Here is a 49209-nt window from a genome sequence, read left to right as displayed (position 1 = left end):
GGGGGGGGGGGGGGGGGGGGGGGGGGGGGGGGGGGGGGGGGGTGGGGGGGGGGGGCGGGGGGGGGGGGGGGGGGGTCTCCCCCCCCTCCCCCCCCCCCCACACCCCCCTCCCTATCCGCATGCGGGTGATTGCGCCCTTGGCGCGTGGGGTGAGGTGAGCGCCGCCGCGCCTGCGGGACGGTCAGCGCAGAGGCGCCGCTTTCCATCGCGCGGCGCGGCCGGGCGGCGCGGGGCCCTTGAGGCCCGGACGCCCCCGCCCCTACCGCTTCGGCGCCAGCAGCGGGCGCGCGGCGCCGCGCTTCAGGCCCAGCTGCCGCTCGCGCCGGATCACCGCGATCCCCGCGGCGACGGTGACGGCGGAGCCCGCCGCCGTGGTCCAGGCCGGCACGTCGCTGAACACCACGTAGCCGATCGCCGCCGCGAAGATCAGCGAAGCGTAGTCGAAGGGCGCGATCAGGCTCGCCTCGGCGCTGCGATACGCCTCGGTCAGACCGGCCTGCGCGACGCCCCCCAGCACCCCCGCCATCAGCAGCAGCCCCCATTCCTTCGCGCTCGGCATCGCCCAGAGCGGCGCGCTGAGCGCCGCGTAGCCGCAGCAGGAGATGGTGAACCACAGCACGATCGCCGAGGAGGTCTCGGTCTTGGTCATCCCGCGCACCGTCAGCTGCGCCAGCGCCATGAACAGCGCCGCCCCCAGCGCCGCGGCCACGCCCCAGAGATGCTCGGACGATCCCGCGGCCCCGAGGCTGAGCTGCGGGCCGGTGACGATCGCCACCCCGACCAGCCCCGCCAGCACCGCGGCGAGGCGATAGAGCCGCAGCCGCTCGCCCAGCAGCGGCGCCGCCAGCAGCGTGGTGAACAGGGGGGCGGCGAAGGTGATCGCCGTCGCCTCGGGCAAGGGCAGCAGGATCACCGAGGTGAAGGTCAGCCCCATCGCCGTCACCCCCACCGCCCCGCGCAGCAGGTGCGCGCGCCAGGAATGCACCCTGAAGCCCCGCCGCAGCTCGCCCCGCCAGGCATAGAACAGCAGCAGCGGCGGCAGCGCGAAGAGCGAGCGGAAGAACACCGCCTCGGGCGCCGGCACCCCCTCGGACGCCGCCTTGATGCAGGCGGCCATCGAGGCCGCGGCGCTGACCGAGACCAGCTTGAACAGGATGCCGCGCAGCGGAGTGGACATGCGAAGGGACGCTTTCGGGCAGGCGCGCCGGGCGCCGCGCGGCGCCCGGGACGGGACGGAAGGGGCGCCCGCGGCCGGGCCGCCGCCGCGCCCGTCCCGCCCGCTCGGGTCGGGGCGGATCGGCGCGGGCGGAACGGAGGGACGGGCCAGGGGCGGGACGCGACGACGGGCGCATTTGCACCGCGGCGCCGGATGGGGCTATTATCCTTCGCAAGTTAATGATCAAGCCGGGCGGCGGCAAGCGCGCGCCCGATGCGGCGCCGGGACGCGGGATGGGCGGCCCGGCGCGCGGATCGCCGGAGGGGGGAGAGCCGGATGCAGAAGCCGAACAGGGCCGCGGCCGCGATGCGCCGGGACGGGATCCAAGACGCGCCCGAAATCGAAGACGCGCCCGAAACGCCGCCCGCCGCCGCGGCCGCCCCGCAGCAGGCGACGCCGTCGGCCCCGCAGCAGGCGGCCCCGTCCGCGACGCCCTCCGCCCCGCCGCCCGCCCCGCCCCCTGCCCCGCCCCGGGCGGCGGACGGCCCCGGCGCGACGCAGACCCACGCGGCCGGGCGCGCGCCCGCCGCCGACCCCGCCCCGGCCCCGGCCCCGGCCCCGGCCGCAGGCGAGCCCGGCCACGCTCCGGCGCCCGCTCTGCCCCCCGAGCTTCCCCCCGAGCTTCCCTATGACAGCTCGATCCCCGTCCTGCTGCTGCGCGCGCGCGAGGCGATGATGCGCAATTTCCGCCCCGTCCTCGCGGCCGAGGGCTTCACAGAGCAGCAATGGCGCGTGTTGCGCACCCTCGCCGCCGACGGGCCGATGGACGCCGCCGCCCTCTCGGAGCGCAGCGTGATCCTGCCGCCGAGCCTCACGCGCATCCTCCACGCGCTCGAGGAACGCGGCTTCCTCGAACGCCGCCGGGACGAGGCCGACCGCCGCCGCACCCTGTGCCTGCTGACCGAGACCGGCCGCGCCCGGGTCGCGGAGCTCGCCCCGCGCACCGCCGATGTCCACGCCCGGATCGAGGCGCGCTTCGGCCCCGAGCGCAGCGCCGAGCTGCAGAAGCTGCTGCGCGAGATCGCGGGCCTCGACTGACGCCGCCCGCCCTGCCCCCTCTTGACCGGCCCCCGCCCCCCCTGACCGGCCCCCGCCCCTTGACCGCCCCCCGCCCCTTGACCGCCCCCCGCCAAGCGGCGATCACCGGGCCATGACGATCCTGGTCTCCGGCCCCACCGCCTCGGGCAAATCCGCCCTCGCCCTCGCGCTCGCCCAGCGGCGCGCGGCGCGCGGCGGCGCGCTGATCATCAATGCCGACGCGCTGCAGGTGTTCGGCGGCTGGCGCGTGCTCACCGCCCGCCCCCCGGCCGAGGACGAGGCGGCGGCGCCCCATGCCCTCTACGGCCATGTCCCGGCGCATGAGCGGTATTCCACCGGCCGCTGGCTGCGCGAGGTCGCGCCGCTGCTGGACGCCTGCCGCGCGGACGGGCGCACCCCGATCCTGGTCGGCGGCACCGGCCTTTACTTCAAGGCGCTGACCGAGGGGCTGGCCGAGATCCCCGAACCCAGCCCCGCGCTGCGCGCGGCGATGGAGGCGCGGCTGGCGGCGGAGGGCCTGCCCGCCTTCGCCGACGCCCTGCGCGCGGCGGACCCCGAGACGGCGGCGCGGATCGACCTGCGCAACCCGCGCCGGGTGCTGCGGGCCTGGGAGGTGCTGGAGGGCGAGGGCCGCGGCCTCGCCGCCTTCCACGACGCCACGCCGCCGCCGCTGGTCCCGCTGGCGCAGGCCTTGCCGATCCGCCTGACGCCCGACCGCGAGCGCCTTTACGCCGCCTGCGATGCGCGGTTCGATGCGATGCTGGAGAGCGGCGCGCTGGAGGAAGCCGCCGAGATGGCCCGCCGCGACCCGCCGCCCTCGGCCCAGGCCATGCAGGCCCTCGGCGCGCGCGAGCTGGTGGCCCATGCGCGCGGGGAGTTGACGCTGGACGAGGCGAGGGCGCAGGCGACCATGGTCACCCGCAACTACGCCAAGCGGCAGCTGACCTGGACCCGCAACCAGATGACCGGCTGGCGCAGCTTCGAGAACGGCGCCGAGGCGCTGGCGGCGCTGACCGCCGAGGGGCTGGCGTAACCCGCCCTCAGCCCCCGAGCCATCAGCCCCCGAGCGCCTGCACCCGGGCGCGCAGCCAGTCCGAGCGGTCGCCAAGCTCGAACGCCCGCCGGTAGGCGCGGGCGGCGCCGGGGGCGTCCCCCTGCTCTTCCAGCGCGCGGCCCAGCGCCACCTGCGGCGCGGGCCATTCGGGGCGCAGCTCGGCCGCCTTGCGGTAGTCGCGCAGCGCCATCACCCGGTTGCCCTGCGCCGCCAGCGCCTTGCCGCGTTCGAGCCGCGCCCCGGCATCGGACGGATCGCCCGCGATCACCGCGCCGAAGGCCTGCGCCGCCTCGCCATGCCGCCCCAGCGCCGCGAGCGCCAGCCCGCGATTGTAGCGCAGGTCGAGATCGTCGGGCGCGCGGCCCAGCCCGGCCTCGAAATCCTCCAGCGCCTCCAGCGCCATGCCCCGGCGCAGGTAGAACGCGCCGCGGCCCAGCAGCGGGGCGGCGTCGCGCGGGCTGCGCTTGATCGCCTCGGCGTAATCCGAGAGGGCGCCGCGCACCATCCCCCGCTCGGCCCGCGCGCGGGCGCGGTTGAGGTAGAGCGGCGCGAAGCCCGGGTCGCTCTGCGCCGCCGCGTCATAGGCGGCCAGCGCGTCGCCATGGCGCCCCATCCCCGCCAGCGCCCAGCCCAGGTTGGTCTGCGCCGCCGCCCGCTCGCGCGCGCTCAGGTCCGGCAGGGCGGCGGCGGCGCGGCAGTATTCGGCCAGCCGCGCGCCCGAGGCCCGCGGATCCATGCAATCGGCCAGGGCGCCGGCATGGGCGGGCGCAGCGAGGGCGGCGAGGATCGGCAGGGCGGCGAGGGCGGCGCGCATGAAGGCGTCTCCGGGATGGTTGGCGTCGGCGCGCGCCGCTGCGGGCGCGCGCCTTACATGTCGGCCCGCTTCGGCCCGAGGTCAACGCCCGCGCGCCCCTGCGCCCCCCGGCCCGCCCCCCCGCGCGCGGGCGCCCCGCCGCCCGCCCGCGCCCCGGCCCGGCGCGCGCGGGGCGCGGCCGAGCGGGAGGGCCCGTCCCTCCCCGAGGCCGCGCCTTCCCGGGCGGGACGGCCGCCGCCCGGGCGGCGACGCCCCGGGGCCGCCCCCCCGGACTGGCGCCCGGCCCGCCCTGCTTCCCCCCGCCGCCCTGCCGCCCTGCCCCGGCGGCGCCCTGCCCCGGCGGCGCCCTTGACCGCCGCCTTATAAGTCGCCCTTATCATCAGGCAGCAAAAAGGAGCCCCCATGCCCGTCACCGACGCGCCCCCGTCCAGCGGCGCCGCCGAGGCCCCCGGAATCGCAGGTCCGCACGACAATGTCGCCGCGGGCCTCTGGGCGCTGGTCTCGGTCGCCGGCGCCAGCGCGATGACGCTGGCGGTGCGCGAGGCGTCGGCCGGCATGGACACGCGGATGATCGTGCTGGTGCGCAGCCTGATGATCCTCGGGGTCGCGCTCGCCGCGCTCCCGTTCCTCGGGGGGCGGGGGCGGCTGCGCTTCTCGCGCCCCTGGCTGCACCTGTTGCGCGGGATCCTGCTGGGCGGGTCGATCCAGCTCGGCTTCCACACCATCGCCCATGTGCCGCTGGCCACCGCTACGGCGCTGTTCTTCACCGCGCCGATCTTCGCCACGCTCCTGTCGGCGCCGATCAACGGAGAGCGGCTCGGGCCGCGCCGCCTCGGCGCCGCGGCGGCGGGCTTCGTCGGCGCGCTGGTGATCCTGCGCCCGTTCGACGCCGCGCCGGACCCCGCGATGCTGGCCGCGCTCGGCTCCTCGCTCCTCTTCGCCCTCGCGCTGGCGCTCTCGAAGGGGGTCGCGCAGGCGGACGGGGCGGTGTCGGCCTTCCTCTCCTCGGTCGCGATCACGGCGCTGATCTCGGTCCCGCTCGCGCTGCCGGTCTGGGCGGCGCCCGGCTCCTCCTGGATCTGGGCCGCGGCGGGGGCGGTGGCGGTGATGGGCGCGGTGCGCGGCCTCGCGGATCTCGAGGCGTACCGGCTCGGCGAGGCGGGGGTCGTGGGGGTGGTGTTCTACCTGCGGCTTCCGGCGCTCGGCGCGCTCGGCTGGCTGGTCTGGGACGAGTCGCCCGACGCGGCGACCTTCGTGGGCGCGGCGGTGATCGTGGCCTCGACCCTCTACATTGCGCACCGCGAAAGGGCGGCCCGCAGGGCGGTCTGAAACCGCCCCCTTTCCCCGGCGGCAGGCGGCTGGAAAGCCACGCCGGGGCGGGCGTCCCGGAATTTCCGGCATCGGGCGAATTCTATCCTTGATCGCCCCCCCCGGAATCGCTATCTGCGCCGCCACAGGGTCACCGATCCCAACCTCGGATCACCGCCGGTCACGCCGCTGAAAAGCGGACGCACGGCTCAAGGGGGGGCGCTAAGGGACCGCTGGGAATCATCTGCTGGTAGGAGAGGAACGCCCATAAGGACGGAACCTCTTCCGACTGGGGATGGACCTGGAAGCCAGGCGCCACCCATGAGGAAGCCGTGATGGGAAAACCGAGAGGTCTCCCGTTCCGACATCTTCGCCAGGATCTTTGAGGACACGCGCGGGCAAGCCCCCCGCGCACACACGACGTATCGGAGCCGACCCATGTTCGACCGCGACATCTTCGACGAGTCCCGCGACGACCACTTCATCCGCCGCGACGGCAAGGTCTTCGCCGGCACCCACCTGATCATCGAGGTGATCAAGGGCACGGGTCTCGACGACGAAGCCCGCATCCAGAAGGCTTTCCGCGACTGCGTGGAGCTCTGCGGCGCCACCCTGCTGCACATCCACACCCACAAGTTCTCGCCCCAGGGCGTGTCGGGCGTGGCGGTGCTGGCGGAGTCGCACATCTCGGTCCACACCTGGCCCGAGATCGGCTACGGCGCGTTCGACGTCTTCATGTGCGGCGACAGCCAGCCCTGGAAGGCGGTCGAGGTGCTGCGCCGCGCGTTCGACGCCGGCGAAGTGCGGGTGAAAGAGCACCTGCGCGGCGAGGGCCTCGCCCACTGATCCCTGCCCCCGGGCGCAGCGGACCCGACGCGGGCCGCAAGAACCATGGGCCGAAAGAACACGGGCCGTCGCGCGATGCATCGCGCGGCGGCCCGTTTCGATTCAGGGGGGGGAGGCGCGCGCCGTCCCGCGCTCCATTGCGAGTCACATGGCCGTCACGGCGGCTGCGCTCTCCTGCCTTCGCCGGGGGGATGATTCGCTTCCCGGCCCCCCCGTTGCGGGGGGCCTTCGATTGGACGGAAAGGAAATAGACCGATGACCGCTTTCGATCCCGCCATGGACGTCGTCATGCCGCCGAAACCCTCGGCGCCGCCGACGCAAACGGGCGCTTCCGGCCGCGGCCGCTGAGCGTTCGGGCGGGGCTGCATTCGACGCAGACCTGCATTGCAAGCAAGGGGCGGGCGACCCGGCCGTGGGATGCCGGGCCGCCCGTTCCGACCCCGCCGCCGGCACGCGGGCGCGCCCCCGGGGCGCGGCGGACGATCACGCGCCCTTCACTTTGTTTTTATTCAGCTATTCGCAATCGTCCGACGGCGCATTCGCCGCAGGGGGCGCCTCAGCGCGCCGCATGGGAAGACATTCAGAAAACGATACATGTCGCGCTCCAGTTTTCGTTCCAGGAGTCTTCGAATGTCTGACGATACGCCCAAGACCAACTGGCCGATCATCGGCCTGCTCGCCGCCGCCCTCTCGGACCGCGAGGCCGCGCCGCTGGCCGTGCTCGCCCTCGTCGCCGTCATCGGCATCGCGCTCGTCGCCCTGTTCGGCTACCCGGCGCTGATCCTGCTCGTGCTCGCGGCCACCTTCGGCTCGCTCGGCATGCTGATCGTGCTGACCCGCGCCAGCTGACGCGCCCCAAGCCGTCCACCGCCGTCCACCGCCGCCGCCGCCGCGCGCCCCTCCCCGGCGCGCGGCGGCCGGCGGGATGGCGCGCGCCCCGCGCGGCGCCTGCCTTCGGCGCGCCGCCAGGCCCGCCCGGCGCGGCCCCCCGCGCCCTTGCCCGAATCCGCGCCCGCGGCTATCCCTCGCGCTTCCCGAAGCGCCCCCCGCGCCGACCCGTCCGCACTTGCCCGAGGAGGTCCCGCGATGACCGAACCCCGCTCCATGCCCGGCTGGTCCGTCGAGACCCTCCACGAAGACCACGCGCAGGCCCTGCGCGAGGCCACGCTGCTCTATGATTCCGAGACCGACATCCAGCGCCTGCGGGTGTTCCGCAACCCGACCTTCGGCCGGATCCTGACCCTCGACGGCGTGGTGCAGGTGACCGAGGCGGACGAGTTCATCTATCACGAGATGCTGACCCACACGCCGATCATCGCCCATGGCGCGGCCAAGCGGGTCCTCATCATCGGCGGCGGCGACGGCGGCATGGCGCGCGAGGCGCTCAAGCACCGGTCGGTCGAGCACGTGACCATGGTCGAGATCGACGCGGGCGTGGTCGAGTTCTCCAAGACCTACCTGCCCGGCATCTCGAACGGCGCCTTCGACGACCCGCGCCTGAACCTCGTGATCGATGACGGGGCGGAGTTCGTGAAGACCTGCACGGACAGCTTCGACGTGATCATCGTCGATTCCACCGATCCCATCGGCCCGGGCGAGGTGCTGTTCACCGACACCTTCTACGGCCGGGCGAAAAACCTGCTGACCGGGAACGGGATCCTGGTGACCCAGAACGGCGTCCCGTTCATGCAGGGGCAGGAGCTGACGAACACCATGCGCGCCTTCAAGGCGCTGTTCGCCGACTGGACCTGCTATCTCGCCACCATCCCCACCTATGCGGGCGGGCCGATGGCCTTCGGCTACGGCGCCCTGTCGGACGCGCCCCGCGCGACGCCGCTGGCGGAGCTTGAGGCGCGCTGGGCGAAAGCCGGGATCGAGACCCGCTACTACACCCCCGCCGTCGGCCAGGCCGCCTTCGCCCTGCCGGGCTATGTCTCGGCGCTGATGCCCTGAGCCGCGGCCCCGCGCGACGCAGTTGAAACCCCCGCCGGACCCCCGGCGGGGGTTTTGCGTCTCAGCCCCCTGCGACACATTCGAAAAAGTGAATTTTTAACATTCGCCCGCCTGCGCCGCGCCTGCTAGGCTGCGCCGCAAGAGCCGCATGAGGGAGGAAATGCGCCATGAAACCTGTTCTGACCGCCGCCGCCGCGCTGCTGGCCGCCGCGTCCCCCGCCCTCGCGCAGGAGATGCAGACCTCCGAGCACCTGAAGACCTGGGTGCTGGAAGACGCCGCCTTCGACGACGTGGCCTTCGATCTGAAGCTCGCCGTCGAGGGGCGCGGGCTGGTGGTGGACCACATCAGCCACGTGGGCGAGATGCTCAACCGCACCGCCGCCGACGTGGGCGCCACGATGCAGGTTTACGACCATGCGCAGGTGATCCAGTTCTGCTCGGCCACCGTGTCGCGCGGGGTGATGGAGGCGGACCCGCTGAACATCGCCTGGTGCCCCTATGGCATCTTCCTGTTCCAGGAAACGGGGGCGGAGGGCGTCACCGTCGGCTTCCGCCGGATGCCCGCGGGGCTGGAGAGCGTCGAGGCGCTGCTGACCGGGATCATCGAGGAGGCGACGGGCTTCTGAGCGCGTCCCCGCGCCGGGGCGGCCCGCCCGTCCCGGCCCGACCCGGGGCCCGCGCCCCCCCGAAAACGCGCCGCGCCCGCCGAGGGGGGCGGGCGCGGTGACGTGCGGCGCATGTCGCGAGGGGCGGGGAAGGGCCCGGCGCGGCCGGCCGCACGGCTTGGGTCAGCCGAACGACAGCTCGGTCGCGCTGACGCGGCCGTCACGCCCGGGGGCGAGTTCGAACGACACCGCCTGGCCTTCCTCGAGCGTCTGGCGCCCGGCGGCCTGCACGGCGGTGATGTGGACGAACACGTCCTTGCCGCCGTCGCTGGGTTCGATGAACCCGAAGCCTTTCGTTGCGTTGAACCATTTGACGACGCCTTGAGCCATCGTCCCATCCTTCTCTTCTCTCTCGCCGACATGCGGGGATCGCAGCGGCCACTTCTCGCAGCCCGCCCCGGCCCTGTCTCGAAACGGCCTGCGGAGGGGACCCCGCAGGGGCATGCACGACGTCGGCCAGACCATGTCTGCGCCTTCGAGCGTGCCCGATCGGGCCGGACCGTCAAAGGATTTTCCAGAAACGCGCCCGGTTTCCGCGGCCCCGGTCGCGTTTTTGTTGACCCTCGGGGTCCGGTTTCAACGGCGCCGCAGCATCGCCCCGGGGGACCGGCGGCGGCGGCGGGATGCGCGGCTTGCGGCGCGATTCGCCCCCCGCGACGGCGCGCGCCTTGCCCCGCCGCGCCCGCTCGGGGCAATGTCGCCCGGAACACGCTGCATTCCGCCGCCCGGGCGCCTTGTCCGGGACCCGAGCACAAGACGCGAGGCGCCCCATGGCCGACCTTTTCACCATCGAATCCATCGGCAACCTGGTTGTCCTGATCTTCCTGCAGGCGGTGCTCGGCTTCGACAACCTGCTCTACATCTCGATCGAGAGCGCGCGCGCGCCGCTCGATCAGCAGCGCGCCGTGCGCCGCTGGGGCATCGTCATCGCTGTCACGCTGCGGATCGTGCTGCTGTTCGCCATGCTGCACCTGCTGGAAGCGCTGGCCGAGCCGTGGTTCCACTTCGACTGGACCGGGGTGATCGAGGGCGCCTTCACCTTCTCGACCCTCGTGTTCCTCGCGGGCGGCGCCTTCATCATGTACACCGCGGTGAAGGAGATCACGCACATGCTCTCCATGGATCACCTGCACGAGGCGCCGGACGTGGAGAAGACGCGCACCACGGCGGGCGCGGTGATCGCGATGATCGTGCTGATGAACCTGGTGTTCTCCTTCGACTCGATCCTGACCGCCATCGCCATCACCGACGTGTTCCCGGTGCTCGCCATCTCGATCCTGGCCTCGGGCGCGGGGATGCTGCTGCTGGCCGACAGCGTGTCGGAATTCCTGCGCAAGAACCGCAAATACGAGGTGCTGGGCCTGTTCATCCTGCTGATCGTCGGCGTGGCGCTGCTGGGCGAAGGCGGGCACGAGGCGCATCTGAAGCTGTTCGGCTACGCGGTCGAGCCGCTGTCGAAGACGACCTTCTACTTCTCCATCGCCGTGCTGGTGGCGGTGGACCTGGTGCAGTCGGGCTACCAGAAGCGCCTCGACGCCGAGCGCGCGCGCGAACAGGCCCGCCGCGACTGATCCCCGGCCCCTTGCCGGAGCCTTGCGCGGGCGCGCCCCTCCCCCGGGGCGCGCCCGTTTTCCCTTCCGTTCCCGGAGCCCCGCCCATGTACATCCCCGACGCCTTCGAGATGCCGGCCGAGGACGCCGCCGCGATGCTCGCCGCCGGCCCCCTCGCCACGCTGGTGACCGCCGGGCCGGAGGGGCCCGAGGCGACGCCGCTGCCCCTCCTGTTCGATCCCACGGACGGGCCGAAAGGCGCGCTGCTGGGCCATTTCGCCCGCGCCAACCCGCACTGGAAGACCGCCGCCGGGCCGAACGGGCTGGCGCTGATCCACGGGGCGGAGACCTACGTGACCCCCTCCTGGTACGCGGCGAAGGCCGAGCACGGAAAGGTGGTGCCGACCTGGAATTACGAGCTGGTGCAGGTGCGCGGGGGCGTCGAGACCTTCGACGACCCGGAGCGGCTGCTGGCGCTGGTGACCCGCCTGACGGAGCTGCACGAGGGGCCGCGCGACGCCCCCTGGGCGGTGTCGGACGCGCCCGCGCGGTTCATCGCGGCGCAGCTGCGCGGCATCGTCGGGATGCGGCTCGGGATCGAGAGCATCCGCGCCAAGCGCAAGATGTCCCAGAACAAGCCGGCGGCGGACCTGGAGGGCGTGCGCGCGGGCCTCGCGGCCGAGGGCAAGGGCTGGATGCCGGTCTGAGGGCCGGGGGGGCGGCGCGGCCTCAGTCGAAATCCCGCGGCTGGGCATAGGCGACGAGGCGCCCTGCCCCCGCGGTCACCTCGGCCCAGCGCTCGACCTCGAATTCCAGCGCCGCGACGGCGCCGGTCGGGTACTTGCCGAAGGCCCGCGCGCCGCCCTCCACCACCTCGGGGCCGCAGAGCGCACGCAAGAGGCCCGGCACGCCTGGCTCATGCCCCAGCACCAACAGCGCGCCGATATCGTCCGGCTGCTCCTGCACCAGGCGCAGCAGCGTCTCGGGCGCGGCGTTGTAGATCGAGGGCTCAGAGGCATGGTTGGGCGGCAGCCCCGTCGGCCCCGCCATCCGCGGCGCCGCCAGCTCCCACGTCTCCAGCGTCCGGCGCGCGGTCGAGACCAGCGCGAAATCGGGGACCAGCCCCTGCTTCGCGATCCAGTCGCCCATCACCGGGGCCGCGCGGCGTCCGCGCTCGTTCAGGGGGCGGGCGGCGTCGTGCTGGTTCACGTCGGCCCAGCTCGATTTCGCATGCCGCATCAGGATCAGGCGTCGCATCTCCACTCCCCGTCACGTTCGGGCGCGTGGATGGAAAATAGGGCGCCGACGCGCCCCCGGTCGACCGCTGATTTCGCGACCCGCGGGCGCAGGGCCGGCGTCCTGCGCTCCGCCGCGGGCGCAGGCGCCCCTCGCCTCAGGCCCGCCCGCGGAACGGCAGCGCCAGCGTCCACCACAGCCGCCCCGGCCGCGCGTCCTGGTGCTCGGACAGACCGATCACCATCCCCTCCTGCCCGCAAGCGGGGGTCTCGGTGAAGGTGCCGAAGGCCCGGTCCCAGACCGACAGGTTGAAGCCGTAATTGCTGTCATGCTCGGCCCGGATCACCGAGTGGTGGATGCGGTGCACATCCGGCGTCACGATCACCTTGCGCAAGGCCCGCTCCACGCCCTCCGGCAGGCGGATGTTGGAATGGTTGAACATCGCGCAGGCGTTGAGCAGCACCTCGAACGCCACCACCGCCGCGGCGGGCGCGCCCAGCGCGTAGACCAGCCCGATCTTCAGGAGCATCGACAGCGCGATCTCCACCGGGTGGAAGCGGATCGCCGTGCTCACGTCCACGTCGCGGTCGGCATGGTGCACCTTGTGCAGCCGCCACAGGACCGGGACCTTGTGGAACACGAGGTGCTGGAACCAGATCGCGAAATCCATCGCGAGGATGGTCAGCAGGACCGCGAGCCAGAACGGCGCGTCCAGCAGGTGGAACAGCCCCCAGCCCTGCGCCGCGGCGTCCAGCGCCGCGCCGACCGCCGCGGCGGGGAACAACAGGCGCACCACCAGCGAATCGAGGATCGCGACGGCCCAGTTGGTGCTCCAGCGCCGGGCGCGGCCCAGCGCCTGCGCCCGGGCCGGGCGGCGCCATTCCCAGGCCGCCATCACCGCGAAGACCGAGAGGAAGACGCCGAGGCGGATGAAAGGTTCGTATTCCATGGCGCGCATATTTGGGCGTCGCCCCGCCCGCCGTCAACGCGAAGCCGCGCTTGTGGCGCAAAGGTGAGCGGGGCGCGACCCGCGCCGGCCCCGCGCCGGCCCCGCCCCGTCCGCGCCCCGCCCGGCGCCCCCGCGGCGCCTGCCGCGCGGCCGGGCGAACGGGGGGCTCGCCCGGCCGCGCGGCCGCCCCGCCCCCGGCCCGTGAAAAACGCCGCGCCCCCGAAGGAGCGCGGCGCCGTCATCTTCCGGAGACAGGCCCGCAGGCCCGCCCGGTCAGCCCTGGGTGGCGGGGGTGATCAGGATCTCCACCCGGCGGTTCGCCGCCTGCCCCTCGCGCGTCGCGTTGGAGGCGATCGGCTGGCTCTCGCCCCGGCCATAGGCCACGATCCGCTCCACCGCCACCGAGCGCTGCACCAGCGCGCGGCGGACCGCCGAGGCGCGGGCCTCGGAGAGCTGCTGGTTGAACTCCTCCGCGCCGCGGCTGTCGGTGTGGCCGATCACGTCGATATAGGTCGACGGGTAGGCGTTCAGCGTCTGCGCGACCTGGGTCAGCGGGCGCGAGAACTGCGGCTTGATCTCGGCCGAGCCGGTGTCGAAGGTGATGCCCTCGGGCAGCGTCACCAGAAGCGCGTCGCCGACCCGCTGCACGTCCGCGCCGGTATCGGCCAGGTCCTGGTTCAGGCGGCGCTCCTGCTCGTCGAGATAGGTGCCCGCGGCGGCGCCGGCGATCAGCCCCACGCCCGCGCCCACCAGCGCGTTGCGCCGGTCGTTGCCGCCGACCAGCGTGCCCGCCGCGGCGCCGATGGCCGCGCCGATCAGCGCGCCGCCGACCTGGCGGTTCGAGGGCCCGTCATTGTTCGCGCAGCCGGCCAGCAGCATGGCCGCCGCGGTGACGGAGATCACGCCGGCACGGGGCGCGATGGCGGGAATCCTGGAGAGCGTCTTCATGATGTCGTCTCTTTCAATCCTGTCGGTCTCGTCCTGCGCGCCGCCCGGCGGGCGGGCGCCTCCGCGCCATGCGGAGCGGGTTCGGGCCATCGCCCGTCGCCCCCGCAGAACCGGCGCAGGTTAACCGCTCATATGGGCCGGATCGGGGCGATCTCCAGCGGCGCCCCGAAATGGTCACGAGTCTACCGTTTCTATTGCGGACACAATCAATGGAAACGCGGCGCACTAATAACCGCGCTTCGCAGGCGCATATCATGCCCATGACAGGGCGCGCCGCGGCGGGAACCATCCCCTCCCCCCCCCGCCGACGCCGCCCGCATGGACCAGGAGATTGAAGATGACCGTTCAGACCACCGAGAACCTGCTGCTCGTCACCGGCTCGATCCGCGGCGAAGACAGCGCCTCGACCCGCCTCGCCACCCGCCTGGCCGAGCGCCTCGCCCCCGGCGGCTACGCCCACCGCGACGCGGCCTCGGGCCTCGAGATGGTGGACGGCGAATGGCTGGGCGCGATGGCGACCGCCCCCGAGGCGCGCGACGCCCGCCAGGCCGCCCGCGCGGAGCTGGCCGAGACCCTGATGGACGAGGTGAAGGCCGCCGACACGCTGGTGATCGCGGTCCCGATCTACAACTTCTCGCCCGCCGCGCAGATCAAGACCTGGTTCGACCAGCTGGCCCGCGCCGGCGTCGCCTTCAAGTATTCCGAGGCCGGCCCCGAGGGCCTGCTGACCGGCCGCAAGGCCTGGATCGTGATGACCTCGAACGGCACCGAGGAAGGCTCGGCCATCGATTTCGCGACGCCCTGGGTCAAGCACATGCTGGGCTTCTTCGGGATCGAGGTCGCGGGCGTGATCGCCGCCGACCGCCAGGCCTTCGACGAGAGCAGCGTGGACAAGGCGCTGGAGCAGGTCGAGGCGCTGCCGCTGGCGGCCTGATCCGCCGCGGGTCGCCGCCGCCCGTGCGGCTCGGCCCGGAAGGCGATGCGCGCGCAGGGCGCAGGCGGGAAGAGCGGCCCGCCCGCGCCCGGGGGCGGACCGGGGCGACTGTCCCTCGCCGCCCGGTCCGCCCCTCGGCGCGCGCCGCGCCGTCCCGGCCCGGCCCTGCGCCCCGCAACCGCGCTCCGAACCGGGGCCGCGGCCTTGACAGCCCGCCCCCTCGCCCGCATCTGGCGAAGGGAGACGGCCCCGCGGCGCAGGTCGCGGGGCCGTTTCGCTTCGGCCCGCCCGCCCCGTCGCCCGGGGCGCCGCCGCGGCTTTGCTTTGATCCGGCGCCCCGCGCGCCCTAAGACGTCTCTTCGCGGCCCCCGCGCCGCACCGTTTCCCCGGCGCCCCCGTGCGCCGCCCGATTTTCACGTGCGCCCTGCCCCGGCGCCCCCCTCGGCGCAGCTCCGCGCCGTCGCGCCCCCCATTCCCGGGCGCCAGCCGGTCCGTCCCCCGGACCCTGCCAGCCGCCCCGACACGCCGCCCGGACGCCCCTCCGGCCCCGGGCCCAGGATGACGGAGACTTCCATGCCCGCACCGAACCCGGCCGCGCTCGACTTCATGCTCGCCCGCCGCTCCCGCCCCGCGAAGACGCTCTCCGGCCCCGGGCCGGACCGCGCGACGCTGGAGACGATCCTGACCGCCGCCGCCCGCACCCCGGACCATGGCAAGCTGGAACCCTGGCGCTTCGTGGTCATCGGCCCCGAGGCGGGCGCGCGCCTCGCCAGGCTGACCGAGACGCGCGGCGCCGCCAAGGGGCTCGACCCCGAGAAGATCGCCAAGGACGCCTCGGCCTTCACCCGCGCGCCGGTCTGCATCGCGGTGCTCGCCTCGCCCGTCGCCTCGCCCAAGATCCCGGAGCTGGAGCAGACCCTCTCGGCCGGGGCGGTGTGCCTTGCGGCCGTCAACGCCGCCCTCGCCTCGGGCTGGGGGGCGAACTGGCTGACCTCCTGGATGGCCTTCGACCGCGAATGGCTGTCCGAGGGCCTGGAAGCGGCCGAGCACGAGTGGTGCGCGGGCTTCATCCATGTCGGCACGGAAACCGTCGCCCCGCCGGAGCGCCCGCGCCCGGACCTCGCGGCCAAGACGACCTGGTGGGCGTAAGGCGATGATCGGCGATTTCTTCAAGGCGGTCGGACAGCTCGGGGATCCGCGCTTCCGCAAGGTGTTCGGGATCTCCATCGCGCTGACGCTGCTGCTGCTGGCCGGGCTCTACGCCGCCTGGTGGTGGCTGTCGGGCGGCATCGACGCGGCCGAGGGAACCACGCTGCTGGGCTTCCAGCTCGGGTTCCTCGACACGGTGCTGGAGGTGCTGGCCCGCATCGGCGGCGTGATCGTGCTGTTCTTCCTGATGATGCCGGTCGCGTCGCTGTTCATCGGCCTGTTCCTGGAAGAGATCGCCGACGCCGTCGAGGCGCGCCACTACCCGGACGCGCGCGGAACCCGCAAGATCGGCTGGGCCGAGATGGCCTGGGACGGGGTGCTGTTCACGCTGACGCTGATCGGCGTGAACCTGTTGGCGCTGATCCTCTACGTCATCTTCCTGCCCGCGGGGCCGTTCATCTTTCTCGCCGTCAACGGCTGGCTGCTGGGGCGGCAGTATTTCGAGTTGGTCGCCGCCCGCCATGTCGGCTTCAAGGAGGCGCGGGTGCTGCGCAAGCGGTTCCAGGCGCCGGTCTTCATCGCGGGCGTGCTGATGGCCGCGCCGCTGTCGATCCCGATCGTCGGCCTCGTGGTCCCGGTGCTGGGGGTGGCGACCTTCACCCACATGCACCAGCGGCTGACCCATGGCCGCCGGGCCGCCGCGGCCTGAGCCGCGACGCAGGCGCAACGCAAAGGGCCGCGCGGGGGATCCCCCGCGCGGCCCTTTTTTCGTCTCCGGTCGGCGCGTCCCGGGCTCTCGCCCCCCGCGCGCCCGGCCCCCGATCAGGAGCCGACGGTGGGCGGAAGCTCGGCCTTCTTGTCCGAGCAGCCGGCGGCCGCGGCCGGGCCCGCCGCGAAGGCGAGCATCCCGAGAACGGCGAGGATGGCGGTCATGGCTTTCATCAAGTCGTCCTTTCGGCAGGTTTCGTTATCCGAAATCATGCCTGAGCCCCGCCCCCGGTCAAGCGCGCCGGCGATGCGCCCCCCGCCCTTCCCGTGGGGCGGAAGGGTGCGCCGCGCCCCGGGGGAAACCGTGAACGGCGGCGAAACCCGGGCGCGGGACGCCGCGGAGGGGACCCGGAACGCAAGCCGCCCCGCGCCTTGGGGGGCGCGGGGCGGCGGGATCGGTCGGCGGCGAGGCCCGGGCGCAGGCGGCCTGCGCCCCGGCTCGCTGCCCCGGCTCACTGCGCGGGATCATTTCCCCGGCTCACTGCGCGGGCGCGTTGCGGTTCGGCAGCTGCCAGAGCGGCCAGTCGTCGAGGCTCACCGCGCCCGACAGGATGATCGCCATGATCGCCACCCACAGCACGGTGGTGATGATCGTGGTGATGATGAACCGCTTCTTCAGCGCGGGCGCCTCGGGCGCCGAGGCGGGGGTGCCGGGCACCACCTCGCCGACATCCGCCTGGCTCTTCATCCGGATCGGCAGGATGATGAACAGGGTCATGAACCACACGACCGCGTAGACGACGATGGCGCCGGTGATGCTGATCATCAGACCTGCTCCAGCTCCACCAGCGCGCCGTTGAAGTCCTTCGGGTGCAGGAACAGCACCGGCTTGCCATGGGCGCCGATCTTCGGCTCGCCGGTCCCCAGCACGCGCGCGCCGTTCTCTTTGAGCTTGTCGCGGGCGGCGAGGATGTCGTCGACCTCGTAGCAGATGTGGTGGATGCCGCCGGCGGGGTTCTTGTCGAGGAAGCCCTGGATCGGCGAGTTCTCGCCCAGCGGGTACAGGAGCTCGATCTTGGTGTTCGGCAGCTCGATGAACACCACGGTCACGCCGTGATCGGGCTCGTCCTGCGGCGGGTTCACCTTGGCGCCGAGGGTGTCGCGGTACTGCGCGCTCGCGGCCTCGAGGTCGGGGACGGCGATGGCGACGTGGTTGAGGCGTCCGATCATGGGTCTGCTCCTGGGCCTGGGGCTGGGTGTCTTTGCAGGCGGAGCTAGCGGCGCGCAGGCCCCGTGGCAAGGGGCGCCGTGGTCGCGCGCAGGGCGGCGCGGGCGGAGGGCGCGGGCGGAGGGCGCGGGCGGAGGGCGCGGGCGGAGGGCGCGCCCCCGCCCGCGCGCCGCGCCTCAGCCGATCGCCGCGGCGACCGAGGCGGAAAGCGGCGTGGTCGGCCGCCCGATCAGGGCCGAGAGCGCGCCCCCGTCATCGAACAGCGCCCCCTGCGCCGCCGCCGCGTCCGCCCCGGCGATGAACGCCGCAAGGCCCGCGGGCAGGCCCGCGCCTTCCAGCGCCTTGGCGTACTCGGCCTCGGGCATGTCGACATACGGGATCTCCTTGCCCGACTGGGCCGACAGCTCGGCGGCGAGATCGGCGAGGGTCCAGGCCACGTCCCCGGCGAGCTCATGCACCTTGCCCTGCTGCGCGGGGTCGAGGAGGACCGCCACGGCGGCGGCGGCGTAATCGGCGCGGGCGGCGGCGGCGATGCGCCCATGCCCCGCGGCCCCGATCAGCGCGCCATGCTCCAGCGCCGCGGGCAGCCCGGCGGTGTAATTCTCGGCGTACCAGCCGTTGCGCAGGATGGTGTGCGGCAGGCCCGAGGCGGCGAGGTCGGCCTCCGTCTCCCGGTGCTCGGGCGCCAGCGAGATCACGCTCTCATCCGCGTGCAGCAGGCTGGTATAGACCACGTGGCCGACGCCCGCCGCCTTCGCCGCCTCGATCACCGCGCGGTGCTGCGGCCCGCGCTTGCCGATCTCGGAGCCGGAGATCAGCAGCAGCACGTCCACCCCCTCCAGCGCCGGGGCGAGGCCCGCGGGCGCGTCATAATCGAAGGGCCGCGCCTCGATGCCGAGATCGGCGGCCTTCTCGGGGCTGCGGGCGAGGGCGACGAGGGAGGCGGCGTAGGTGCGCGCCTTCAGCCCGTCGATGACGAGGCGGCCGAGCTGGCCGGCGGCGCCGGTGATCGCGATGCGCATGGGGGGTCTCCTTGGGTCTGCATGCCTTGGCGGCGTGTCGATGACCTCCACTTGGGCCGGACGCTTGCAAAAGGTAAGTACATACACAAATGTAAGTGTGAGATTTTTCCAAGGGAGGCCCCATGACCCCGCTCAGCGATGCGATTCACCAGGGACGGCTCGAGGGCGACCTGCTCAACCCCAACTGCCCGTCGCGCGAGATCATGAAGCACGTCACCAGCCGCTGGGGCGTGCTGGCGCTGATCGCCCTGCAAGGGGGGACGCTGCGCTTCTCGGCGCTGCGGCGGCGGATCGGGGGGGTGTCGGACCGGATGCTGACCCAGACCCTGCAAACCCTTGAACAGGACGGGTTCGTGCGCCGCACGGCCTATCCCGTGGTGCCGCCGCACGTGGAATACAGCCTGACGGAGGAGGGGGCGGAGGCGGCCGAGCTGGTGCGCGCGCTGGCCGACTGGATCGAGGCGCGGACCCCCGCGATCCTCGCGCGCAGGGCCCGGGCGGCGGAAGACGCCTGATCCGCGCGCGCCCTGCGCGCTGGACATCGGCTCCGCCCTCCTGTACCGCAAGCCCGGAAAAATCTTGCCGGGCCCCCGCCCGGCGCGCAGGAAACGAACCGAAAACGAGGGCCTGACATGCGCGTCTACTACGATCGCGATTGCGACACGAACCTGATCAAAGACCTGAACGTGGCCGTCGTGGGCTACGGCTCGCAGGGTCACGCGCACATCCTGAACCTGAAGGATTCGGGCGCCAAGAACCTGGCCGTCGCGCTGCGCCCCGGCTCCCCCTCCGCCGCCAAGGCCGAGGCCGCCGGCCTGAACGTGATGTCGATCGCCGAGGCCGCCGCCTGGGCCGACGTCATCATGATGGCCATGCCCGACGAGCTGCAGGCCGACACCTACTACGCGCATATCCATGACAACCTGAAGGACGGCGCCGCCATCGCCTTCGCGCATGGCCTGAACGTGCATTTCGGCCTGATCGAGCCGAAGCCGGGCGTCGACGTGATCATGATGGCCCCCAAGGGCCCGGGCCACACCGTGCGCGGCGAGTTCGTGAAGGGCGGCGGCGTCCCCTGCCTCGTGGCCGTGCACCAGAACGCCTCGGGCCGCGCGCTCGAAGTGGGCCTCTCCTACTGCTCCGCCATCGGCGGCGGCCGGTCGGGCATCATCGAGACCGACTTCAAGGAAGAGTGCGAGACCGACCTGTTCGGTGAGCAGGTCGTGCTGTGCGGCGGCCTCGTCGAGCTGATCCGCATGGGCTTCGAGACCCTGGTCGAGGCCGGCTACGCCCCGGAGATGGCGTATTTCGAGTGCCTCCACGAGGTGAAGCTGATCGTCGACCTGATCTACGAGGGCGGCATCGCGAACATGAACTACTCGATCTCGAACACCGCCGAGTACGGCGAGTACGTGTCGGGCCCGCGCATCCTGCCCTACGACGAGACCAAGGCCCGCATGAAGGCGGTGCTGAAGGACATCCAGGACGGCCGCTTCGTCCGCGACTGGATGCTGGAGTGCAAGTCCGGCCAGGCCTCGTTCAAGGCGATCCGCCGCAACAACGACGCCCACCAGATCGAGGAAGTCGGCGGCAAGCTGCGCGACATGATGCCCTGGATCTCGGCCGGCAAGCTGGTCGACAAGGCCAAGAACTGATCCTTTCCGCTTCGGCGAAAAGGGAAAGGGGCGCCCCGCGGGGCGCCCCTTTTGCGTTCGGAGGATCAGTCCATGTACCTGTCGAGACGGTCGTCGCAGATTTTCTCCGCCGCCTCGGGGATCAGGTCCTGCTCCTTCAGGCTCAGGAGCACGCCATCCGCCCAATGGTTCTCGACCGCGCCGATCAGGGCGAAGAATACGGTCTTCTTCTTCTTCTGATCCCAGCGGAACGCCCCGATGGCCACCTTGAACTCGCCGCGCAGCGCCGAGAGGTACTCCTTGGTGAAGCCATGCGAGGTGGTGGAGTACGCGCTGATCCAGCAATAGCCTAGGTAGATCGCGTCCGAAGGTTGGCGGAAACCCGAGGTCAGGACGACGGACACCGCGTCGAGCTGCATGCGCTGCTGCAGAAGGACGGCTTCCGAACGCGGCGCCGCGGCCCGGGTCGAAGGCCCGACCGTGGAGTCGAGCCCGCTCCCCTCCGGCCGTGCGACCGGGAACGGTTGCGGCGCCGGAACCGGCGGCGGGACATTGACGGTCACGTTGATCGTCGGCTGGGGCGCGGGCGGAAGCGGGGGCGGCTGGGGCGCGGGCGGAAGCTGGGGCGGCTGGGGCGCGGGCGGAAGCGGGGGCGGCTGGATCCAGTACATGAAACCAGCGGCGGTCGCCCCCACGAGCGCAAGCGAAGAAATCGCGGCGATCACGGTGGCGACCGTGTTCACGAAGGCGTTGCCCCTGAACATGTCGCAGCAGGCCCGCCCGGCGGTGAGCACGAACAGGTACAGGGAGAAGATATACACGAGCTTCTTGTAAAGTATTTCGCGCATCGCCTCCCCCCAAGGACGATCCCTCCAACACGACAAAGGTGTTCACGCCGGATTCAGAACGCAAGCGGCGGCGCCCCGGGCGCCGGGGCCCGGCGCGGTCCGGTCCCGCCGACCCGGGGAGGCCCCGGTCCCGATGACGCGGCGAGCGGCGCCAGAGGCGCTGCCATCACGCGCTACGCGCCGGTTGAATCGAATGGGGAATTCCGCCGCTCGCGGGGCTCGGATTGAGAGCGCGGCCAGCCCAGGGCGCCCGCGACGGATGCCTTTCCGGACAAAACGTCGCTCCCCCTCAGATCCCCTGCGCCTTGCGGTCGATCCGCACCCCGTCGATGCGCCAGCCGCCCTCCGCCACCGGGATGAGCCAGTAATCGGCGGCCCAGAGCCGCCCCTCCGGTCCCTTCAGCAGCACCGCCTGGCGCAGCCGCCCGCCCTCGGGCGTCAGCGCGCCGAAGATCTGCTCGACCGATTTCTCCACCATCGGATAGCCCTGCCGGACCATGGCGCCGAAATTCCTGGCCGTCACGAACCGCTCCCGGATCTGGGGCGAGGCATGGGCGAAGGCGGCCTCGACATCCCCCGCCCGGAAGGCGGCGATCTGGGCGGTGATGACCGCGCGAATCTCGGCCATCGCCCGCTGCGCGCCGGGGGACGGCGCGGCGTCCCCCGCGGCGACGGCGGGCGGCGCCAGGCCCGGGCCCAGCGCAAGCGCCAGCCCGAGGGCGGAGAGGATCGTCAGACGGATCACGGCGCGCATCTCGGGTCTCCTCGCTCTGCCGGGCGCAAGCGGCGCCGCCCCCTTCAGTTTGTCCGAAAATCACATCCGGCAAGGCTGGAAAAGGCGCGCGAGAAAACATATGAATATATGAAACATTCAAACACGGAGACGGGTCATGAACCCTGACTGGATCAACGGGCTTGTCGGCGGGCTGATGATCGGCGCCTCCGCGGGCCTCCTGCTGCTGGGCAACGGGCGCATCGCGGGCATCTCGGGCATCCTCGGCGGGCTGCTGGACCGCTCCTCCGCCATCGCGTGGAAGGAGCGGGCGATCTTCATCGGCGCGATGCTGGCCTCGCCGCTGCTGTACCTGCTGCTGTTCGGCGAGAAGAGCATCGAGATCACCTCCGAGCCGGCGATGCTGATCGCGGCGGGGCTGCTGGTCGGCTTCGGCGCGCGGCTCGGCTCGGGCTGCACCTCGGGGCACGGGGTGTGCGGGTCGGCGCGGCTGTCGAAACGCTCGCTGGCGGCGATGGCGACCTTCATGGGCACGGCGATCGGGACCGTGGCCCTCGTGAACCTCCTGGGCTGAGGAGAGGCGCAAGATGCACGCACGCTACGTGATTTCCGGCCTCTCGGGGCTGCTGTTCGGCCTCGGGCTGATGATCTCGGACATGGCCAACCCGGCGCGGGTGCTGGCGTTCCTCGACGTCGCGACGATGGCGGACGGGACCTGGGACCCGACGCTGATGTTCGTGATGGGCGGGGCGATGACGGTGTCGTCGATCGCCTGGATCATCTCCTGGCGCCGGGCGTCGAACCTGTGGGGCGGCCCGCTGCCGCCGCCCGCCGCGGCGCCCATCGACCGGCGGCTGATCGCGGGCTCGGCCCTGTTCGGCATCGGCTGGGGGCTGGTCGGGGTGTGCCCGGGCCCGTCGCTGGTGGCGCTGTTCCTGCACCCGCCCGCGACGATCATCTTCGCGGTCTCGATGCTGACGGGCATGGTCGCCTTCGCGCTGACCGACGGTGTGATGCGCCGCGCGCCGGCCTGACGGGGCGCCGCCGCGCCGCCCTGGCGCGCCGCCTGAGAGAGGCCCGCCCCGGATCCCGGGGCGGGCCTTTTCCTTGCGCGTTCCTTGCGCGCGGGGGGGGCGGTTCGGCGGCGATGGAAACCCGGCGTTAACCGAGTCGGGCCGTTTCTGGAGGGGCCGTCCCCCACCGGTTCCGGAGCCCGCCCATGACCCACCCCGCCCCCGCCCTCAGCATCATCCTGCCGGCCGCCCTCGGGCCGGAGACGCCCGGTTTCGCCGCCGCGCGCGGACAGCGCGCCCCGGGGATGGAGGTGCTGCTGGCCCGCGGCGCGCAGGACCTGTCGCCGGGCGGCGCCGGATTGCGCGAGGTGACGGCGCGGGACGGCGCCGACCCGGTCGAGGCGGCGCTGGCCGTCGCCCGCGGGGCGCTGTGCATGATCGCGGATCACGAGACCGCCTGGGCGCTGGGCGAGGCGGCGGCGCGCAGCGCGCTGTTCCCCGAGCCGGGCGCGGCGCGGCTGCTGATCCTGCCCCAGGACGGCGCGATGGGATCGCGCCGCGCGCCGCGGCGCGCCGATGGACGGCGGGCGGCGGCGCTGATGTTCCGCGACGGCGCGCCGCCGCCGCTCTCGGCCCTGATCGCCCCGACCGCGCTGCTGCGCCGGGCGCTGGCGCCGCGCGCCGCGGGACCCGCCCGCGGGGCGCTGACCGTGCTGCGGGCCGAGGCGCTGGGCGCCCGGGTCGAGGGGCCTCTGGGCCCGTGGTCGGCCCGCCCGGCCCCCTGCCCCGAGCCGCATCGCTGGTCGGCCGAGCAGTGCCTGACCCGCGCCGCCGGGCTGCTGACCCCGCGCGAGCGGGGCTGGGCGGCGCGGGCCCTCGGCGCCCCCCCGGGCGCGGCGCCCCGCACGGGCTGGCGGGGAATGCTGGGGGCGATGTCCTCGGCCGCCGCGCGCTCGCGCCGCGGCGCGCACTGGATCTGAGCGCGGCCGGGGCGAAGCCGGCCGAGGAGCCGCCGCGCGGCGGCGCGGACGGGCGGCACGCAGGAGGGGCGCGGACCGCCCCCTCGGACCGCACCCACGGGCCGCCCCTACGGAAAGACCGCACGTGCGGACCGTGCGGGCGAAGCCCCGCCCCGCGCCTTCCCGCCTTCGCCCATGGCCTCGCGTCCCGCCGCACGGCCCCGACGTCGCGGCCGAGGCCCATGTCGGCCCTGTCCCCGCCCCCGGCCGCCTTTCCCTGGGGGCGCGGCGAGCCCCCCCCGGGGTCTGAACGCGAAAACGCCCCGCATCCGCGGGGCGTTTTCGCCGGACCCTCCTTGATGCGCCCCCGGGCGCCCGCCGCGCGGCGGGGCCCGGCCGCGCGTTCAGCCCCAGGCGGCGTGGGCCGCCATCGCCGCCGCCTCGTGCAGGTGCATGTCGAGATCGTTCGCCGCCTCGATCCGGGAGATGGTCCGCGCGCTCACGTCCCCGGGGCGCAGCTTCACCGGGCGGCGCAGCTGCGCGCCGCCGAGCACCTGCGGCCAGCCCTCGGTCCCCGCGGCGCGCTGCTGGCCGACGCCGATCCCCAGCACATCGCGCAGGTAGCCCTGGAAGTTCGGCAGGTCCTCGCGCAGCGCCACCAGGTAATTGGCCCGCGACAGGTTCGCCTTCGCCACCGCCAGGTCCGCGCGATCCAGCCGCACCGGCACAAGCGCGGGCATCCCCGCGGCCATGCGGGTCATCGCGTTCAGCAGCAGCTTGCGCTCCGCCGGGCCCGACAGCAGCGCCTGCGCCAGCGCCTCCGGGTCCCCGGCCAGCGCGTCGGCGTCGGCGCCCTCGGGCAGCAGCGCCGCGCGCTCCTCCCCCGGCATGGCCATCACCTCGCCCAGCCGGGACAGGAACCGGTTCACCGGGTCGTCGAACACCGAGACATAGAGCGGCCAGCGCCCCAGCCCGTCGAAATAGCCGTAGGGGACGTGGCCGAGCGCGAGCCGCGCCGTGGCCAGCGCCCGCGCGGGCGCCGCCCCGCCCATGCGCGCCTGGCGGCAGAAGGCCTCGTCATAGGCCAGCAGCGTCTCGCCGCGCGAATAGCTGCGGAAGAACAGGGCGCGGTTCAGGCGGCTGGCGCCGCAATGCGGAACATGGGCGTGGACCAACAGTCTGACCGTCATGGCGCGCGACCCTCCCGGTTGCGAGTCCGGCGCCCGAATCATATGAACGAGCGCCCTTTGGCTGCGTTCATTTACCCACTATCAACCATAGGTTGTCAAAGATTCAGAAGCGAAACCTCTAGACGTTTTTCGCTTGGCGCCGCGCGGGCGCCGCTGTGCGGCCCGTCTTGACAGCCCCGGCCCGGCCCTTATGTTACGCGGTGATGACACGGAGCACGCGAGCCGCGCGTGCTTTTTTCAGGCCGCACATATGCTCAAGATGAGCATAACCCAGACCGGGAACGCGGCGCCTGAGCCGGGACGCACATGCCCGCCGCTCGAGATAGGGAGATTCTCCCATGTTCATGAACGCCGACGCGAAGCTTGAAGCGGCGCGCGCCGAACTGGCCGCCACCTACGACCTCGCGCCCTCGGACGCCGCCATGCGCGACACCGCCGCGATCTACGACAAGGTCCGCCGGGTGATCCCCGAGGCCGACTGGATGCTGCACGCCCCTTACGTGCGCGCGATCAACGCGCTGAAGGCCCAGAAGGACGCGGTGATCCTGGCGCATAACTACATGACGCCCGAGATCTTCCACGGCGTCGCGGACGTGGCGGGCGACAGCCTGCAGCTCGCGATCGAGGCCACGAAGGTGCCCCAGCAGGTGATCGTCCAGTGCGGCGTGCACTTCATGGCCGAGACCTCGAAGGTGCTGAACCCCGCCAAGACCGTGCTGATCCCCGACAGCCGCGCGGGCTGCTCGCTCGCGAGCTCGATCACCGCCGCGGACGTGGAGACGATGCGCGCCCAGTATCCCGGCGCCCCGGTGGTCAGCTACGTCAACACCACCGCCGAGGTGAAGGCGGTGTCGGACGTGTGCTGCACCTCCTCGAACGCCGTGCAGATCGTCAACGCCATGGAGGCGGACACCGTCATCATGACCCCCGACGGCTGGCTGGCGCGCAACGTCGCCAACCAGACCGACAAGCGGGTCGTGTGGTGGGAAGGCTCGTGCATCGTGCATGAACGCTTCACCCCCGAGGAGCTGCGCGCCTACCGCGAGGCGGACCCCGAGACGGCGATCATCGCCCATCCCGAATGCACCCCCGCGGTGGTGGCCGAGGCGGACTTCACCGGCTCGACCGCCGCGATGATCAACTGGGTCAAGGTGAACAAGCCCGCCAAGGTGGTCATGGTCACCGAGTGCTCGATGTCCGACAACGTCGCCGCCGAGGCGCCGGAAACCGACTTCATCCGCCCCTGCAACATTTGCCCGCATATGAAACGCATCACCCTGGAGAATATCCTGTGGTCGCTGCATTCGGGCGAAGAGGAAGTGACCGTGCCCGACCACCTGATCGCCCCCGCCCGCGCGGCGGTCGAGAAGATGATCGCGCTGACCGCCTGACCCTGACCGCCTGACCTGACCGCGGCGTCCGCCAGGACGCCGCGCCGAGCCGCGCCGACCCGCACACTGGGCGTGCGGCGGCGTGGGGGGACGGACCGCTCCGGCGGCCGCGTTCTCAAGGCTCCCGGCCTGCGCCCCCCAACGCAGGCCGGGCGCCGCCTTCCCTCTCCGGCCCTGATCCGCGGCCGCACCCCGGACCCCTTTGACATGACCGACCAGCCCCAGGCCCTCGAGGTGATGGACGCCGGCGCCCCCGTGATCGTGGGCGCGGGGCTCGCCGGGCTGTTCCTCGCCCTGAAGATGGCCCCGGCGCCCTGCCTGGTGCTGTCCCCGGCGCCGCTCGGGGACGGGGCGAGCTCGGCCTGGGCGCAGGGCGGCATCGCCGCGGCGCTGGCGCGCGGGGACAGCCCGGCGCTGCATGCCGCCGACACCGCAGCCGCGGGCGCGGGGCTGGTGGACGGCGCCGTCGCGCTGTCGGTGGCCGAGGAGGCCGCGGCGCGGATCGAGGACCTGGCCCGCCTCGGGACCCCCTTCGACCGCGACGCCTCGGGCGGCTATGTCCAAAGCCGCGAGGCCGCCCATTCCGCCCGCCGCGTGGTCCGCGTCGGCGGCGACGGCGCCGGGCGCGCGGTGATGGCGACGCTCGTGGCCGCGGTGCGCCGGACCCCTTCGATCCGGGTGCTGGAAGGCGTGACGGCGGAGGAGATCCTGACCGACGACGGCCGGGTCGCGGGCCTTCTGTGCCGCGCGCCCTCGGGGCCGCTGGCGATCCGCGCCTCGGCGGTCGTTCTGGCCACCGGCGGGGTCGGCGGGCTTTACGCCACCACCACCAACCCGGCGCAGGTGCGCGGCGAGGGGCTCGGGATGGCCGCCCGCGCGGGCGCGCCCGCCGGGGACCCGGAATTCGTGCAGTTCCACCCGACGGGCCTCGCCGTGCCCGGGGACCCGACGCCGCTGGCCTCGGAGGCCTTGCGGGGCGAGGGGGCGTTGCTGGTCGACGCTTCGGGCCGGCGGATCATGGAAGGGGTGGACCCGGCGCTGGAGCTTGCGCCGCGGGACATCGTCGCCCGCGCCATCCACCGCGAGATCGCGGCGGGGACCCGGGTGTTCCTCGACACGCGGGCGGCCATCGGCGACCGCTTCCCGGAGGAATTCCCCACCATCGACGCGCATTGCCGCGCCGCGGGGATCGACCCGGTGCATGACCTGATCCCGGTGCGCCCGGCCCAGCACTACCACATGGGCGGGGTGCTGACCGACGCGCGCGGACGCAGCGCGTTGCCGGGGCTGCACGCCGCCGGGGAAACCGCCTGCACCGGGCTGCACGGGGCGAACCGGCTCGCCTCCAACTCGCTGCTCGAGGCGCTGGTCTTCGGCGCCCGCGCGGCCGAGGACCTGGCCGGGACCGAGGCCGCGAAGGTCGCCCTGCCCGACGCCGCGCTGGCGCGCGCGGGCAAGGGCGCCGGGCGCGGCCCGGACCCCGAGCGCCTGCAGGCGCTGCGCCGGGTCATGGACCGCGACGCGGGGGTGGAGCGGGACGCGGAGGGGCTGCGCCGCCTGCTGCGCCTCCTGGAAGACGCCGACCGGGCCGAGCGCGTGGCCGCCGCCGCGGGCCGCCCCGAGGGGGGCGCGTCCTGGCGCAACATGCTGGCCGCCGCGACGCTGATCGGCGCCGCCGCGCTGGCGCGCGAGGAGAGCCGCGGCGGGCATCACCGCCGCGATTTCCCGCAGGCCGACCCGTCCCGCGCGGCGCGCACGGTGATGACCCTGGCCGAGGCCGAGGCGATCCGCGCCGGGGCCTGAGCCCCGGGCGCGGGCGCCGGGCGCGGTCCGCTCAGGCCTGGCGCGCCGCCTGCTGGCGCCAGAGCAGCATCTCGGATTTCAGCACGTTGGTGGCCTGCCGGAACGCGGCGCCCGACAGCTCGGCCCCTGCGCCGGCCTTGTCGCCCCGCTCCACCTTCGCGGCGACGGCGCCCGCGGCCTCGTGGAAACCGGCATGGGCCTCCATCGTGTTGCGAAAGCCGCTCATCCCCGAGACGACGGGATCGCGCTTCATCGAATGCAGCCACTTGCCGAAGGCGCACTGGTCGTCGCAGGCGATGTCGCGCGCCGGTTTCGGCAATTTGCCGCTGGTCACCGCCACCGACAGCTTCGCTTTCCAACCCTCGTGCGCGTCCAGCGCCTCGCGGATCTGCATGTCCAGAACCGACAGGTCCATCACGCCCCTCCCTTTCACATGTTCAGGACGTGGAACATCGCCCGGACCCGTGAAGAAAAGGTTCAGCGCCCCGGGGGCCATGACGAAAGACGGCCGCCCCGGGGGGGCGGCCGCCTGTCGCGTCGCGATGCGGGCGCGCGTCAGCGGCGCGCGACCTGGTCCGGCAGGCGGTAGAAGGTGTGCTCGCCGATCCGGGCGGTGCGCACCAGGCGCCGGGCCCAGCGGGGCGAGACGTCGGTGTTGTGGTAATGGGTGGCGTTGAGCGTCAGCTCCCGCTCGCGCCCGTCGATCATCCGGCGCGCGATGCGGCCCGCGCGGTTCCAGGCGCGGCGGTCGGCCACCCGTTCGGGCTTGCCGTCGCAATTGTAGGAGAACTGGCAGGCGTTGAGGTTCTCGGCCCCCTGGCGGACCACGCCGCAGACCGAGTTGGGATAGCGGCGGCTGTCGACGCGGTTGAGGATCACCTCGGCCACCGCGATCTGGCCGGCCAGCCCCTCGCCGCGCGCTTCGAAATAGAGCGCCTCGGTCAGGCATTTCCACTGCGGGCCGCCCTTGGCCGAGGCGGCCTGGAACTCGGACCAGTCCGCGGGCAGCGCCTGCGACTGGACCGAGCGGGCCACCGGGGCGCCGCCCCCGAGGGCCTCGGTCAGGCGGCGGATCTCGGCGTCCATGCGGTCGAGGTGATCGAAGCCCCCGGTCTTGGCGGCGCGGGGGGTGGCGCGGCCCGCGACGGCGCCTGTGTCGACCGCGCCGCGGCGCTTCATGACGCCGGCCAGCGCCTCGCGCTCGCCCTCGAGCGCGGATTTCACGAAGAGGGAGGCGTCGGCCGCAGCCTGCGCCGGAACCAGAAGGGATGCGGCGAGCAGCGCCGCCGCCAGGGCGCGCGGCCCGCGGGCGTGAGAGGTCTTCTTCATTACAAACCTGTCCGTACCGTTGTTCGCCAGGACGTCTCGCCTGTTGCGCGACCGGCCCCTACCGAACGCGGGGCCTGCCAAACATACAAGAACGCGCGACCCGGCCCGTTCGCCGCATCGCGATCTTCGATACGCCCCCGCGACGGCGCATTGGCGCGCGCGCCTCCTCCCGGAGCTGCGGCGACAATGCCCTGCGGCGGACGTGGGCGCCAATGCGGCGACCGCGCCCAGCCGCGATTTAGGCGGGCGTTTGTTCACAAGTGTTGAAGATGTGCAACCACTTCTGGGCAGGATCGTGGCGCGAACGGATGGTCGCCTTCACCCTTCCGCGAGGTCGAGCGCCGCCGACAGGCTGCGCGCCAGGTCGCGGGATTCGCGGAAGGGCGCGGCGGCAAGCCCTTGCCACGCCGGGGATTTCTCGGCCCGGGCGAGGCCCTTTCGGCCGAACTGGTCGCGAAAGGCCAGCGCCGCCCAGGCCCGGGCCTGGGCGCTGCGGCGCGCCGATTCGGCGCCCGGCTCGGCCGAGAGCCCGGCGATCCGCCGCTCCACCGCGTCAACCGTCTCGGCCACGCCCGCGCCGTCGGCGGCCGAGCAGGACAGCGCCTCGGCGGTCCAGCCGTCGGGCCGCGGCGGGGCGAGCGAGAGCGCGCCCTTGAGGTCCGACAGCGCCCGGCGCGCGGGCCCGCCCATGTCCGCCTTGGTGACGACGACGAAATGCGGGATCTCCATGATCCCCGATTTCATGAACTGGAGCGCGTCGCCGGATCCGGGCTGGATGCACAGCACCACCGTGTCGGCCATGTCGGCGATCTCGGTTTCCGACTGGCCCACGCCGACCGTCTCGATCAGCACCCGGTCATAGACGGCGCGCATGGCGACCACGGCGGGCCAGGTCAGCTCGGCCAGCCCCCCGAGCCGGTCGCGCGCGGCCATGGAGCGCACGAAGACGCCCTGGTCGGTCGGATCGGTGGTCAGCCGGGTGCGATCCCCGAGCAGCGCCCCGCGCGAGGCGCGGCTCGACGGGTCGACGGCGATCACGCCCACGGTCAGCCCGCGGCGGCGCCAGTCGCGGATCAGCGCGTCGGTGAGCGTCGACTTGCCCACCCCCGGCGGGCCGGTCAGGCCCACCGCGTGGCCCTTGCCGCCCAGCTGCGCCGCGTCGAGGGTCGCGACCACGTCGTCCGCCTCGGGATGCGACTCGCAGCGGGCGAGGAACCGGGCCAGCGCGGCCTTGCCCCCGGCGCGCAGCGCCGAGAGCAGGGAAGCGCCGTCGGGCGCCCCGGCGTCGGCGGCGGGCGCGGCGTGGGCGAGGTCGGTCATGCGTCAGGCTCCGAAGTCGATCGGCGGCACGGCGCCCCCGGCCCCGCCGGCCTCGGACGGCGCATCCCCGGCCCGCGGGCCGGAGACGCCCGCGCGGCGGGCCAGGATGGTGGCCTGGGCGGCGGCGAGGCGCGCGATGGGCACGCGGAAGGGCGAGCAGGAGACGTAGTCGAAGCCCGCCAGCTCGCAGAAGCGGATCGAGGCCGGGTCGCCCCCGTGCTCGCCGCAGATCCCGAGGGACATGTCCGGGACATGGGCGCGCGCGCGCTCGGCCGCGATCATCAGCAGCTCTCCCACGCCCTCGAGGTCGAGCGTGTGGAACGGGTCCTCGGCGAACACCCCGCGGTTGACGTATTCGCGCATGAAGCGCCCGGCGTCGTCGCGGGACAGGCCATAGGTCATCTGCGTGAGGTCATTGGTGCCGAAGGACATGAAATCCACGTCCTCGGCCACGTCCCCTGCGCGCAGGGCGGCGCGGGGCGTCTCGACCATCACGCCGACGCGGTAGTCGAATTCGCGGCCCGATTCCTTCGCCACCGCCGCGGCGACGGTGTCGATGACGGCGCGCAGCATCGCGGCTTCGCGGCGGGCGGAGACGAGGGGGATCATCACCTCGGGGCGCACCAGCTGCTCGCCCGCCTCGTCGATGGTCTCGGCCAGCGCCTCGAAGATGGCGCGGGCCTGCATTTCATAGATTTCCGGCATGGTGACGCCGAGGCGGCAGCCCCGCATCCCGAGCATCGGGTTGAACTCGGCCATGTCGGCGATGCGCCGGTCGATCTGCTGCAGCGTCAGGCCCGTGGCCTCGGCCAGCTCCTGCCGCTCGGCCTTGCCGTGGGGCAGGAATTCGTGCAGCGGCGGGTCGAGCAGGCGGATGGTGACGGGCCGCCCGGCCATGGTGCGGAAGATCTCGGCGAAATCGCCGCGCTGCATGGGCAGGAGCACCGCCAGCGCCTCGCGCCGGATCACCTCGGTATCGGCCAGGATCATGCGCCGCATCGGGGTGATGCGCCCGTCCTCGAAGAACATGTGCTCGGTCCGGCACAGCCCGATCCCGTCGGCCATGAAGCGCAAGCTGACGCGGCTGTCCTGGGCGGTGTCGGCATTGGCGCGCACGCGCATCCGGCGCGAATCGTCGGCCCAGGCCATGAGCTCGGCCAGCGCGCCCGATTCCTCGGGCTGGATGGTGGCGACGGCGCCGGCCATGACCTCTCCGGCCGAGCCGTCGATGGTGATCGGGTCGCCCTCGCCGAAGGTCAGGCCGCCGGGGGCGGTCAGGGTCCGCGCCTCTAGGTCCAGCACCAGCTCCGACGCGCCGACCACGCCCGGCGCGCCGAGGCCCCGGGCGACCACGGCGGCGTGCGAGGTCATGCCCCCGCGCACGGTCAGGATGCCCGCGGCGGCGTGCATCCCGCGGATATCCTCGGGCGAGGTCTCGATCCGCACCAGGATCGCGGGCGCGCCGCGGGCGGCGGCGGCGGCGGCGGCCTCGGGGGTGAAGACGATGGGGCCCGAGGCGGCGCCGGGGCTGGCGGCCAGCCCGCGGGCGATGACGTTGCGCCGGGCGTAGGGGTCCAGCGTCGGGTGCAGCAGTTCGGACAGCACCCGCGGCTCGACCCGCAGCAGCGCGTCCTCGCGGCTGATGGCGCCCATGCGCGCAAGGTCCACGGCGATGCGCACGGACGCCCGCGCGCCGCGGCGCATCGGGGCGGCGGCGAGGATGAAGATCTCGCCCTGCTCGACGGTGAATTCCAGCTCGCAGGCCTCGCCCCGGTCGCGCTCGACCGCCGAGCCGATCTCGGCCAGCCGTTCCGCCAGGTCGGGGGCGAGTTCCTCGAGCGAGCGGTCCCGCTGGCCTTCCTTCAGCCGCTCCATCGCGCCGACCACCCGCGGCGGGCGCAGGCCCGCCAGCGCGTCGTCGCCCTGCGCCTGCGGCAGCCAGCGGCCCCCGAGGCGCTTTTCGCCCGAGCGGGCGTCGCGGAAGCTGGCCCGCCCGGCGCCGCAGAGCGCGCCGCCCTCGGCCGCATCGCGCCCGAGGCCCAGCGCCATGTCCTGCACGATGATCGCGAGGCCCCCCGTCTCCGGCCCCCCGCGCGCGGCGCGCAGGATGCGGGCGGAGCGGGAGGACCAGGCGCGGGCCATGGCTTCGAGCCCGAGGGTCAGCTGCTGCGTCGGGTCCTGGGGGAAGGGCTCGCCGCATTCATCCTCGACCATCTCGAGGAAGTCGTCGGTCAGCCGCTGGAGGGCATCGAGGGACAGGGCGTCCTCGGTGGCGACGCCTTCGTCCTTCAGCGCGTCATGCAGAAGGCCCTCGAACGCGTCGGGGTCAGCATCCATGGCCCCGGCGGCGAAGGACTGGATCACGCGGCGGTAGAGGTCCTGCGCCGCGCGGGCGCCGATGCGCTCGGCGATGGCGGGAAGGCGATCGCCGGTGACGCCGAGGTTCAGCAGCGTGGGCGGGCCGCCCCAGGCGGGGTCGGCGGGGCTGCCGCGCAGCGCGAAGAGGGCGCCGTCGCGCATCCGCGGGGCGGCGGCGCGGATCAGTTCCGCCGCTTCCTCGGCGCCGCCGGTGGGGATGCGGGACACGAGGCTTTCTGCCAGCACGAAGCCCGGCCGGGTCGGCGCGCCCATGGCGGCGAGCTGCGAGAGGCTGGCGGCCTTCTGCCCGTAGCGGGCGGGATCCAGCGGCAGCCCGGCGGCGAGGTCCTGGAGCTCGGGCCCCGGGCCCTGCGCGGGGGGCTGGTCCGCGTCGTCGCCCGCGCCCATGGCCGCGCCCACGCCCGTGTCGGCATCGGTTGCGGGCAGCGCGGCCTGAGGGCCGGGATCAGGCGTCGCACCCGTCCCGCCCACGCCCGGTCGGGCATGGCGGGACAGGTCTGCGGTATCAACGGGCGAGCTCGCCAAGGCAGGTTTCCTGACCATCATGCTGCGTCGCAGCGAGTCTAGCGCCCGGAAACCGGAAGCGAAAGCGCTGCTTTCGTCCCGCCCCGGGAGGATTCACCCCTCCAGCGCGCCGAAATCGGCCACCGGCGCCACCTGGGCGCGAATCCGGTTCAGAAGGCAGAGCCGGTTGCGGCGCACCGTCTGGTTCTCGGCATTAACCACGACGTCCGTAAAGAATGCGTCGATGGGCGCGCGCAGCTCGGCCATGGCGGTCATCGCGCCGTCCCAGTCCTCGGCCTTCAGCGCGGCCTCGATCTTGGGCGCGGCGGCGTCGAGCGCGGCGAAGAGGGCTTTCTCGGCGCCCTCTTCCGCCAGGTTGGCGATGGGATCCAGCGAGTATTCCACGCCGTCCTTCTTCTCCTCGGCCGCCAGGATGTTGGCGGCGCGGCGCCAGCCCTGGAGGAGGTTCTCGCCATCCGCCGAGCCAAGGAAGCCCTGCAGCGCGCGGGCGCGGGCGACAAGGGGGGCGAAGTCGTCCTCGCCCTCCGCCATGCAGGCGGCGATGACGTCGTGGCGGATGCCCTCGCCCTTCAGGTGGACTTTCAGGCGGTCGGCGAAGAAGGAGAGGAGGTCGGCGCGGGCGGCGGCGTCGATATGGCCGCTCCCCTGCCCCATCAGCTGCTCCTGCGCCGCGTCGATCAGGCCGGAGAGGCGGACGCGCAGCCCGTTCTCCAGCACGATCCGCAGCACGCCCAGCGCGGCGCGGCGCAGGGCGTAGGGGTCTTTCGACCCGGTCGGCTTCTCGTCGATCGCCCAGAAGCCGGTGAGGATGTCGAGCTTCTCGGCCAGCGACACGGCCATGGTGACCGGCGCGGTGGGCACGTCGTCCGAGGGGCCGAGCGGCGCGTAATGCCCGGCGCAGGCGGCGGCGACCTCGGGGGCCTCGCCCGCTTCCTCGGCATAGTAACGGCCCATGATCCCCTGAAGCTCGGGGAACTCGTAGACCATCTCGGAGCTGAGGTCGGCCTTCGCCAGCCGCGCGGCGCGTTCGGCCAGCGCCGAATCCGCGCCGACCATCGGCGCGATCAGCCCGGCGAGGGAGGCGATGCGCGCGATCCGCTGCGCCTGGCTCCCGAGCTGCGCGTGGAAGGTCACGTTCTCCAGCTTCTCGGCCATCTGCACCATCGGCGTGCGCAGGTCGTTCTCCCAGAAGAACTTGGCGTCCGAGAGGCGCGCGAACAGCACCTTCTTGTTGCCCGCAAGGATGGTGGCGCCGTGGTCCGGGGCCTCGATATTGGCGACGGTGATGAAACGCTCGATCCGCCCGGTGGCGGGGTTCTTCACCGAGAAAAACTTCTGGTGCTCCTTCATCGAGGTCTGCAGCACCTCGGGCGGCAGGCCGAGGAAGTCGTCGGCGATCTCGCCCATCAGCACCACGGGCCATTCGACGAGGCCCGCGACCTCGGCCAGAAGCCCGCGGTCCTCGACCACTTCCAAACCTTGGGCGAAGGCGAGCTGTTCGGCGTCGTGGCGGATCTTCTCGGCCCGGTCCTCGGCGCGCAGCAGCACCTTGTTGGCCTCGAGCTTCGCGGCGTAGTCGTCGAAATTGTTCACCTTCAGATCGCGGGCGCCCATGAAGCGGTGACCATGGGTGACGTCGCCGGAGCGGATTCCGTCGATGTCGACGGGCACGACCGTGGCGCCGCTCTCATCCGTCAGGATGCACAGGATCGACTGCAGCGGGCGCACCCAGCGCAAGGAGCCCGCGCCCCAGCGCATCGACTTGGGCCAGGGGAAGTTGCGGATCGCGCCTTCCAGCGCCTCGGCCACGATCTCCGCCGCCGGGCGGCCCGGCTTCTCGATCACGGCGAAGAGGACCTTGCCCTTCTTGTCGTCGCGCTCTTCCAGCTGGTCGCGGGTCAGGCCGGTGGAGCGCAGGAAGCCCTCCAGCGCCTTCTCGGGCGCGTCGGCGCGGGGGCCCTTGCGCTCCTCGCGCACCGGCTTGGTCTCGGCGGGCAGGCCTTCGAGCGCCAGCGCCAGGCGCCGGGGCGTCGCGTGGGCGCTCGCATGGGCATAGGTCAGCCCCGCCTCGACCAGCGCGTTCGTCACCAGCTTCTGCAGGTCCTCGGCCGCGCGCGCCTGCATGCGGGCGGGGATTTCTTCGGAGAAAAGCTCGATCAGAAGGTCGGCCATGGGTCAGGTCTTTCGCATGTCAGGCCCCGCGCGCGGATGCGCAGGCGGCGGGCCGGGGTCATTCGGGTTTGGGCGGGCAGCCCTCGGGCAGGTCCTTGCCGTCGAACACGGCGTGGCCGCAATGGTTCATCTGGCGCCACATCCAGCCGCGCCCGTCGGGCATGTAGGCGATGTAGCGATCGAACCCCCAGGGCTCGTTCGCGGCGGCCAGCACGGCGCGCGCCTCGCCGCCGTCGAGCTCGGCCTGGATCCAGGGCGCGTCGAAGCAGTCGAACCAGTCGGGGGCGACGAGGGGCGTGGCGCCCTCGGCCGCCTTCACATGGGCCAGCGCGTCCGGGGCCACGCCGTCGCGCACCCGGAAGCAGGCGCGCAGCTTCAGGGGCGAGCTGTCGCCGTCGAGGCCGCGATAGTTGACGACGGGCAGGTCCGAGCCCTGCACGTCCACCGCCTCGACCCCGGTGATCTCGTCATACCAGGCCTGGGTCTGGAACCACCACAGCGCCCCGCCGAAGCCGAGGGCGAAGACGGCGAGGCCGCCGGCGAGGAGCTTGCCGTTCATCGGATCACGCCGCCGCCTCGGCGCCGCCCGCCTCGGTGGTCACGAAGGCGTCGGCGCAGGCCTTGGCGAGGGTGCGCACGCGGCCGATATAGGCTTGGCGCTCGGTCACCGAGATGACGCCGCGGGCGTCGAGCAGGTTGAAGAGGTGGCTGGCCTTGATCGCCTGGTCATAGGCCGGGTGGGCCATGCAGATCTCGCGCCCCGTCTTCGGGTCGGTCGTGGGCTGGGCCAGGATCGCGTTGCACTCGCGCTCCGCGTCCTCGAAATGGCGCAGCAGCGTCTCGGTGTCGGCCACGTCGAAGTTCCAGCGGCTGTATTCGCGCTCCGTCTGCCGGAACACGTCGCCATAGGTCAGCGGGATCGGCGCGTCAGGGTCGTTGAACGGCATGTCCATGACGTGATCGATGCCGAGGACGTACATCGCGAGGCGCTCGAGCCCGTAGGTCAGCTCGCCCGAGACCGGCTTGCAGTCATGCCCGCCGACCTGCTGGAAATAGGTGAACTGGGAGACCTCCATGCCGTCGCACCAGACCTCCCACCCGAGGCCCCAGGCCCCGAGCGTCGGCGATTCCCAGTCATCCTCGACGAAGCGGATGTCATGCAGGGCCATGTCGATGCCGATGGCCTCGAGGCTGCCGAGATACAGCTCCTGCAGGTTCGGCGGGCTCGGTTTGATGATCGCCTGGTACTGGTAATAGTGCTGGAGGCGGTTGGGGTTGTCGCCATAGCGCCCGTCGGTCGGACGGCGCGAGGGCTGCACGTAGGCGGCCGCCCAGGCCTTGCCGCCCAGCGCGCGCAGGGTGGTCGCCGGGTGGAAGGTGCCCGCGCCGACTTCCATGTCGTAGGGCTGGAGCACCGCGCATCCCTGCCGGGCCCAATAGGCCTGCAGGCGCAAGATGATCTCCTGGAACGAACGGGGGGCGTCGGACATGGTGGAACCTTCCGAGGAATGGGCCGCGATCCGGGGGCGGTCCCCCGGGCGCGCGGACCATATGGGCGGGGGGCCTGCGGGTCAATGCGGCCCCGGGGCGGCCCGCGGGCGGGCTGGGGGCGGGCCAAGCACGGCCCCGGGCCGCCCCGGGCGCCGGGACCGACTGCGGGACCGACTGCGGGACGGGCGGCAGGACGGGCGACGGGACAGGCGGCGGGACCGGGGCAGGCGCGCCGGGGCGCCGGCGCGGCGGCCCCGCCCTTCGCGGGGGCGTCCGGGCGACATGGGAAACCATCGGTTAACCAGACTCGGACAAGCTGGATGACGACCCGCCCCGCCCCTGTCCAAGGACCGCCGCCATGCGACGCCGCGCCCGCCTCGCCTGCCTTCGCGCCATTCCCCTGCCCCGCCTCTCCGCGCTGCTGGCCGCGCCGCTCGCCGCCCTCCTCGCCGCCGCGCCCACGGCGCCCGCCGATGCCGGGCCCTGGCCGCGGGCCGAAGGCTCGGTGTTCCTCTCGTTCTCGCCCGCCCTCGACGCCGTGCGCGACCCGGAGCGGGAGCGTCCGCGCCCCTTCGACCGGTATGAGCAGATCTACGCCGAGATCGGCCTCGGCGACGGCTGGACCGGCGGGGCCGAGGCGTACCGGGAGAATGACGGGGAGGAGCGGGAGTGGTCCGGCATGTTCACCCTCACCCGCCTGCTGGCGCAGTCCGAGGGCGGCACGGTCGTCTCCGGCGCCCTCGGCGCGGGGTGGGAGGGACGGCCCGAGGGTTTCGCCGACCTGCGCCTGCGCCCGTCGCTGCATGTCGGCCGCGGGTTCTCGAGCGATTACGGCGACGGCTGGCTGGCGATGGATGTCGGGCACGAGTTCCGCCCCGAGGACGGGCGCGAGTCGAGCAAGATCGAGGCGACGGTGGGCCTGAAGCCCGAGCGGTCGCTGATGCTGTTCGTGCAGCTGCGGGCCGAGCGGCGGGACCTGATGCCCGACGCGGTGACGCTGGCGCCCTCGGTGGCCTGGCGGGCCTGGCGCAGCATGACGCTGCAGCTTTCGGGCGCGCAGGTGCTGAAGGGACGGCCCGAGACCACGTTGCGGATGAACGCCTGGCTGGAGTTCTGAGCGGGGCGAAGCGGCGCCGCGCGCCCGGCCCGGGCCCGCACGCCGCCCATCGCACCCCGCCGCCGCCTCCGACCGCACATCGCAATCGTCCCCGCCCGGCGGACCGGTCCGTCCCTGCGCCGCGCCCGGCCGCCTGGCCCCGCCCCTCCCAACGCCTCTCCCGGCGCCGCGCAGGCGCCTCTCCCCTTGCCCCGCAGGCGCCGCGTCGCGCGCGCGGCCCTGGCCCGCGGCCCCGCAGCCGCGCCCAATCTCGCGCCCCCTCCCCGCCCCATGCCGCTCCCCCATGCCGCGCCCCATGCCGCGCTGGACAGGCCGTCGCCGCCGGGATACCGAGGGCGCATGACCGACTCTTTTGATCGGATACCGATGCCGGCCGAGGCCGCGGCCCAGTCGCTGACCGCCGATGACAGCGCCATCGCCCCCCGGCGGCGGCGGGCGGACGGCTGGTCGATCCTGTCCCTGGTCATCGCCTTCGCCATCCTCGCGCCGCTGATCGCCGTCGCCTGGATCGCCCTGTTCCCGACCGAGAACATCTGGCCGCACCTGATGGCCACCGTTCTGCCGCGCTACGCGCTGAACTCGGTCGCGCTGATGGCCATGGTCGGCCTCGGCGCCGCGATGGTCGGCACGGGCGCCGCCTGGCTGGTGGTGATGACCCGCTTCCCCGGGCGCCGCGCGCTCGAGGTGCTGCTGCTCGCCCCCCTCGCCATGCCCGCCTATATCGGCGCCTACGCGCTGACCGACCTGCTGGAATATGCAGGCCCCGTGCAGACGGCGCTGCGCGAGGCGTTCGGCTGGCGCAATGCGCAGGATTACTGGTTCCCCGAGATCCGCTCGATCTGGTCGGCGGGCTTCGTGCTGACCCTCTCGCTCTACCCCTACACCTACCTGCTGGCGCGCGCGGCGTTCAAGGAACAGTCGGTCTGCGCGCTGGAAGTGGCGCGCTCGCTCGGCTGCGGGCCCTGGGGCGCCTTCGGGCGGGTGGCGCTGCCGCTGGCGCGCCCCGCCGTCGCTGCGGGCGCCGCCATCGCGATGATGGAGACGCTGAACGATTTCGGCGCCGTCGATCATTTCGCGGTGCAGACGCTGACCGCCGGGGTGTTCTCGGTCTGGCTCGAGTCCCGCAACGCCGGGGGCGCGGCGCAGATCGCGGTGGTGATGCTGATCTTCGTCTTCGCGCTGATGGGGCTCGAGGCCTCGTCCCGCAAGGGCCGGCGCTATCACAACATGTCCCGCCGCTACCGCCCGATCGAGGGGCGCGCGCTGTCGGGCGCCTCGGCCTGGGCGGCGACGGCGGCCTGCGCGGCGCCGGTGGCGCTGGGCTTCTTCCTGCCCGTCGGGGTGATGGCGACCCATGCCTTCGACGAGATGGGCCAGTGGGCCGAGCCGCGCTTCTGGAAGGCCGCGCTCAACACCTCATGGCTCTCGGCGCTGGCGGCCTGCATCGCGGCGGCGGCGGGGGTGCTGCTGGTCTACGGCGCCCGCGCCTCGCGCTCGGCCGCGCCGCGCTGGCTGGCGAAGGCGGCGGCGATCGGCTACGCGGCGCCGGGCGCGGTGCTGGCGGTGGGCGTGCTGATCCCGGCCTCGACCATCGACACCTTCGTGGCGGATTCGATCTGGGAGACGACGGGCTGGGACCCGGGGCTGATCCTTACGGGCTCCGCCGCCGCGGTGATCTACGCCTATGTCGTGCGCTTCGCCGCCGTCGCCCATGGCGCGGTGGACGGGGCGCTGGGGCGCGTGACCCCGTCGATGGAGATGGCGGCAAGGGCGCTCGGCGAGAACCGCTCGGGCGCGCTGCGCCGGGTGCACCTGCCGATCATCCGCGGCTCGGTGCTGACCGCGGCGCTGCTGATCTTCGTCGACAGCGCCAAGGAGCTGCCCGCGACGCTGATCCTGCGGCCCTTCAACTTCGACACGTTGGCGACGCGGGTCTACTCGGCCGCCTCGCTCGAGGACCTGTCCGCGGCGGGCCCGGCGGCGCTGGCGATCATCCTCGTGGGCCTCGCCCCCGTGCTGTTCCTGATCCGCCAGCTGCGCGAGAGCCGCCCGGGGGACACCGGCGGCGACTGACGCCCCCCCCTGACGCCCCCACTGACGCAGCGCCCCCCTTGACCGCGCCGCCCTTCGGTGGCCCCCTGCCTGCAAAACTGCGGAAGGGAGGACCGCCATGCGAAGCGAGACCATCGAGGCGAACGGGCTGAGGTTCCATACCCGCGTGGACGGGCCGCCGGACGCACCCCTGCTGCTGCTGCTGCACGGCTTCCCCGAGTATTCCGGCGGCTGGGCCGACATCATGCCCCTGCTGGCCGAGCGGTATTTCTGCGTCGCCCCGGACCAGCGCGGCTATGGCCGGTCCGACAAGCCCGAGGGGGCGCCGAGCTACACCGGCGGCAAGCTGGCCCGCGATGCGGCGGCGATCATCGCCCATTACCGCCCGGAGGGCCGCGCCTTCGTCTTCGGCCATGACTGGGGCGCCTCGGTCGCCTATGCGCTGGCCATCGCCGCGCCGGAGCTGGTGGAGAAGCTGGTGATCGCCAACGGCGTCCACCCGATCCCGTTCCAGAAGGCCCTCGCCGCCGGGGGCGCGCAGACCGACGCCTCGCAATACATCACCTGGCTGCGGCGCGAGGGGTCCGAGGACAAGCTGCTGGAAAACGACTGCGCCCTGCTGCGCCGGATGTTCGCCGAAGGCATGGACATGTCCTGGTTCGAGGGCGAGACGGCGGACGCCTATATCCGCGAATGGTCCCGCCCCGGGGCGCTGAAGGCGATGGTGAACTGGTACCGCGCGACGCCCCTCGTGGTTCCCCCGGCGGGCGAGGCGGCGGCGCCGGAAAGCCTGCCCGACCTTCCCGCCGACGCCATGCGCATCGCCATGCCCCACCTGCTGATCTGGGGCGCGAACGACACCGCCCTGCGCCCCGAGGCGCGGGACGGGATCGAGGCGCTGTGCGACGCGGGGTTCGAGATGGTGGAATTCCCGGACGCCGATCACTGGATCCTGCACCAGCAGCCCGGGGCGGTGGCGCGGGAGGTGAAGCGGTTCCTCGGCTGAGACGGTCAAACCGCTTGCCCCCGCCTGAAAATGCCCGAAGAGTGCGCGGCGACACCAAGAAAAGGACCGCCGACATGCGCTTCAAATCCGCTCGCCTTCTTGCTTCAACCCTCCTCGTCGCCGCCGCCGTCGCGGGCTGCGCCCAGTCGCCCGAAAAGCGGGAGGAGACGCGGCTGGCGCGGCTCAATTATTTCTTCCCGAGCCCGGCGGAGCAGCAGGGGCTGCACTTCGTCTACGCGATCGAATCCTTCGGCTTCTTCTCGAACCTCGAGATCGGCTTCTATCCCGACGCGGTGACCCAGGCCGAGGTGATGGCCCGCGCCGACGCCTATTGCGCGCGCCAGACCGCGTCGCGCGCGACGGACAAGGCCCGCCTGAAATACGAGCCGAAGGACGGCCCGGTGGAGCTGGCGGACGGCACGACGCGCGACATGCGCACGATCTGGGTGACCTGCCTGCCCGAGTGATCCGCCCCCTTGCCGGGCGCGGGCGGCGGCGGCAATCTCCCGCCGCCCGGCAGCCCCGCCGGGCGCAACCAGGAGGCGCAGGATGCGTGCACTCGTTCTTCTTCCCACCGCCCTGCTCGCCCTCGCGGGCTGCGCCGCGCCCCGGCCGATGACCGACGCCGAGCGCGCCATCGCCGTCGGCGCCCTGTTCCAGCCGCCGGCGGACCGGCCGGGGATCCATGGCATCTTCGGGGTGGAATCCTACGGCTACCTGTCGAACCTCGAGATCACCTATTTCCCCGACGAGGTGAGCGATGCCGAGGTGATGGCCCGCGCCGACCGCTATTGCCGGCGGCACAAGGACAAGGGCGCCGCCGACACGGCCCGCAGCCGCGGCGCGCCCTCGGACGGGACGGTGACGCTGTCGGACGGGACCGAGCGGGCCGCGCGCAGCGTCTGGATCACCTGCACCCCGGCCTGAGCCGGGGGCCGCGTGAAAAGCACGAAGGGGGAGGCCGCGCGGCCTCCCCCTTCGTCGTTTCATCGCCCGGCGGGGATGCCCCCGGGCCTCGGCCCTTGATGCGGCCCGGGCGTCAGCCCTTGATCCTGAACGGCCGCGGGAAGTCGCCCAGCGCCTTGCGGCACTCGTCCTCGTCGAGGTGGTTCTCGTGCGGGGTCAGCTCGGCCACCAGGCCCAGCTTCTTGTCCTCGACCACCGCGATCTGCGCCTTGATCCCGGCCTTGTCGAGCGCGGCGCCGTAGATCCGCTGGATCGCGAGGCTGCGCAGCGCGGGCTTGAACACCTTGCCGACCGCGGTCTTCGGGAGCTCGTCCAGCACCTCGATATGCTTGGGCCAGGCGGCCCGCTCATGCACCCGCGCCTCGCAGAAGGCGCGCAGCTCCTCGACCGTGGCGGTCGCGCCCTCGGTCAGCTCGACATAGGCGCAGGGCACCTCGCCCGAATGGGCGTCGGGCTGGCCGATGGCGCCGACGAAGGCCACCGCGTCATGGGCGGCCAGCGCCTCCTCGATCTCGGCCGGGTCGATATTGTGCCCGCCGCGGATGATCAGGTCCTTGGCCCGCCCGGTGATCCAGACATAGCCGTCGGCGTCGATCCGCCCCAGGTCGCCGGTGCGCAGCATCTCGCCATTGGCGTAGAGGTCGACGTTCTTCTCCGGCTCCTTGTAGGTGGCGCCGAGGCGGATGCCCGGGTTGATCACGCAGATCTCGCCGGTCTCATCCACCCCGCATTCCTTCGTCACGTTGCCGACGCTGTCGCAATGCAGGATCCGCACATCCGTGTAGGGGAACGGAAGGCCGACCGAGCCGATCTTGCGCTCTCCGTCCACCGGGTTGCAGGACACGAGGCAGGTCGCCTCGGTCATCCCGTAGCCCTCGAGGATCTTCACGCCCGTGGCGGCCTCGAAGCGCTTGAACAGCTCCTGCGGCAGGGGGGCCGAGCCGCAGAGCGCGTATTTGAGCGAGGAGACGTCGGCGTCGATCGGCCGCTGCATCAGCGCCGAGGCGGCGGTGGGCACGGTGACCATGAAGGAGGCGCCCCAGCGTTCCACCAGCTTCCAGAAATTGTCGAACACCCCGTCGCCGCGATAGCCGGCGGGGGTGGGCATGACCATGTGCGCCCCGCAGGCGACGCAGCACATCAGGATCGGGTAGGCCGCGAAGACGTGGAACAGCGGCAGCGGGCAGAGGAGCGTGTCCTCCTCGGTGAACAGCAGCGCCGAGGAGGCCCAGCCGTTGTAGAGCATCCCGCGATGGGCATGTTCCGCGATCTTCGGCATCCCGGTGGTGCCGCCGGTGTGGAAGCGCGCGCAGATGCGGTCGGTGTCCTTGTCCTCGGCGAAGTCGAGGGCGGCGGGCTCCTTCGCCATCTCGGCGTTGAAATCGAGCACCTGCGCCGAATGCGTCGCCGCCACCTTCGGGCGGATCAGCGGCACGATCCACGAGAGCGGCGGCGAGAGGTACCGCTTGAGGTCGACCTCGAGCACCGTCTTCACGTTCGGCGCCAGCGCCACGGCGGCGGCGGCCTTCTCGGCCACGTCGGTCTTGGGGAAGGGCGCGAGGGTGACCAGCACCTTCGCCCCGCTCTCGCGCAGGATCGCGGCGATCTGCTCGGCGTCCAGCAGCGGGTTCACCGGGCAGACGATGCCCGCGGTGGCGCCCGCCATCAGGGTGATGGCGGTCTCGTTCGAGTTCGGCAGCAGGTAGGCGACCGTGTCCTGCCCCTCGACGCCGAAGCGGCGGAACATGTTGGCGGCCTGGTTCACCTTCTCGAGGTACTGGCGCCAGGTCAGCGTCTCGGCCTTGTCCTTCGGGCCGGACTTGATCTGGAAGGTCACCGCCGGGCGGTCCGGGTGCTTGCCCGCCGTCTCGGCCAGCATGTCGTGAACGGTCAGCGCGCTCCAGCGCTCGGCGATCGGAACCGCCTCCATGGCGGCCTTGTCGGCCATGGTGGCGAACTGGTCGCGCACGGCGCTCATGTCATGGGCCATCGGTCGCTTCTCCTCCCCTGCGCCGGACGGGCCATGCCGGCGCGCTTCGCACGCGCGCGGCGGGCGCGGCCCCGGGGCGGACGCTCCCACGTCCCCTGCCCCGGCCGCGCCCCCGCGCGTCCTTGATTTCGTGACGCTCCCACGAACGAGGCGCCGTGGGAACCCGCCCCGTGGGACGGTCCGCGCCTTCTTACATGACGTTTGCGGAAAGCCCGCGCAACGGGGAAGCCACGTCACCGCGGCAAGAAATCGAAATATCGTTTCGCAGGTGAATTATTCCTGGCCGTCCCCCCTGCAGGCTTGGCCGCGGGGCGCCGCAGGGTCATGCTTGCGCCCTTCCGCAGGGGAAGCGGGAGGCGACGGCCGGGGAGGCGCCCATGGACGACATCCAGATGCTGAAAAGCTGGCACGCCCGCACGCGGGCCATCGAGAAGTCCCATTTCCGCGCCTGCGTGCGCTATCGGCGCAAGAAATACCTGTGGGGCGGGGCGATGATCGCGCTGACCACGCTGTCGGCGGCGCTGACGGGCATGGTGGAGGCGAACGGCGCGGCCAATCCCTGGCTGACCGGGGCGGCGATGGATTTCACCCGCATCGCGCTGGCGATGGCGGCGCCGGTGGCGGCGGTGCTGACCTTCCTGGGGTTCCAGACCCGCTCGACCGAGCATCACCACGCCGCCGCCCGCTATGCCGCGATCAAGCGCCGGATCTCGATCACCGTCTCGCGGCGCGAGAACGTGGACGCGGAGGACCAGGCCCAGGGCTATGACATTTTCGAGCGGGTCTGCGCCGAGTGGGACCAGGCCACCGCCGATTCGCCGCCCCTCTACCGCCAGGACTGGCACGACGTGCGCCTCTATGAGCGGGAGATCGGCCTGTCGCGGCCCGGCGAGGCGACGGCGCGTATGTCGACGCCGCTGGAGGGCTGACCGGCGCGCAGCGCCGCAAGGGGGAAGCGCCGGAACGGCCCCAAGCGAAGCGTCCCGGCGCGCAGCGCCGCAAGGGGGAAGCGCCGGAACGGCCCCAGCGGAGCGCCCCCGGCGCGCAGCGCCAAGGGGGGAAGCGCCGGAACGGCGCGGGCGGGCGGGCCGATGCCGGACGAAGGACGGCGAGGGCCGCGCGCTCCCCCCCGCGCCGCCGCAACGAGAAAGGGCCCCGCGCGCCGCGGGGCCCCACCCTTTTCTCCGGCCCGGCGGCCGCGCCTCAGCCGTCGGTGAACTGCAGCCGCGCCAGCTGCGCATACAGCCCGCCTTCCGCCACCAGCGCCTCGTGCGTGCCCTCGGCGACCACCCGGCCGCCCTCCATCACCACGATCCGGTCGGCCCGCTTCACCGTCGCCAGCCGGTGCGCGATCACCACCGTGGTGCGCCCGGCCGAGAGCCGGTCCACCGCGTCCTGCACCAGCCGCTCGGACTGCGCGTCCAGCGCCGAGGTCGCCTCGTCCAGCAGCAGCACCGGCGCGTCGCGCAGGATGGCGCGGGCGATCGCGATCCGCTGCTTCTGCCCGCCCGAGAGCATCACCCCCCGCTCGCCCACCTGGGTCCTGTAGCCCTGGGGCAGCGCCGCGATGAAGTCATGCGCCGCGGCGGCGCGGGCGGCGGCCTGCACCTCATCGTCCGTCGCGTCCTCGCGCCCGAAGCGGATGTTGGCGGCCACCGTGTCCGCGAAGATCGCCGGGTCCTGCGCCACCAGCGCGAAGCGGCGGCGCAGCTCGGTCGGGTCGGCCTCGGCCACGTTCACCCCGTCCATCTCCACCGCGCCCTCGTCCGGGTCGTAGAAGCGCAGGAACAGCTGGAACAGCGTGGTCTTGCCGGCGCCCGAGGGGCCGACCACCGCCACCGTCTCGCCCGGCCGCACGGTCAGCGAGACCTCATGCAGCGCCTTGTGCTCGGGGCGCGTCGGGTAGCGGAAGGTGACGCCCTTCAGCGCGATCTCGCCGCGCGCCGGGTTGGGCAGCGGCGCGGGGGTCTGCGGCGGGCGCACCGTGTCCTCGGCGGCCAGCAGCTCGGCCAGCCGCTCGGTGGCGCCCGCGGCGCGCTGCACCTCGCCCCAGACCTCGGACATCGCGCCGACGGCGCCGGCGACCATCACCGAGTAGATCAGGAACTGCACCAGCTCGCCTTCCGTGATCCGCTCGGCCCGAAGATCCGTCGCGCCGATCCACAGCAGGCCCACCACGCCGGTGAACGCCAGGAAGATGATGATCGCGGCCAGCTGCGCCCGCGCCAGGATCCGCCCGCGGGCGAAGTCGAAGGCCTGTTCCACCAGCGCGCCATAGCGGGCGCGGCTCTGGTCCTCGGAGGTGTAGGCCTGCACCGTCTGCGCCGCCAGCAGCGTCTCGGACGCCGCGCCGGAGGAGGCCGCCACCCGCTCCTGGCTCTCCTTCGACAGCACCCGCACCCGGCGGCCCAGCACCAGGATCGGCAGCACCACGAGGGGGACGATCAGCAGCGCGTAGCCCGCCAGCTTCGGCGAGGTCCAGAACATCAGTCCCAGCCCGCCGACCAGCAGCAGCATGTTGCGCAGCGCGATCGAGGCGGAGGATCCGACCACCGACAGGATCAGCGTGGTGTCGGTGGTGAGGCGCGAGAGGACCTCGCCCGTCATGAGGTTCTCGTAGAAGGCCGGGGACATGCCGACGACCTTGTCATAGACCGCCTTGCGCAGGTCCGCGATCACCCGCTCGCCCAGCCGCGTGACCAGGTAGAACCGGCAGGCCGTCGCCAGCGCCAGCGCCGCCGCGATGGCGATGGCGGCGCCGAAATACTGATCCATCAGCGACACGTCCTCGGCCGAGAACCCGTTGACCACCCGCCCCGCCGCCATCGGCAGCGCGAGGTTCAGGACGGTGGTCAGCAGCAGCATCGCCACCGCCATCCAGGCGAGCCGCGCATGGGGCCGCAGGAACGGGCCGAGCGCCCGCAGCGCGCCGACGGATTTCGACTTGGGACGCTCCGTGCCGGAGGCGCCCGGTTGGGATCCGGCCTGGGGCGCGGACTGGGGCGCGCTCTGGGGCGCGGTCTGGGGCGCGGTCTGCTGCGCAGCCAGGGGCGCGTTCGGGTCCTGGGACAAGGGGGGTCTCCGCGGCGGGGAAAGGGTCGGGACGTTCAGATCGGACAGGGATGTATCAACCCGCCCCCCGCGCGGCAATGGAAGGGGCGGCCGCGCGGCGCCGATTCCCCCCCCGCGCGCTGATTCCCCCAGCCCGCGCGGCCGGTCGGCGCCCCTGCCCGCCCGCCCCGCCAGCGACGCGTTCATGAAGCCCGCGGGCCGTCCCCGTTCATCCAGCGCACGTCAACGTCAGCGCAAAAAGCGCCGATACCCAATGGTTTCCTGAAGCGACCACCGGAATCCCTCAATTAGTTAACCGAATGTGAACCATTGCTTCCCCCAAGGGGGGGATGCTCGCCTCAGGGCTGTATGTAGAACGTGTTCATGTTCCCTGAAGGGAACGGCGTACCTGCCGGAAGCGTACAAAACCCGGCGCAACGTCTGTCGAGAGAGACGCATCGGTCGACCCCCCTCGACCCCCGCCGCGACCGCCCACCCCCCTCTTCGGGGCGGCGCACAGGGGACCCTGACCGACGGACGACGGCGCCCACACGCCGTACTCGCCCCCGGGCCCGGGATCGCGCACCCCCACTCCAGTTTCGCGATCCCGGCCCGGCGGCACTTCTCCGCCCCGGGCCGATCCCGACCCGGCCCGCACCCCGCCGCGCCGCGCCGCCCCGCGCCCGCCGCCTGTTGCCCCGCGGCCCGGGCGCGCTTATTCCCCTGTCATGACCCGAACCCAGGACGGCTCCGGCGCTTCGCCCGGCGGCAAGCGCGGCTATCACCACGGCAACCTGCGCGAGGCGCTGGTCGAGACGGCGCTGGCGATGATCGCCCGCACCGGGCCGCACGGATTCTCCTTCGCCGAGGTCGCGCGCGAAGCCGGGGTCAGCGCCGCCGCCCCCTATCGCCACTTCCCCTCGCGCGAGGCGCTGATCGCCGAATGCGCCCGGCGCGGCTTCGCCCTGTTCGCCGACCTGCTGGAGACGGCCTGGAACGGCGGCGAGCCCTCGCCACTGACGGCGTTCGAGCGGGTCGGCCGCGCCTATCTCGCCTTCGCGCGGCGCGAGCCGGGCTACTACATCTCGATGTTCGAGGCGGGGCTCGACCTCGACAGCGACCCGGCGCTGCGGGCCGAGGCGGAGCGCGCGCAGGGCGCGATGCGCCGCGCCTCCGAGGAGCTGATCGCGCGCATGGCCCCCGAGAAGGCGCCGCTGGCGCGGATGATGTCGGCCCATGTCTGGGCGATGTCGCACGGGGTGGTGGAGCTGTTCGAGCGCAACTCGGCCGGGCTCGGCTCGCCGATCTCGCCCGAGGAGCTGCTGGAGAGCGGCACGCTGGTGTACCTGCGCGGCCTCGGCCTGATCCCCGGGGAGTGACTCGCCGGGGCCTGGCTCCCAGGGGCCCGGCTTCCAGGGCCTGACATCTCGGGGCCTGCCTCCCCGGCGACCGGGGGCGCCGCCCGCCCCCCATTGCATTCCAGCGACGGAAAGCCCGCGCCCCGGCGTGCATGTCATGGGCCCGGGGCGCGCCACCCCCCCACGCCAGGCCCCACCCCCCCCCCAAACCCACAACCTCTCCCCCGGGAGAGTTGCCAGGGGGGGGAGGGTCCCCCCCCCCTC

Annotated in this window: 47 protein-coding genes; 26 read left to right on the top strand and 21 right to left on the bottom strand. The window is 73.1% G+C overall.

The window, feature by feature from the left end; genetic code table 11:
• Positions 1 to 259: 259 nt before the first annotated feature.
• Entirely contained in the window at positions 260 to 1177 is a 918-nt protein-coding gene (locus ACQ5SO_RS15915) for a DMT family transporter (protein WP_430942610.1), read from the bottom strand.
• Between the two features lie 315 nt (positions 1178 to 1492).
• Between ACQ5SO_RS15915 and hpaR the strand changes: the two genes are divergently transcribed.
• Together hpaR and miaA are read left to right on the top strand one after the other, a co-directional pair.
• Complete coding sequence (gene hpaR / locus ACQ5SO_RS15910; RefSeq protein ID WP_430942609.1) at positions 1493 to 2254, top strand: homoprotocatechuate degradation operon regulator HpaR; 762 nt, start codon at positions 1493 to 1495, stop codon at positions 2252 to 2254.
• Positions 2255 to 2366: 112 nt separating this feature from the next.
• Positions 2367 to 3287: a tRNA (adenosine(37)-N6)-dimethylallyltransferase MiaA gene (gene miaA, locus ACQ5SO_RS15905; RefSeq protein ID WP_430942608.1), complete on the top strand. Its 921-nt coding sequence runs from the start codon at positions 2367 to 2369 to the stop codon at positions 3285 to 3287.
• 22 nt (positions 3288 to 3309) lie between these two features.
• On the opposite strand, the gene ACQ5SO_RS15900 is transcribed toward miaA, so the two are convergent.
• Positions 3310 to 4122 (bottom strand): tetratricopeptide repeat protein, encoded by an 813-nt coding sequence (locus ACQ5SO_RS15900; RefSeq protein WP_430942607.1) that lies wholly within the window; start codon positions 4120 to 4122, stop codon positions 3310 to 3312.
• A 402-nt stretch (positions 4123 to 4524) separates the two neighbouring features.
• Here ACQ5SO_RS15900 and ACQ5SO_RS15895 point away from each other — a divergent pair, with 402 nt between their 5' ends.
• The 5 genes from ACQ5SO_RS15895 to ACQ5SO_RS15875 all read left to right on the top strand — a co-directional run bounded on the left by ACQ5SO_RS15895 (position 4525) and on the right by ACQ5SO_RS15875 (position 8855).
• On the top strand, positions 4525 to 5451 hold the full coding sequence (locus tag ACQ5SO_RS15895; RefSeq protein WP_430942606.1) for a DMT family transporter: 927 nt from the start codon (positions 4525 to 4527) through the stop codon (positions 5449 to 5451).
• 417 nt (positions 5452 to 5868) lie between these two features.
• Positions 5869 to 6276 (top strand): adenosylmethionine decarboxylase, encoded by a 408-nt coding sequence (gene speD / locus ACQ5SO_RS15890; RefSeq protein WP_430942605.1) that lies wholly within the window; start codon positions 5869 to 5871, stop codon positions 6274 to 6276.
• 630 nt (positions 6277 to 6906) lie between these two features.
• Positions 6907 to 7125 (top strand): hypothetical protein, encoded by a 219-nt coding sequence (locus tag ACQ5SO_RS15885; RefSeq protein WP_430942604.1) that lies wholly within the window; start codon positions 6907 to 6909, stop codon positions 7123 to 7125.
• A gap of 237 nt (positions 7126 to 7362) precedes the next feature.
• Complete coding sequence (speE, locus tag ACQ5SO_RS15880) at positions 7363 to 8229, top strand: polyamine aminopropyltransferase (protein ID WP_430942603.1); 867 nt, start codon at positions 7363 to 7365, stop codon at positions 8227 to 8229.
• 167 nt (positions 8230 to 8396) lie between these two features.
• Positions 8397 to 8855 (top strand): DUF302 domain-containing protein, encoded by a 459-nt coding sequence (locus tag ACQ5SO_RS15875; protein ID WP_430942602.1) that lies wholly within the window; start codon positions 8397 to 8399, stop codon positions 8853 to 8855.
• 162 nt (positions 8856 to 9017) lie between these two features.
• Here ACQ5SO_RS15875 and ACQ5SO_RS15870 read toward each other — a convergent pair whose 3' ends face one another.
• Positions 9018 to 9224: a cold-shock protein gene (locus tag ACQ5SO_RS15870; protein ID WP_430942601.1), complete on the bottom strand. Its 207-nt coding sequence runs from the start codon at positions 9222 to 9224 to the stop codon at positions 9018 to 9020.
• A gap of 440 nt (positions 9225 to 9664) precedes the next feature.
• Here ACQ5SO_RS15870 and ACQ5SO_RS15865 point away from each other — a divergent pair, with 440 nt between their 5' ends.
• Both ACQ5SO_RS15865 and ACQ5SO_RS15860 read left to right on the top strand, forming a co-directional pair.
• Positions 9665 to 10465 carry a TerC family protein gene (locus tag ACQ5SO_RS15865; protein ID WP_430942600.1) on the top strand — a complete coding sequence of 267 codons (801 nt, stop codon included), beginning with the start codon at positions 9665 to 9667 and terminating at the stop codon, positions 10463 to 10465.
• Between the two features lie 86 nt (positions 10466 to 10551).
• Positions 10552 to 11151 (top strand): FMN-binding negative transcriptional regulator, encoded by a 600-nt coding sequence (locus ACQ5SO_RS15860; protein WP_430942599.1) that lies wholly within the window; start codon positions 10552 to 10554, stop codon positions 11149 to 11151.
• 22 nt (positions 11152 to 11173) lie between these two features.
• On the opposite strand, the gene ACQ5SO_RS15855 is transcribed toward ACQ5SO_RS15860, so the two are convergent.
• From ACQ5SO_RS15855 to ACQ5SO_RS15845, 3 genes are all read right to left on the bottom strand, one after another.
• Positions 11174 to 11701 (bottom strand): SixA phosphatase family protein, encoded by a 528-nt coding sequence (locus ACQ5SO_RS15855; RefSeq protein WP_430942598.1) that lies wholly within the window; start codon positions 11699 to 11701, stop codon positions 11174 to 11176.
• Between the two features lie 136 nt (positions 11702 to 11837).
• Positions 11838 to 12629: a sterol desaturase family protein gene (locus ACQ5SO_RS15850; RefSeq protein ID WP_430942597.1), complete on the bottom strand. Its 792-nt coding sequence runs from the start codon at positions 12627 to 12629 to the stop codon at positions 11838 to 11840.
• 273 nt (positions 12630 to 12902) lie between these two features.
• Complete coding sequence (locus ACQ5SO_RS15845) at positions 12903 to 13577, bottom strand: OmpA family protein (protein ID WP_430942596.1); 675 nt, start codon at positions 13575 to 13577, stop codon at positions 12903 to 12905.
• 337 nt (positions 13578 to 13914) lie between these two features.
• Here ACQ5SO_RS15845 and ACQ5SO_RS15840 point away from each other — a divergent pair, with 337 nt between their 5' ends.
• The 3 genes from ACQ5SO_RS15840 to ACQ5SO_RS15830 all read left to right on the top strand — a co-directional run bounded on the left by ACQ5SO_RS15840 (position 13915) and on the right by ACQ5SO_RS15830 (position 16369).
• The gene (locus ACQ5SO_RS15840) at positions 13915 to 14511 is read left to right on the top strand and encodes an FMN-dependent NADH-azoreductase (protein WP_430942595.1); all 597 of its coding nucleotides are present in this window, start codon (positions 13915 to 13917) and stop codon (positions 14509 to 14511) included.
• A gap of 573 nt (positions 14512 to 15084) precedes the next feature.
• Complete coding sequence (locus ACQ5SO_RS15835) at positions 15085 to 15660, top strand: nitroreductase family protein (RefSeq protein ID WP_430942594.1); 576 nt, start codon at positions 15085 to 15087, stop codon at positions 15658 to 15660.
• Positions 15661 to 15664: 4 nt separating this feature from the next.
• Positions 15665 to 16369 (top strand): EI24 domain-containing protein, encoded by a 705-nt coding sequence (locus ACQ5SO_RS15830; protein WP_430942593.1) that lies wholly within the window; start codon positions 15665 to 15667, stop codon positions 16367 to 16369.
• A 537-nt stretch (positions 16370 to 16906) separates the two neighbouring features.
• Here the strand turns inward: ACQ5SO_RS15830 and ACQ5SO_RS15825 are convergent.
• The 3 genes from ACQ5SO_RS15825 to ACQ5SO_RS15815 all read right to left on the bottom strand — a co-directional run bounded on the left by ACQ5SO_RS15825 (position 16907) and on the right by ACQ5SO_RS15815 (position 18618).
• Positions 16907 to 17194, bottom strand: coding sequence for a DUF1467 family protein (locus tag ACQ5SO_RS15825; protein WP_430942592.1), 288 nt, complete (start codon positions 17192 to 17194; stop codon positions 16907 to 16909).
• Entirely contained in the window at positions 17194 to 17598 is a 405-nt protein-coding gene (gene mce / locus ACQ5SO_RS15820) for a methylmalonyl-CoA epimerase (RefSeq protein WP_430942591.1), read from the bottom strand. The genes ACQ5SO_RS15825 and mce overlap by 1 nt, the downstream gene beginning before the upstream one ends.
• Before the next feature lie 174 nt (positions 17599 to 17772).
• On the bottom strand, positions 17773 to 18618 hold the full coding sequence (locus tag ACQ5SO_RS15815; RefSeq protein WP_430942590.1) for an SDR family oxidoreductase: 846 nt from the start codon (positions 18616 to 18618) through the stop codon (positions 17773 to 17775).
• A gap of 122 nt (positions 18619 to 18740) precedes the next feature.
• Between ACQ5SO_RS15815 and ACQ5SO_RS15810 the strand changes: the two genes are divergently transcribed.
• The gene (locus ACQ5SO_RS15810) at positions 18741 to 19133 is read left to right on the top strand and encodes a winged helix-turn-helix transcriptional regulator (protein ID WP_430942589.1); all 393 of its coding nucleotides are present in this window, start codon (positions 18741 to 18743) and stop codon (positions 19131 to 19133) included.
• Positions 19134 to 19250: 117 nt separating this feature from the next.
• Positions 19251 to 20273: a ketol-acid reductoisomerase gene (ilvC, locus tag ACQ5SO_RS15805; RefSeq protein ID WP_430942588.1), complete on the top strand. Its 1023-nt coding sequence runs from the start codon at positions 19251 to 19253 to the stop codon at positions 20271 to 20273.
• Positions 20274 to 20338: 65 nt separating this feature from the next.
• Here ilvC and ACQ5SO_RS15800 read toward each other — a convergent pair whose 3' ends face one another.
• Positions 20339 to 21100, bottom strand: a complete 762-nt coding sequence (locus ACQ5SO_RS15800) for a hypothetical protein (protein WP_430942587.1) — start codon at positions 21098 to 21100, stop codon at positions 20339 to 20341.
• A 289-nt stretch (positions 21101 to 21389) separates the two neighbouring features.
• Positions 21390 to 21854, bottom strand: coding sequence for a DUF4864 domain-containing protein (locus ACQ5SO_RS15795; protein ID WP_430942586.1), 465 nt, complete (start codon positions 21852 to 21854; stop codon positions 21390 to 21392).
• Positions 21855 to 21990: 136 nt separating this feature from the next.
• On the opposite strand from ACQ5SO_RS15795, the gene ACQ5SO_RS15790 reads away from it, so the two are divergent.
• From ACQ5SO_RS15790 to ACQ5SO_RS15780, 3 genes are all read left to right on the top strand, one after another.
• Entirely contained in the window at positions 21991 to 22407 is a 417-nt protein-coding gene (locus ACQ5SO_RS15790; protein WP_430942585.1) for a YeeE/YedE family protein, read from the top strand.
• A gap of 13 nt (positions 22408 to 22420) precedes the next feature.
• Positions 22421 to 22867, top strand: a complete 447-nt coding sequence (locus ACQ5SO_RS15785; RefSeq protein WP_430942584.1) for a DUF6691 family protein — start codon at positions 22421 to 22423, stop codon at positions 22865 to 22867.
• Between the two features lie 185 nt (positions 22868 to 23052).
• On the top strand, positions 23053 to 23826 hold the full coding sequence (locus ACQ5SO_RS15780; protein WP_430942583.1) for a hypothetical protein: 774 nt from the start codon (positions 23053 to 23055) through the stop codon (positions 23824 to 23826).
• A 383-nt stretch (positions 23827 to 24209) separates the two neighbouring features.
• Here ACQ5SO_RS15780 and ACQ5SO_RS15775 read toward each other — a convergent pair whose 3' ends face one another.
• Positions 24210 to 24995 (bottom strand): hypothetical protein, encoded by a 786-nt coding sequence (locus ACQ5SO_RS15775; RefSeq protein ID WP_430942582.1) that lies wholly within the window; start codon positions 24993 to 24995, stop codon positions 24210 to 24212.
• A gap of 338 nt (positions 24996 to 25333) precedes the next feature.
• On the opposite strand from ACQ5SO_RS15775, the gene nadA reads away from it, so the two are divergent.
• A complete protein-coding gene (gene nadA / locus ACQ5SO_RS15770) occupies positions 25334 to 26386 on the top strand; it encodes a quinolinate synthase NadA (RefSeq protein ID WP_430942581.1) in 1053 nt (350 codons plus the stop codon).
• A gap of 207 nt (positions 26387 to 26593) precedes the next feature.
• A complete protein-coding gene (locus tag ACQ5SO_RS15765; RefSeq protein ID WP_430942580.1) occupies positions 26594 to 28189 on the top strand; it encodes an L-aspartate oxidase in 1596 nt (531 codons plus the stop codon).
• A 31-nt stretch (positions 28190 to 28220) separates the two neighbouring features.
• Here ACQ5SO_RS15765 and ACQ5SO_RS15760 read toward each other — a convergent pair whose 3' ends face one another.
• The 7 genes from ACQ5SO_RS15760 to ACQ5SO_RS15730 form a co-directional block, all read right to left on the bottom strand.
• Entirely contained in the window at positions 28221 to 28604 is a 384-nt protein-coding gene (locus ACQ5SO_RS15760; RefSeq protein ID WP_430942579.1) for a CZB domain-containing protein, read from the bottom strand.
• Between the two features lie 140 nt (positions 28605 to 28744).
• Positions 28745 to 29518 (bottom strand): cell wall hydrolase, encoded by a 774-nt coding sequence (locus ACQ5SO_RS15755; RefSeq protein ID WP_430942578.1) that lies wholly within the window; start codon positions 29516 to 29518, stop codon positions 28745 to 28747.
• 318 nt (positions 29519 to 29836) lie between these two features.
• Positions 29837 to 30838, bottom strand: coding sequence for an ArgK/MeaB family GTPase (locus tag ACQ5SO_RS15750; protein ID WP_430942577.1), 1002 nt, complete (start codon positions 30836 to 30838; stop codon positions 29837 to 29839).
• A gap of 3 nt (positions 30839 to 30841) precedes the next feature.
• The gene (ppdK, locus tag ACQ5SO_RS15745) at positions 30842 to 33742 is read right to left on the bottom strand and encodes a pyruvate, phosphate dikinase (RefSeq protein WP_430942576.1); all 2901 of its coding nucleotides are present in this window, start codon (positions 33740 to 33742) and stop codon (positions 30842 to 30844) included.
• Positions 33743 to 33835: 93 nt separating this feature from the next.
• On the bottom strand, positions 33836 to 35914 hold the full coding sequence (glyS, locus tag ACQ5SO_RS15740) for a glycine--tRNA ligase subunit beta (RefSeq protein ID WP_430942575.1): 2079 nt from the start codon (positions 35912 to 35914) through the stop codon (positions 33836 to 33838).
• A 58-nt stretch (positions 35915 to 35972) separates the two neighbouring features.
• Positions 35973 to 36473, bottom strand: a complete 501-nt coding sequence (locus ACQ5SO_RS15735) for a DUF6446 family protein (protein WP_430942574.1) — start codon at positions 36471 to 36473, stop codon at positions 35973 to 35975.
• A 4-nt stretch (positions 36474 to 36477) separates the two neighbouring features.
• Positions 36478 to 37404 (bottom strand): glycine--tRNA ligase subunit alpha, encoded by a 927-nt coding sequence (locus ACQ5SO_RS15730; RefSeq protein WP_430942573.1) that lies wholly within the window; start codon positions 37402 to 37404, stop codon positions 36478 to 36480.
• 359 nt (positions 37405 to 37763) lie between these two features.
• On the opposite strand from ACQ5SO_RS15730, the gene ACQ5SO_RS15725 reads away from it, so the two are divergent.
• From ACQ5SO_RS15725 to ACQ5SO_RS15705, 5 genes are all read left to right on the top strand, one after another.
• The gene (locus tag ACQ5SO_RS15725) at positions 37764 to 38522 is read left to right on the top strand and encodes a hypothetical protein (RefSeq protein ID WP_430942572.1); all 759 of its coding nucleotides are present in this window, start codon (positions 37764 to 37766) and stop codon (positions 38520 to 38522) included.
• A 366-nt stretch (positions 38523 to 38888) separates the two neighbouring features.
• A complete protein-coding gene (locus ACQ5SO_RS15720; protein ID WP_430942612.1) occupies positions 38889 to 40595 on the top strand; it encodes an ABC transporter permease in 1707 nt (568 codons plus the stop codon).
• A gap of 97 nt (positions 40596 to 40692) precedes the next feature.
• The gene (locus ACQ5SO_RS15715; RefSeq protein WP_430942571.1) at positions 40693 to 41580 is read left to right on the top strand and encodes an alpha/beta fold hydrolase; all 888 of its coding nucleotides are present in this window, start codon (positions 40693 to 40695) and stop codon (positions 41578 to 41580) included.
• 74 nt (positions 41581 to 41654) lie between these two features.
• Entirely contained in the window at positions 41655 to 42047 is a 393-nt protein-coding gene (locus ACQ5SO_RS15710) for a hypothetical protein (protein ID WP_430942570.1), read from the top strand.
• A gap of 82 nt (positions 42048 to 42129) precedes the next feature.
• The gene (locus ACQ5SO_RS15705) at positions 42130 to 42507 is read left to right on the top strand and encodes a hypothetical protein (protein WP_430942569.1); all 378 of its coding nucleotides are present in this window, start codon (positions 42130 to 42132) and stop codon (positions 42505 to 42507) included.
• A 112-nt stretch (positions 42508 to 42619) separates the two neighbouring features.
• Here the strand turns inward: ACQ5SO_RS15705 and ACQ5SO_RS15700 are convergent, their stop codons facing one another.
• Positions 42620 to 44536, bottom strand: a complete 1917-nt coding sequence (locus tag ACQ5SO_RS15700; RefSeq protein ID WP_430942568.1) for an acyl-CoA synthetase — start codon at positions 44534 to 44536, stop codon at positions 42620 to 42622.
• Between the two features lie 377 nt (positions 44537 to 44913).
• On the opposite strand from ACQ5SO_RS15700, the gene ACQ5SO_RS15695 reads away from it, so the two are divergent.
• Entirely contained in the window at positions 44914 to 45465 is a 552-nt protein-coding gene (locus ACQ5SO_RS15695; protein WP_430942567.1) for an SLATT domain-containing protein, read from the top strand.
• A 274-nt stretch (positions 45466 to 45739) separates the two neighbouring features.
• Here ACQ5SO_RS15695 and ACQ5SO_RS15690 read toward each other — a convergent pair whose 3' ends face one another.
• The gene (locus ACQ5SO_RS15690; RefSeq protein WP_430942611.1) at positions 45740 to 47461 is read right to left on the bottom strand and encodes an ABC transporter transmembrane domain-containing protein; all 1722 of its coding nucleotides are present in this window, start codon (positions 47459 to 47461) and stop codon (positions 45740 to 45742) included.
• Between the two features lie 854 nt (positions 47462 to 48315).
• Between ACQ5SO_RS15690 and ACQ5SO_RS15685 the strand changes: the two genes are divergently transcribed.
• On the top strand, positions 48316 to 48966 hold the full coding sequence (locus ACQ5SO_RS15685) for a TetR/AcrR family transcriptional regulator (RefSeq protein ID WP_430942566.1): 651 nt from the start codon (positions 48316 to 48318) through the stop codon (positions 48964 to 48966).
• Positions 48967 to 49209: the final 243 nt, after the last annotated feature.

This window comes from Rhodovulum sp. DZ06 (assembly GCF_050586345.1).
GTDB lineage: Bacteria > Pseudomonadota > Alphaproteobacteria > Rhodobacterales > Rhodobacteraceae > JBOCEF01.
The sequence above is the reverse complement of the archived record's forward strand: the minus strand, read 5'-3'. Positions and strand labels throughout refer to the sequence as shown.

Coding starts and splice junctions, on each gene's coding strand:
- ACQ5SO_RS15915 (WP_430942610.1), bottom strand. CDS start 1,177: ATGTCCACTCCGCTGCGCGGCATCCTGTTCAAGCTGGTCTCGGTCAGC.
- hpaR (WP_430942609.1), top strand. CDS start 1,493: ATGCAGAAGCCGAACAGGGCCGCGGCCGCGATGCGCCGGGACGGGATC.
- miaA (WP_430942608.1), top strand. CDS start 2,367: ATGACGATCCTGGTCTCCGGCCCCACCGCCTCGGGCAAATCCGCCCTC.
- ACQ5SO_RS15900 (WP_430942607.1), bottom strand. CDS start 4,122: ATGCGCGCCGCCCTCGCCGCCCTGCCGATCCTCGCCGCCCTCGCTGCG.
- ACQ5SO_RS15895 (WP_430942606.1), top strand. CDS start 4,525: ATGCCCGTCACCGACGCGCCCCCGTCCAGCGGCGCCGCCGAGGCCCCC.
- speD (WP_430942605.1), top strand. CDS start 5,869: ATGTTCGACCGCGACATCTTCGACGAGTCCCGCGACGACCACTTCATC.
- ACQ5SO_RS15885 (WP_430942604.1), top strand. CDS start 6,907: ATGTCTGACGATACGCCCAAGACCAACTGGCCGATCATCGGCCTGCTC.
- speE (WP_430942603.1), top strand. CDS start 7,363: ATGACCGAACCCCGCTCCATGCCCGGCTGGTCCGTCGAGACCCTCCAC.
- ACQ5SO_RS15875 (WP_430942602.1), top strand. CDS start 8,397: ATGAAACCTGTTCTGACCGCCGCCGCCGCGCTGCTGGCCGCCGCGTCC.
- ACQ5SO_RS15870 (WP_430942601.1), bottom strand. CDS start 9,224: ATGGCTCAAGGCGTCGTCAAATGGTTCAACGCAACGAAAGGCTTCGGG.
- ACQ5SO_RS15865 (WP_430942600.1), top strand. CDS start 9,665: ATGGCCGACCTTTTCACCATCGAATCCATCGGCAACCTGGTTGTCCTG.
- ACQ5SO_RS15860 (WP_430942599.1), top strand. CDS start 10,552: ATGTACATCCCCGACGCCTTCGAGATGCCGGCCGAGGACGCCGCCGCG.
- ACQ5SO_RS15855 (WP_430942598.1), bottom strand. CDS start 11,701: ATGCGACGCCTGATCCTGATGCGGCATGCGAAATCGAGCTGGGCCGAC.
- ACQ5SO_RS15850 (WP_430942597.1), bottom strand. CDS start 12,629: ATGGAATACGAACCTTTCATCCGCCTCGGCGTCTTCCTCTCGGTCTTC.
- ACQ5SO_RS15845 (WP_430942596.1), bottom strand. CDS start 13,577: ATGAAGACGCTCTCCAGGATTCCCGCCATCGCGCCCCGTGCCGGCGTG.
- ACQ5SO_RS15840 (WP_430942595.1), top strand. CDS start 13,915: ATGACCGTTCAGACCACCGAGAACCTGCTGCTCGTCACCGGCTCGATC.
- ACQ5SO_RS15835 (WP_430942594.1), top strand. CDS start 15,085: ATGCCCGCACCGAACCCGGCCGCGCTCGACTTCATGCTCGCCCGCCGC.
- ACQ5SO_RS15830 (WP_430942593.1), top strand. CDS start 15,665: ATGATCGGCGATTTCTTCAAGGCGGTCGGACAGCTCGGGGATCCGCGC.
- ACQ5SO_RS15825 (WP_430942592.1), bottom strand. CDS start 17,194: ATGATCAGCATCACCGGCGCCATCGTCGTCTACGCGGTCGTGTGGTTC.
- mce (WP_430942591.1), bottom strand. CDS start 17,598: ATGATCGGACGCCTCAACCACGTCGCCATCGCCGTCCCCGACCTCGAG.
- ACQ5SO_RS15815 (WP_430942590.1), bottom strand. CDS start 18,618: ATGCGCATCGCGATCACCGGCGCCGCCGGCCAGCTCGGCCGCCTCGTC.
- ACQ5SO_RS15810 (WP_430942589.1), top strand. CDS start 18,741: ATGACCCCGCTCAGCGATGCGATTCACCAGGGACGGCTCGAGGGCGAC.
- ilvC (WP_430942588.1), top strand. CDS start 19,251: ATGCGCGTCTACTACGATCGCGATTGCGACACGAACCTGATCAAAGAC.
- ACQ5SO_RS15800 (WP_430942587.1), bottom strand. CDS start 21,100: ATGCGCGAAATACTTTACAAGAAGCTCGTGTATATCTTCTCCCTGTAC.
- ACQ5SO_RS15795 (WP_430942586.1), bottom strand. CDS start 21,854: ATGCGCGCCGTGATCCGTCTGACGATCCTCTCCGCCCTCGGGCTGGCG.
- ACQ5SO_RS15790 (WP_430942585.1), top strand. CDS start 21,991: ATGAACCCTGACTGGATCAACGGGCTTGTCGGCGGGCTGATGATCGGC.
- ACQ5SO_RS15785 (WP_430942584.1), top strand. CDS start 22,421: ATGCACGCACGCTACGTGATTTCCGGCCTCTCGGGGCTGCTGTTCGGC.
- ACQ5SO_RS15780 (WP_430942583.1), top strand. CDS start 23,053: ATGACCCACCCCGCCCCCGCCCTCAGCATCATCCTGCCGGCCGCCCTC.
- ACQ5SO_RS15775 (WP_430942582.1), bottom strand. CDS start 24,995: ATGACGGTCAGACTGTTGGTCCACGCCCATGTTCCGCATTGCGGCGCC.
- nadA (WP_430942581.1), top strand. CDS start 25,334: ATGTTCATGAACGCCGACGCGAAGCTTGAAGCGGCGCGCGCCGAACTG.
- ACQ5SO_RS15765 (WP_430942580.1), top strand. CDS start 26,594: ATGACCGACCAGCCCCAGGCCCTCGAGGTGATGGACGCCGGCGCCCCC.
- ACQ5SO_RS15760 (WP_430942579.1), bottom strand. CDS start 28,604: ATGGACCTGTCGGTTCTGGACATGCAGATCCGCGAGGCGCTGGACGCG.
- ACQ5SO_RS15755 (WP_430942578.1), bottom strand. CDS start 29,518: ATGAAGAAGACCTCTCACGCCCGCGGGCCGCGCGCCCTGGCGGCGGCG.
- ACQ5SO_RS15750 (WP_430942577.1), bottom strand. CDS start 30,838: ATGACCGACCTCGCCCACGCCGCGCCCGCCGCCGACGCCGGGGCGCCC.
- glyS (WP_430942575.1), bottom strand. CDS start 35,914: ATGGCCGACCTTCTGATCGAGCTTTTCTCCGAAGAAATCCCCGCCCGC.
- ACQ5SO_RS15735 (WP_430942574.1), bottom strand. CDS start 36,473: ATGAACGGCAAGCTCCTCGCCGGCGGCCTCGCCGTCTTCGCCCTCGGC.
- ACQ5SO_RS15730 (WP_430942573.1), bottom strand. CDS start 37,404: ATGTCCGACGCCCCCCGTTCGTTCCAGGAGATCATCTTGCGCCTGCAG.
- ACQ5SO_RS15725 (WP_430942572.1), top strand. CDS start 37,764: ATGCGACGCCGCGCCCGCCTCGCCTGCCTTCGCGCCATTCCCCTGCCC.
- ACQ5SO_RS15720 (WP_430942612.1), top strand. CDS start 38,889: ATGCCGGCCGAGGCCGCGGCCCAGTCGCTGACCGCCGATGACAGCGCC.
- ACQ5SO_RS15715 (WP_430942571.1), top strand. CDS start 40,693: ATGCGAAGCGAGACCATCGAGGCGAACGGGCTGAGGTTCCATACCCGC.
- ACQ5SO_RS15710 (WP_430942570.1), top strand. CDS start 41,655: ATGCGCTTCAAATCCGCTCGCCTTCTTGCTTCAACCCTCCTCGTCGCC.
- ACQ5SO_RS15705 (WP_430942569.1), top strand. CDS start 42,130: ATGCGTGCACTCGTTCTTCTTCCCACCGCCCTGCTCGCCCTCGCGGGC.
- ACQ5SO_RS15700 (WP_430942568.1), bottom strand. CDS start 44,536: ATGGCCCATGACATGAGCGCCGTGCGCGACCAGTTCGCCACCATGGCC.
- ACQ5SO_RS15695 (WP_430942567.1), top strand. CDS start 44,914: ATGGACGACATCCAGATGCTGAAAAGCTGGCACGCCCGCACGCGGGCC.
- ACQ5SO_RS15685 (WP_430942566.1), top strand. CDS start 48,316: ATGACCCGAACCCAGGACGGCTCCGGCGCTTCGCCCGGCGGCAAGCGC.